Here is a 57,671-nt window from a genome sequence, read left to right on the forward strand (position 1 = left end):
ATTACAAACCAATAACACGGCTATGCCACTGGTGTAAGCGTTTTCTGTGCAGGATCAGGACTAGTTGTCAATAATGTGTTAGTATTGATGTAAAATTATTGTGAAGTATTTTGCTTCCGGGGTAAACACGTGAATACACTGCAACTCTCTATCGTACACCGTCTGCCGCAGAGCTATCGCTGGCTGGCCGGTTTTGCAGGTTCAAGAGTTGAACCGATTCCGCAAAACGGCTCGCAGAGTGAAAACAGCCTCGTGGCGTTGAAACTACTCAGCCCCGATGGCGAAAGCGCGTGGCCGGTCATGCATAAACTCAGCCAGGCCCTTAGCGACATCGAGGTCGACAGTTCTGTCGTGGAATGCGAAGGGGAACCGTGCCTGTTTGTTAACCGTCAGGACGAATTTGCCGCGACCTGTCGCCTGAAAAATTTCGGCGTGGCGATTGCTGAACCCTTCTCCGGCAACAACCCCTTCTGACCGTCAGCTCAACGCCAGCAGCTGACGGGTATACTCCTGCTGCGGAGCGGTAAATACGCGCTCGCACTCACCCTGCTCGACGACTTCTCCCTGCCGCAGCACCATCACCTGATGACACAGCGCCCGCACGACGCGTAAATCATGGCTGATAAAAATATAGGCCAGCTGATGCTTTTGCTGTAACGCCTTCAGCAGCGCGAGGATTTGCGCCTGCACGGTTTTATCCAGCGATGAGGTGGGCTCATCCAGCACAATAAGCTGCGGTTTGACGACCAGCGCCCTGGCGATAGCGATGCGCTGACGCTGGCCGCCGGAGAAGGCGGCAGGGTAGCGATGCCGTGATTGCGGATCGAGACCTACCTCCTGCATCGCCTGAATCACCGCCTGTTCCCGTTCGGCGGGCGTGAGCGTTGGCTGATGAACGCGCAGTCCCTCTTCAATAATTTGCAGCACGTTGAGCCGCGGGTTTAACGATGAGTTAGGGTCCTGAAACACCACCTGCATGCGGCGACGCAGCGGCAGCATTTGCTGACGGTTACGTCCCTGAAGCGCCTCACCGTCAAAGGCGATCGCGCCAGCGGAATGAATCAGACGCAGAAGCGCCAGCCCGGTGGTGCTTTTGCCCGATCCTGACTCGCCGACCAGCCCCAGCGTTTCTCCCGCGCGCAAATGAAAGCTGACGGCATTAACGACGCGGTTATGATCGACAACCCGTCGCAGCAGACCTTTACGTATCGGAAAGGCGATACTCAGGTTTTCCGCCCGCAGTAATACCGGGGCATCGGGCGCGAGCGGGACGGGATCGCCCGACGGCTCGCTGTCCAGCAGGCGGCGGGTATAAGGGTGTTCGGGGGCGAAAAACAGCGCCTGGCAGCCGTTTTGTTCGACGCAGCGGCCGTTCTGCATCACCGCGACGCGATCGGCGAGCTGACGAACGATGCTCAGGTTATGGGTGATAAACAGCAGCCCCATATTTAACTCTTGCTTCAGCTCGCGCAGTAGCGTGAGGATTTGCGCCTGCACCGAGACGTCCAGCGCGGTAGTGGGTTCGTCGGCGATAAGCAGCTCCGGGCGGGTCAATAGCGCCATGGCGATCATCACCCGCTGGCGCTCGCCGCCGGACAGCTGATGCGGATAGTCAGCCAGCCGCCGGGGCGCATTGCGGATCCCGACGCGCTCCAGGCAGTCGAGGATTTCTCCGCGCGCCGCTTCTTTACGCATCCCGCGATGCAAGGAGAGCACTTCGTACAGCTGTTTTTCCAGGGTATGCAGCGGATTAAGCGAAACCATCGGTTCCTGGAAGATCATCGCGATGCGGTTACCGCGCACGCCGCGCAGGGTGCGCTCATCCGCGTGCAGCAGCGACTGACCGTGAAAGCGGATATCGCCGGTGGGATAGCTGACCGGCGGCGACGGGAGCAGCCGCAGCACCGATAGCGCGGTTACGCTCTTACCGGAGCCGGACTCGCCGACCAGCGCCAGGGTCTCGCCGACGGCAATCTGCAGCGACAGTTCGCTGACGACGGAGGTGGTTTCTCCCTGCTGGCGAAAGGCGATGGAGAGGTTATCGATATCTAACAGAGGTTGCGTCATGCTACACCGCCTTGCTTGGGTCAAAGGCATCGCGAACCGCCTCACCAATAAAAATCAATAACGTCAGCAGCACCGCCACCGACAGAAAGGCGGCGATGCCCAGCCAGGGCGCCTGAAGGTTGTTTTTACCTTGCAACAGCAGTTCACCCAGCGAAGGAGAGCCCAGCGGCAGGCCAAAGCCGAGAAAATCGAGCGAGGTCAGGGTGGTTATCGAACTGCACAGAATGAACGGCAGGAAGGTCAGGGTGGCGACCATGGCGTTAGGCAGCATATGGCGCAGAATAATCGCGCGATCGCTGACGCCAAGCGCCTGCGCGGCGCGGATATAATCATAGTTACGGGTGCGCAGGAACTCGGCGCGGACGACGCCGACCAGCGTCATCCAGCCGAACAGCACGGTAATGGCCAGCAGCCACCAGAAGTTGGCCTGCACAACGCTTGAGAGCAGGATAATCAGAAACAGCGTCGGCATTCCCGACCATACCTCGATAAACCGCTGTCCCCAGAGGTCAATCTTTCCACCGTAATAGCCCTGAACGGCGCCGGCCATCACGCCCAGCACGCTGGAGAAGAAGGTCAGCAGCAGACCAAAGAGAATGGAAATGCGCGTACCGTACAGAATTCGCGCCAGCACGTCCCCGCCGTTGGCATCGGTGCCCAGCCAGTTCTGGGCTGACGGCGGCGAAGGGAAGGGCGCATCGGTGGCGAAATTTATGGTCGTCGCGCCGAACCGAACCGGCGCCCACAGGGCCCAGCCGTTATCGTCCAGCCGCTTTTGCAGCCACGGGTCCTGATAGTCGGCGGCGGTGGCAAAGCTGCCGCCGAAGGTGGTCTCGCTGTAGTTTTTCAGGAGCGGGACGTAGAGGCTGCCGCGGTACTGGACGAGTAGCGGCTTATCGTTAGCAATCAGCTCGGCGCACAGGCTACAGGCGAAAAGCGCTAAAAAGATCCATAGCGACCAGTAGCCGCGGCGGTTGTGGCGAAAACGCGCCCAGCGAGCCTGATTGACGGGACTAAAAAATGACATTAGCGGCCCTCAAAATCGATACGCGGATCGACCAGCGTATAGCTGATATCGCTGATGATATTCAGCAGCAGGCCAATCAGGGTAAAAATATACAGCGTGCCGAACATGACCGGGTAATCGCGAGATACGGTGGCTTCATAGCCCAGCAGCCCCAGTCCGTTAAGCGAGAACATCACTTCAATCAGCAGCGAGCCGGTAAAAAACATGCTGATAAAGGTAGCCGGGAAACCGGCGATCACCAGCAGCATCGCGTTGCGAAACACGTGTCCCCAGAGGATCTGCTTTTCGCTTACCCCCTTGGCGCGGGCGGTAACCACGTACTGCTTGCGGATCTCATCAAGAAAGCTGTTTTTGGTCAGCATCGTGAGGGCGGCAAAACCGCCGATCACCGTTGCCAGCACCGGTAGGGTGATATGCCAGAGATAGTCGAGGATTTTTTGGTACCACGGCAGGCTGTCGAAGTTGGCGGACACCAGCCCGCGTAGCGGAAAGAGATCGAAATAGCTGCCGCCGGCAAAGATAACGATCAGCAAAATGGCGAACAGGAACGCTGGGATCGCATAGCCGATAATAATCAGCGTACTGCTCCAGACGTCAAAATGGCTGCCGTTGCTGACCGCTTTACGGATCCCCAGCGGAATCGACACCAGATAGATAATGAGCGTACTCCATAAGCCCAGGGTGATAGAGACCGGCAGGCTGTCTTTAATCAGCTGCAGCACCGATGAGCTACGAAACAGGCTATCGCCAAAATCAAAGCGCAGGTAATCTCCGAGCATTTTAAAATAGCGCTCGTGCAGAGGCTTATCAAAGCCGTAGCGGTGGGTTATCTCGGCAATCACTTCCGGGTCCAGCCCGCGCCCGCCGCGATAGTGCCCATCGCTGATGTTGCTGACGCCGGTACGCGCATGGCTGGCGCCCATCCCGCCGTCACCGGCGCCGGGCAAGCCGCCGCGATCGCCGAACTCAATCGCCGCAATCGCCTGATCGACCGGGCCGCCGGGCGCAATCTGCACAATAAAAAAGTTAATGGTGATAATCGCCCATAGGGTGGGGATGATGAGCAGTAGTCGGCGGAGCAGATATGCACCCATCTTAATTCCTTAGCGTCTGTCCGCGGGGAGTCTGGCCGCTTTGCTTGCGTCGTACCACCCGTTTTCGAAACCGGAGGAGTAGATCGCGCGGGTCTGCGGGAAGGAGAATTTGTCCCAGTATGCGGTTCGGTCCTGGGCCATATACCACATCGGCAGCATGTAATAGTTCCACGTCAGCACGCGGTCGAGAGCCCGGCCCAGCGGCAGCAGCTTTTCTTTATTACCCTGCCAGCGAATAATCTGCGCGATGAGCTGGTCGACGGCCGGGCTTTGGACCCCAGAGGCGTTGTAGCTGGAGTTAATATATTGGGAGTCCCAGGAGACTTGCAGGCCGGTGTCGGGCCAGGGCGTGGCGCGCCAGACGTTTGGCATCATGTCGTAATCCCGACTGCGCTTGCGATTGCTGTACTGGGAGTTGTCGACCTGGCGGATATCCATAACGATGCCGAGCCGCTGAAGATTGTGCTGAAAGGGCAGGACCCAGCGATCGCTGCTGCCGGAGGGAAGCAGCAGCTCAAAGCGTAACGGTTTGCCGCTCTTCGCATTCACCCGGCGCTGGTTTTTCACTATCCACCCCGCCTGGTTAAGGATGGCATCCGCTTTCAGCAGGTTTGCGCGAGCGAAACCATCGCCGCTGGAAATTGGCGGCCGGTATATCTGCGTGAAGACTTCGGCCGGGATCTCTTTTTTCAGCGGCGTCAGCAGCGCCAGCTCGTCGGCATCCGGATAATCGCGCGCCGCGTATTCGGTATTCTGAAAGAAGCTGTTGGCGCGGCTGTAGGAGCCATAGAACAGCGCCTTATTCATCCATTCAAAATCAAAGGCGAGGGTGATGGCTTCGCGCACCCGGCGGTCGGAAAATACCGGGCGCTGAATATTAAACGCCAGCCACTGCGTGTTCTGCGCCGAAGTGTTGGTGTATTCGTCTTTGACGATATAGCCGTGGGTAAAGTTGCGTCCAACGTAGCGGGTCGCCCAGTTTTTGGCAACGTTCTCTTCGCGGCGGTCGACGGCGCCGGCCTTAAAGGCTTCGAAAGCAACGTTGTCATCCAGATAATAGTCGTAGCGCAGCGAGTCGAAATTCCAGCGCCCGCGGTTGACCGGCAAATCGGCAGCCCAGTAGTCCTTTACCCGCGAGTAGGTAATGTACTGGCCCATGCGCCAGGCGGTGATGCGATACGGGCCGCTGGCCAGCGGCGGCGCAGAGAGAGGGTCGCTGAGCTTATGATTCCTCCAGTATTTTTCCGGCATAACGGGCAGCGTCATCAGGCTAAGCATGTTCTCTTTGCCCGGGGCGGCTAAATCAATGCGCACGGTGAGCGGAGCGATGGCTTTTACGCGGGTGCCTTTATAATAGAGGCGAAACTGCGGTACCCCTTCGGTCATAAACTTCTGGAAGGTAAACGCGACATCGCTGGCGGTGATGGGGCTGCCGTCGTGGTAGCGGGCGCGCGGATTGAGCGTAATCTCCATCCACGAAAAATCATCGGCGTAGCGCGCATGCTCGGCAATCAGCGGATAGTAGCTGCCGGGCTCATCGTCAGAGGTGGTGAAGAGCGTATCGTATAAGCTTTCGGTACGAATACCCGGGTTGCCGCGCAGGGCGTAGCGGTTGAAATTATCAAAGGTACCGATGGCGGCGAGGGTAATTGCGCCGCCCTTAGGCGCGGCGGGATTGGCATAATCGTAATGGGTAAAGCCTGCGGCGTATTTCGGCTCGCCGATAATCGCGAACCTGTCGCTCTCTTTAATGGTTTGCGCCTGGCTCTGCAGGCTAAATAAGGTCAGCAGTATCAGGCTGATGCGCGCAAAAATAACCAGGATATCGTCCTCCCATGCCGGGCCTGAAACGGCCCGGCCTCTGATAGCAAATAATAAAGGACACTTAGCGGGTTGGGAAATATTTCGCCGGTTCATCATGGGCGGCGATCAGCGCTTCCAGCGTCAGCGGCCGGCTTAGCCAGTATCCCTGCAAATAATTTACCCCATGATCGCGCAGCCATTCCGCCTGCTCCTGCGTTTCCACGCCTTCGGCGACGGTGGTGAGCTTCAGCCGGCGGCTTAGGGTGATAACCGCGTCCAGCACCGGCGAGGTCACGGTCTCCGTGCCGATAGCCTGTACGAAGCCGCGGTCTATCTTCAGGTAATCAAAGTTATAGCGTTCCAGATAAATTAGCGCGCTATGGCCGGTACCGAAATCATCAATCGCAATTTCAAAACCCTGCTCGTGCAGCCAGTCGAAGTTTTCTAAGGAACGATTTTTATCGATCATCGCGCGCTCGGTGATTTCCAGCACCACGCTAAAATGGTCGGTCGGCATAGCGGCGGTAAATCGCTGCAGATCCTGCTGAAAGCTCCCGGCGTGTAGGTGAATGGGGAAATATTGATCCCCAGCTTGCTTCCGGCGGGCAGGAGCGTTTGCAGAACAGGCGCATCCTGCGCAATCAACGTTAAGAGATGGCGGGTAAGCGGAACGATGATCTGCTGGGTTTCTGCAAGGTTGATAAAGACATCGGGAGGGATCTCGCCGGCCACCGGATGCCGCCAGCGCATCAGCACCTCAACGCCGCTGATTTGTAGCGTCTCTGACCTCACCACCGGTTGATAGACCACGTAAAACTGATCGTTTTTGATGGCCAGCAGAAGCTCTTTACGCGGGTCCGACTTAATGGTGAGAACGTAGTAGCTTAAAAGTCCGGCCAGCAGTCCGCACACGACGCCCAGCAGCAGAGCGAACTGCGTATTCTCCGCCAGCCAGCTGTTGGCGTAGAGATAGACTTTCAGCGGCAGGCCGTCAATTTGCGTCTGGCGAATAGGTGGCGAGAGCAGGGTCTGCGGGTCGATGAGCTGGTTACTGAAGGTGGAAATGGCGACGTCCTTAATGGCCAGCGCCAGGCCGCTGAAATCATTCTGTCGCGCTGAATAGAGGATATAGGGCGTCAGGTTGGCATTAATCGAGACAAAAATACCGTCTTTCCCGCCGTGGGGGCTACGAACCCACAACGCCAGCGCGGCGCTTTTGGGCATCATTGGCGTCCCGGGCAGAATCGCCATATCGACCGCTTGAGTAACATCAAGCTGGGGTATGAGCTGGGTTAAGGGCGTACTCATCGCGCCTGTGGCGGAGGAACAAAACGCGAGGCCATTTTTGACCAGCAGGACGGCGCGTACGTTTGGGCTGAAGGCCGCATGGGCGGTTAAGCCTGAGGCAACGTTCTCACATGGCTCATCGACCAGCGGCTGCAGGCCGTGGATAGTCTGATTTAAATCGTGAAAATAGTCCTGCAGATAGGTATGGACGTTGTTAATAATGGCGTCGAAACGCTCCGCCCGGTTGTGATAAATCACCATAAACTGGATGCTACCGGCCAGCAGGGCGACGGCTATTCCAATACATATACTGGTCAGCCAGTTTTTTCGCCGGGGAGCGAGGTGACGGGTAGGCATAGGCTATATAGTCAGTCCGTATTGTTGATGTGCGCCAAAGGGCTGATAGAAAAACGCTTTTTCTATCCCTGCTTAAAGACATAGCTTATTTTACGAAGTTTATTGGCTGGCGAGCAAAAAAAAACACCGCCTCGGCAGTGTTTTTTTGTTTCTTCCGTTGGCCAAGGGATTAACCAACGGCAGAAGACGATTACGAACGGCTCAGAACGCGTCGCGCTTCGTTATAGCGCTTTTTCCAGTACGGCTCATCCATGCTTGAAATGGTCACACCGCTGCTGGTGGATGCATGAACAAACTGATTGTTGCCGATATAGATACCAACGTGGCGGCCCGTGGAGCCGGCGCGGAACAGGACTAAATCACCGGTACGCAGCTGGGCGCGGCTGATCGATTTTCCGGAATCCTGCTGCTCTGAAGTGGAGCGCGGCAGTTCCAGGCCAAACTGTTCACGGAAAGTCCGTTGCACAAAGGCGGAACAATCGATGCCTTTACGGGTGCTGCCGCCGAGGCGGTAACGCACGCCCTTCCAGCTGGCATACTGATCCATCAAGCGGGACTTCACGTCCAGGTTGCGGACCATCGTTTCAAATTCATCCTGAGAGGCTTGCAGTGATGATAAATCGCCACTACCCACAGCAAGCGTCTCAGAATGCATATTTCTGGCGGTACTATTTGAACTACACGCGGAAAGCAGAACCGCAACTGCAATCGCGGGGGCGACCCGCAAGATATATCTCAAAATCGGCTGAGATTTGACCATGCTGTGTGTTATCCCTTGTTGTCCTTAACGACAATGTCGTTATAAAAAATGCCAAACGTGTTAGAGCCTAATTACCTGGTCGCAATGAGACAATTCCGTAAGCATAAAACTGTGGAGTCACGCACAAATTTATTCATTCTATGAATTGATGTTGCTGACGAGGCAAAACGAGATTGAGGTTACCCGATCAACCGGGGGATGGCGAGCGGTTTTACGCATTTTCATATAAGTATTTTTGCGACAAAAAGTGAATCATCGGCAAAGGACAAAATAGCGACAGTGGTGGGTAAAAAATACGCAATTTACTCATTTTTAAGATGATTAATATGACAGGAAGATGATACGTGATGAGAAAACAGGCGCGGGCAAAAAAAGGGACCCAGAACGATCCCTTATGAATGATATTAATTAATTGTAAAGATAGATTTAATTTTTTGCTTTTCTACCCGGAAGGTGGCGCTCAAATAAGGCAATAACCTTATCGCTCAATGAGGTCATCAATACCCAGGGGGCGCCAATGAGCACCGCCGTTAATGAGCCGACTGCAATATCGGTAAACCAGTGGGCGCCAATCATCACGCGTGGGAAAGCGAACACCACGAATATCACCAGCGCGATAGCAAACGCCCGGCGACCAAAATAACGCCACATAAATGACGCAAATATCAGCAGCATCATCCCGTGATCGCCCGGGAAGCTATCTTTTGAAGCGTCTTTGGTGGGGAATGAGATCACATCGCTCACTTTGGTGATGTCGGTAAAAGAGAGCGAAGGGCTGGCGCGCTTAACCGGCATCAGGTGCTGGGCCAGCTGATTGATAATGACGGCAGCCAGCAGCATCACCAGGCCGATGATAATCACCCGGCGGCGTCCGGCGCTCTGCTCTTTGAACCAGAAGCTCAGCATCAGGCTGCCCATCGCCAGTAGCGAGCAGGCGTCAAAGGCGCGGTTATTGATAATCGCCAGCAGCCAGGTATAGGCGGTGCTCACGCCAACCAGGTGATTAAAGAAATAGAAGATCGCTGAGTCCAGCGGATTCCAGAAACCATGGTTAACGGGAAGGTACCATGAACAAAAAAGCGCTATACCCGCCGCGTTCAGCAGCAGGATAAGGGGAATTCGATTTTTAATCATAACTATCATGTATTGGGTAAACGACGGCAACCATAGCCGTCTTAACTTAAACGAATCCTCAACAAGGAGGCCTGCAGTGCGTTCCAGTCCGTCTCGGTATCGGCAATCAGCTCGATGCGGCTGTCGGGTGGGGAGACGTTCTGCGTCTCAATATGCAGATCAAGCTGTTGACGATTGATCCGTACCAGCCCCTCCGCAATGCGCATAACGCCTTTGACGCGCCCGACCGGCGCCAGGCGCGCCCATTCGAGCAGGGCAACGGTGTCGAAAACGGTTTCAGCGTCAAAAATCCAGCCGCAGGCGTGATAGCCCTGACCGCTATTGAGGCTGCGGCGCCAGCGCTGATGGGCGGGGAGGCTCAGTGCCGCAAGGCCTTGTTTCTGCTCGTGGCCGTGGGCGTGTTCGGCGCTGGCGGGGAGCGGCGCAAGGTTGCGGCGCGGTAAATCAAGCAGCGCCGGGTCGATATTACCCCGCGTGGCGCTGACGAATCGGCGATCGCCTGCGTAGGCTTGCCACCATGCGGCAAAGGCGCGTTGACTCTCCTCCGTCGAGCGGTCGGCTTTATTGCTGATAATAACGTCAGCGGCCGCCAGCTGGTCGCGAAAGTTGTCGTTGGTCACCGCTTTTTCGTCCAGCAGCTGGCGCGGGTCCAGCACGCACAGGGTGGCGCGCAGGTCGATCCACGGCTCGTATACCGCGGCGGTCAGCATATCGAGGATCTGTTTAGGATGGCCCAGCCCGGTGGGTTCTATCAGCAGGCGATCGGGTTTGCCCTGGCGTAGCAGGGTATTGAGCCCGACCTGCATCGGCAGGCCGTTTACGCAGCACATGCAGCCGCCGGGGATCTCTTTGAGCAGCGCGCCGCTTTCCGCCAGCAGCGCGCCGTCAATACCCACTTCACCAAACTCGTTGACCAGCACGGCCCATTTTTCATCCGCGGGCTTATTGGCCAGCAGATGCAGAATCGTCGTGGTTTTGCCGCTGCCGAGAAACCCCGTGATCAAGTTGGTTTTGGTCACTTTTTCTCCAGGATAAATGTAATGTTGTAACAGTTACGCCTATCCTGACGAAAAAAAGGGAGAAAGAGAAGACTTAGCGCGGACAGAAGGGGATTCTGTCCGCTAAAAGGCAGTTATTGTTAAGCGTTCAGCGTGCCGGCAATCGCCTGACGCGCGCCAAAGGCGGCAAGCTGATGCCATGCGGCGGTGATGTGAGCGACAAACTGCGGATCCTGCGGCAGGTCGCGGCCGAAGATCTCCTCAAGCGAGAGCAGGGCCGCCACGCGCTGGTGTTCATCGCTGGCGGAGACCAGTTTCTGTATCTTATCGGCCAGCGGATCGCGAATATCAATGGCATTTCCGCCATCGTCAATCCCGCTGACGTAGCGCATCCAGCCCGCGACGCCGAGCGCCAGCAGCGGCCAGCGGCTGCCTTGCGCAAGGTGGACGCGAATACCGTCAAGCATACGTTGCGGCAGCTTCTGGCTGCCGTCCATGGCGATTTGCCAGGTGCGATGCTTCAGCGCCGGATTGCTGAAGCGTTCGATCAGGCTGTCAGCATACGCCGTCAGATCCACGCCCTGGATAGATAAGGTCGGCGCCTGTTCGTCAAGCATCAGTCGGTAGGCGGCGCTGCGGAAAATCGGATCCTGCATGCAGTCGCTAATATGCGCATGACCCGCCAGATAGCCAAGCCAGGCGAGGAACGAGTGGCTGCCGTTGAGCATCCGCAGCTTCATCTGTTCCCACGGCAGTACGTCATCGGTCATCTGAACGCCCGCGGTTTCCCACGCCGGGCGTCCGGCAACGAAGTTATCTTCGATAACCCACTGAATAAAGGGTTCGCAGCTGATAGCGCAGGGGTCTTCTACGCCCAACGCGGCGCTAATTTCCGCCAGCGATTCATCGGTGGCGGCTGGCACAATGCGGTCAACCATGGTGCCGGGAAAGCTGACGCGCTCGGCGATCCACTGCGCCAGCTCCGGGCTCCGTTTTTCTGCCATTCCCAACACGGCGTTTTTCACCACATGCCCGTTGTTGGGGATGTTATCGCAGGAGAGGACGGTAAACGGCGGTAGTTCACGCTGACGGCGGCGCGATAACGCTTCGACCAGAATGCCGGGAACCGATTGCGGCAGCGTCGGGTTTTGCAGATCGTGGATAATGCGCGGCTGCGTCATGTCCAGCAGGCCGCTGGCCGGATCGATGCAGTAGCCTTTTTCGGTGATGGTCAGAGAGACGATGGCGACCTGCGGTTCGCAAAATTTCTCAATAATCGCGGCCAGCGAATCCAGTTTTGCGTTCAGGCATTCATGGACGGCGCCGACCACGATTGGCTGATTGCCCTCGGCGCCTTTTTCCAGCACGGTAAACAGGTGGTCCTGCTGGCGAAGCTGGCTCATCAGCCGATCGCCGCTGAACAGGCTGATCTCACAAATCCCCCAGTCCCCGCCGCCGGCGTTAAGCACCCGATCGGTGAGGAGCGCCTGGTGCGCGCGATGAAACGCGCCGAAACCAAAATGCACAATACGCGAACGCAGCTGGCTGCGGTCATATTGAGGGAGCTGTACGCCTTCCGGCAGCGTAGCCGTAGCTATGGTAGTCATTCTTAACACACCTGATTAACGGATAATTAACATTCCCAGTGTAAAGTTATATGACAACAAATTAAATTGGTGAGCCTTGTTTATCCGCTTAATGTGAGCTCGGTCATCATTTTTTGGCTGGCTACCCGGCTGGCTTGAAAAGCGGGCGCGCTTAATGGCGGAAAGGAGCGACAGTTTAATTACTTTTGGTATAACAACTTTGCGGCGTGTGAAGGGAGAGCAACGTTGCCAGCAGAGAGAGGGCCAGGCGCTGCGGATAAGGTGCGAAAAAAAGGCAGCGCTGGCTGCCCTTTATGATGTTGCAAACGCAGAGTTTAGTCCGCGCGGCCCATGTAGCGGCTCTCTTCGATATGGATACGAATGCGCTCGCCCGCGCTCAGGTATTCAGGCACCTGAACGACCAGGCCGGTGCTCAGCGTCGCCGGTTTGTTACGGGCGCTTGCGGATGCGCCTTTGATACCCGGCGCCGTCTCTACGATTTCCAGATCCACGGTCTGCGGCAGCTCCAGCGCCAGCAGCTGGCCGTCCCAGGTCAGAACCTGCATATCCGGCATGCCGCCTTCCGGCATAAACAGCAGCTCTTCTTCGATCTGCTCTTTGGTGAAGATATACGGGGTGTAATCTTCTTTATCCATAAAGACGTATTCGTTGCCATCGATATAGGAGAAGTCAACGAAGCGGCGGGTCAGGGTGACGGTATCGACGATGTCGTCGCCTTTAAAGCGTTCTTCCACTTTCAGGCCGGTGCGCACATCGGAGAAACGCATTTTGTACAGCGTCGCTGCGCCGCGGGCGCTCGGTGACTGAATATCAATATTTTTAACAATCAGCAGTTTGCCGTTGTAATTCAGCACCATACCTTTTTTAATTTCATTCGCTCTTGGCATTGCAGTCATCCTGTCACTTAAAGGGTCGAAAATATCGCGTAAAACTACTCGCGCCGGGCCTTTCAGGCAAGTGGAATTCGCCTGTTTTGCTATCTTCAGGCAAAACGTTTAGGCTGGGCTGCTAAACGCGTTATCGGAAGAGTCGATTATGGAATGCCGCCCTGAATGCGGAGCTTGCTGTATCGCTCCTTCTATCTCCAGCCCTATCCCGGGCATGCCGCAGGGCAAGCCGGCAAACACCCGCTGCGTACAGCTATCGGAAAATAACCTGTGTCATATTTTTGGCTCGCCGTTAAGGCCGAAAGTATGCGCCAGCCTGAAGCCGGAAGCGGAAATGTGCGCCACCAATCGCGATGACGCCATGATCTGGCTGCTTCATCTTGAACTGAGCACTTCATCGTGACGACGCAAGCCGGCGCGAACATCCTTTAAACGTCTTTAATACGCCACAGGCAGGCCTGAGTGGCGATGCCCATCACCAGCGCAATCCAGAAGACGGCGTGATAGCTCCAGATTTCCGCGACGACGCCCGCCAGCGAACCGGCGATAATCCAGCCAACGCGCGTGGTATTGGTATAAAGCGTAGTGGCCGCACCCGCCTGCCCGGGCATCAGATCCTGAAAATAGAGCATGCCGATACCGGCGAGAATGCCGATGAAAATGGCGTTCAGCGCCTGCAGGGCCAGCAGCAGTCCGGTGGTATGCACGGTTAGCATGCCAACGTAAAACAGCACGCCGGCCACCGCCGAAATGCGCATCAGGAAGCGTTTGCCGAAGCGTTTGGCATAGTAGCCCGCAATCAGCATGGTCGGGATTTCCAGTCCGGCGGCGGTGCCCATCATGACTCCCGCCAGCTTTTCCGATAAATGCAGCTCATTGATGATAAACAGCGGCATATTAATGATGTACAGGCTGTTGATTCCCCACATCAGCGTACAGATGATAAACAGCAGCAGCGCGTCGCGGCGGTTGGTGCGCGGCGCTTCGAGATGGCCCGTAGCGATCTTCGGCTCTTTACGCATGCTGGGAAGAAAAAACCAGACCATCGCGCCGCAGACCACAAAGGCGACCGCCGCGCTGAGATACATCACGGTAAAGCCGAAACCCATCGCCAGCGCGTAGGCCAGCGGCGGCCCAATAACCCATGCCAGCGACACCTGAGCGCGCAGAATCGAGCTAAACATGACCGCCTCGCGGCCCGTTTTGTCCGCATGCTCGCGGGCGAGGGCAAACATCTGTGGGTTCGCGGTGGAGCCGAAGCTGCTGAGGAATACGCCGACGAACAGCAAAATAAAATAGTTACGGTTCCAGGCGAAGAGCACGCAGGCCAGCACGCCCATCAGGCAGCAGAAGACGATCAGCCGCTTGCGGTCGCCTTTGCGATCCGAACGCCCGGCGAGGAACTGGCTTACCAGAATGCCGATCACCGCGCTGCCGGTAAAAAAGAAGCCGACCATCGCCGGTCGGACGTGAACCTCGTTAGTCAGAAACAGGCTCAACGTCGGCGTCTGGAGTGCCCCGGCGATACCCGTCAGGAAGGCGACGATCAGAAAGGCGGAAGAGGTGAGATCAAACCCGCGTCGTGGCAGGGCGGCGCTACTGTTTTGCATGTCGGCGTTCATCGGTTTTCAGGAGTCGCGGAGTTTACGCCGTCACTCAGAAAATGAACAGTACCAGGGCACGAATAAATCAAAAAGACGTTTCAAAATCAAACTTCAGCAGAAAGCTGAAGTTTTGCCGGTCTCGGCGCTCCCGCTTCAGCAAAAGTGTGCTGTATCTCTAACTTCTGTTATCAGGATTCCAACTTTCCTTGCCTGATGGCTAATAAAGGTACAGACTTCTTGAAACGTTTCAGCGTCATCGGGAGATTCTCCGGCAGGTAGATGACGCATTTTTTCTCAAAGTAGCTGAAACGATTCAATTCAGCAGGAGAGGAGAACCATGTTCCAGTTATCTGTGCAGGATATTCATCCCGGTCAGCAGGCCGGTAATAAAGAAGAGGCTATTCGTCAGGTTGCCTCCGCGCTGGTCAGCGCGGGCAACGTGGCAGACGGCTACGTCAACGGGATGCTGGCTCGCGAGCAGCAAACCTCCACTTTTCTGGGGAACGGTATTGCGATTCCGCACGGTACCACCGACACCCGCGACCAGGTGCTGAAAACCGGCGTTCAGGTTTACCAGTTCCCTCAGGGCGTGACCTGGGGCGAAGGGCAAACCGCCTACGTCGCCATCGGTATCGCCGCCAGCTCGGATGAACACCTTGGGCTGCTGCGTCAGCTGACCCACGTGCTGAGCGACGACTCCGTGGCTGAACAGCTTAAGTCCGCGACGACCGCCGAAGAGCTGCGCGCCCTGCTGATGGGCGAAAAGCAGAGCGAAGCGCTGAAGCTGGATAACGAGACGCTGACCCTGGACGTTGCGGCCAGCGATTTGCTGACCCTGCAGGCGCTGAACGCCGCGCGGCTGAAAGAAGCCGGCGCCGTCGATGCTTCCTTTGTTAGCCGTACGATTAATGATAAACCGCTGAACCTTGGTCAGGGCATCTGGCTGAACGACAGCACCGAAGGTAACCTGCGCAGCGCCGTTGCCGTCAGCCGCGCGGCCAACGCCTTCACCAGCGATGAGCAGCCGGTTTCTCTGCTGATCACCGTCGCGATGGCCGATGACCAGCCGACGGCGGTGCTTAATCGCCTGAGCAATCTGCTCCTGGATAAAAAAGCTGACCGCTTGCTGAAGGCTGATGGCGCCACGCTGCTGGCTCTCCTGACCAGCGACGATGCGATTGCCGAAGATGTTCTCAGCGCGGAATACGTTATCCGCAACGAGCACGGGCTGCACGCGCGTCCCGGCACGATGCTGGTTAATACCATTAAACAATTCTCCAGCGACATTACCGTCACCAACCTTGATGGTTCGGGCAAACCGGCAAACGGCCGCAGCCTGATGAAAGTCGTGGCGCTGGGCGTGAAGAAAGGTCACCGCTTGCGCTTTACCGCGCAGGGTGAAGATGCGCAGCAGGCGCTGGATGCGATTGGCGAAGCGATCGCCGCAGGCCTTGGGGAGGGCGCATAAATGAGCAGACGTGTCGCAACGATTACTTTAAACCCGGCCTATGACCTGGTGGGTTTTACCCCGGAAATTGAACGCGGCGAGGTTAACCTCGTTCGCACCACCGGTTTGCACGCCGCAGGGAAGGGGATCAACGTTGCAAAAGTGCTGAAAGATCTCGGTATCGACGTCACCGTTGGCGGTTTCCTCGGTAAAGACAATCAGGATGGTTTTCAGCAGCTGTTCAGTGAACTGGGCATCGCAAACCGTTTTCAGGTCGTTCAGGGCCGTACCCGTATCAACGTCAAGCTGACTGAGAAAGATGGCGAAGTCACCGACTTCAACTTCTCCGGCTTTGAAGTGACGCCGGGCGACTGGGAGCGTTTTGTTAACGATTCTCTGAGCTGGCTGGGCCAGTTCGATATGGTCTGCGTAAGCGGCAGCCTGCCGTCCGGCGTGAGCCCGGAAGCGTTCACCGACTGGATGACCCGTCTGCGTAGCCAATGCCCGTGCATCATTTTTGATAGCAGCCGCGAAGCGCTGGTTGCGGGGCTGAAAGCGGCGCCGTGGCTGGTTAAACCTAACCGTCGCGAGCTGGAAATCTGGGCTGGCCGCAAGCTGCCTGAGATGAAAGATGTCATTGAAGCCGCTCATGCGCTGCGTGAGCAGGGGATCGCCCACGTGGTTATCTCTCTTGGCGAAGAAGGCGCCCTGTGGGTCAACGCATCCGGAGAATGGATTGCCAAACCGCCTTCCGTTGAAGTGGTTAGCACCGTTGGCGCCGGCGACTCTATGGTTGGCGGCCTGATTTATGGCCTGCTGATGCGTGAGTCCAGCGAGCATACGCTGCGCCTGGCAACGGCAGTCGCCGCGCTGGCGGTGAGTCAGAGCAATGTCGGTATTACCGATCGTACCCAGTTGGCCGCAATGATGGCGCGCGTCGACTTACAACCCTTTAATTAACAGCAGGAGAGGCATAATGAAAACGCTGCTGATTATTGATGCCGGGCTTGGACAGGCCCGCGCCTATATGGCGAAGACCCTGTTAAGCACCGCGGCGCAAAAAGCGCAACTCGAACTGATTGATAACCCAAACGACGCTGAGCTGGCGATTGTGCTGGGCACGGCGCTGCCGGCCGACAGCGCGCTGAACGGCAAAAAGGTGTATCTCGGCGATATCAACCGCGCCGTGGCTCACCCGGAGCTGTTCCTCGGTGAGGCCAAAAGCCACGCGACGCCTTACGCCGCTCCGGCCGCTGCTGCGTTGCCGACTGCGGCTAACGGCCCAAAACGCATTGTGGCGGTCACCGCTTGCCCGACCGGCGTCGCGCACACCTTTATGGCGGCGGAAGCGATTGAAACCGAAGCTAAAAAACGCGGCTGGTGGGTGAAGGTTGAAACGCGCGGCTCCGTAGGCGCGGGCAATGCAATCACCCCGGAAGAGGTTGAACAGGCGGATCTGGTGGTCGTCGCTGCCGATATCGAAGTGGATCTGGCGAAATTCGCCGGTAAGCCGATGTATCGCACCACCACCGGTCTGGCGCTGAAGAAAACCGCGCAGGAGCTGGATAAAGCCGTGGTTGAAGCGAAACCGTATCAGCCTGCGGGTAAATCCCAGGCCGCGGCGGAAGGCAAAAAAGAGTCTGCGGGCGCCTATCGCCACCTGCTGACCGGCGTGTCGTACATGCTGCCGATGGTGGTGGCGGGCGGTCTGTGTATCGCGCTCTCCTTCGCTTTTGGTATTAAAGCCTTTGAGGTGAAAGACACCCTGGCCGCGGCGCTGATGCAAATCGGCGGTGGCTCAGCCTTCGCGCTGATGGTACCGGTTCTGGCGGGCTTTATTGCCTTCTCTATCGCTGACCGTCCTGGCCTGACGCCGGGTCTTATCGGCGGTATGCTGGCGGTGAGCACCGGTTCTGGCTTTATCGGCGGTATTATCGCCGGTTTCCTTGCCGGTTATGTGGCGAAAGCGATCAGTACGAAGCTGAAGCTGCCGCAAAGTATGGAAGCGCTGAAACCGATCCTGATCATTCCGCTGGTTTCCAGCCTGATCGTCGGTCTGGCGATGATTTACCTGATTGGTAAACCCGTTGCCGGGATCCTCGAAGGTCTGACCCACTGGCTGCAAACCATGGGCACGGCGAACGCGGTTCTGCTCGGTGCGATCCTCGGCGGTATGATGTGTACCGATATGGGCGGTCCGGTGAACAAAGCGGCCTACGCGTTTGGTGTTGGCCTGCTGAGTACCCAGACTTATGCGCCGATGGCGGCCATCATGGCGGCGGGTATGGTTCCACCGCTGGCCCTGGGCCTGGCGACGCTGATTGCGCGTAAAAAGTTCGACAAAGCGCAGCAGGAAGGCGGAAAGGCCGCGCTGGTTCTCGGTCTGTGCTTTATCACCGAAGGGGCTATTCCATTCGCCGCCCGTGACCCGATGCGCGTCCTGCCTTGCTGTATCGTTGGCGGCGCGGTGACCGGCGCGATGTCCATGTGGGTTGGCGCGAAGCTGATGGCGCCGCACGGCGGTCTGTTCGTCCTGCTGATCCCTGGTGCGATTACGCCGGTGCTTGGCTACCTGATGGCGATTGTGGTCGGTACGCTGGTCGCAGGTCTCTCCTACGCGGTGCTGAAACGTCCTGAAGTTCAAGCCGCCTGATCGACGTAGCAAACGCTTCTCAAGGGCAGAGTCTTCTCTGCCCTTTTTTTTATGCCGCATTCTTCCTCCTCCCATCCCACCGTATGTGCTCTCCTTCGCATTTTTAAACTGTTTAAAAACCATACTGGCCAAATTTTGTGATTGTGTTCATGTTCATATGAAAATCCTATTTTGCTTCTCTTTACTTTAAAATTATTCCGCTTACCATAAACACATGTTCACATTCAAACATGTGTTTAAATGAAGGGCTGTGAATCGTGAGGTGTTTATTTCCTGATATTAAATAATTCTACTGCCATAGCGTTTTTTATGCTGGAGGGTATTTTTATGCCTGAAAATGATTACGTTGTGATTATTGGATCGGCAAACATGGATGTGGCTGGCTATTCCAATGTGTCGCTAAACTACGCTGATTCTAATCCTGGGAAAATAAAATATACTCCCGGCGGCGTGGGGCGCAACATTGCGCAAAATATTGCCTTGTTGAATAAAACGGCGTGGCTATTATCCGTTGTTGGTGACGATTTTTATGGTCATTCATTATTAAAACAAACGGCCCAGTCCGGGGTTCACGTCGATAAATGTCAGATAATCCCGGGTGAAGGCACATCAAGCTATTTGTCGCTGCTTGATAATACCGGTGAAATGCTGGTGGCGATTAATGATATGAGCATCACTGAGCATATTACGCCGGCCTTTTTAAGGCAGCATCAAGATTTTATCTGCGGTGCCGCGGTGATTGTCGTTGACTGTAATATTAGCGAGTCGGCGCTGGCCTGGTTGATGGAAAATAGCGGCTCAACGCCCATTTTTGTTGACCCGGTTTCAGCCTGGAAATGCGTGAAAATCAGCCAGCACCTGGGGCGTATTCACACCCTGAAACCGAACCGGATTGAGGCAGAAACGCTGAGCGGCATCGCGCTGTCCGGCACTGACGATGTGGCTCGCGTAGCCGACTGGTTTCACCATCATGGCCTGAAACGCCTGGTGCTGAGCATGGGCGGCGATGGCGTTTACTACAGCGAGAGAGATGGGGAACGCGGCTGGTCCGCGCCGCTGAAAACCCAGGTTGTCAATGTCACCGGCGCCGGTGACGCGATGATGGCCGGTCTTGCCTGCTGCTGGCTCGACGGCTGCTCATTTTCGCAAGCGGTGAAGTTTGCTCAGGGATGCTCTTCTTTGGCGCTTTCATCGGAATTCACCAATAACCCTGAATTATCTTACGCCAACGTAAAAAAGGTAGTGGAGAAAGAATATGTCTGAATTAAATATTTCCTCTGAATTATTACAGGTCTCTGCGGAAGTTCAGCAGGCATTAAAAAACAATCAGCCGATAGTGGCGTTGGAATCGACCATTATTTCTCACGGCATGCCGTTTCCGGAAAATGCGCAAACGGCGCTGGAAGTAGAAGAAACTATTCGTCGCCAGGGAGCGGTGCCGGCAACCATTGCGATTATTCATGGCGTAATGAAAGTGGGCTTAAGCCGTGAAGAAATTGAACTTTTGGGCCGCGAAGGACATAACGTCGCCAAAGTCAGTCGTCGTGATTTACCCTTTGTTGTCGCCGCAGGATTAAATGGCGCGACTACCGTGGCGTCTACCATGATTATTGCGGCGATGGCCGGAATTAAAGTCTTTGCGACCGGCGGTATCGGCGGCGTACATCGTGGCGCCGAGTACACGTTTGATATTTCCGCCGATTTACAGGAGCTCGCTAATACCAACGTTACCGTGGTCTGTGCCGGTGCGAAATCTATTCTCGATCTCGGTTTAACCACCGAGTATTTAGAAACGTTTGGCGTTCCGCTTATTGGTTATCAAACTTCGGCGCTGCCGGCATTCTTCTGCCGAACCAGCCCGTTTGACGTCAGCATTCGCCTCAATAGCGCCAAAGACATCGCCAAAGCGATGGCGGTGAAATGGCAATCGGGTCTGAATGGCGGCATGGTGGTAGCAAATCCTATTCCTGAAGCGTTCGCGATGCCGGAAGAGAAAATCAATGCCGCCATCAATCAGGCGGTGAAGGAGGCGGAAGAGCAGGGTGTAGTGGGTAAAGCGAGCACGCCGTTCCTGCTGGCGCGCGTTGCGGAGCTGACCGGCGGCGATAGCCTGAAATCCAACATTCAGCTGGTCTTCAACAACGCCATTCTGGCCTGCGAGATTGCCAAAGAGTATCAGCAGATCGCCTGACGACAGTCGCGGGCCGTTTGCGGTTGCCCGCCCCGATATCAACGATACCGAAAGCCTGGCCTGCGCCGGGTTTTCCACCAGGTAAGGATATCATTATGGACATCATGAGAAGTCTTCTGGGGATGGTGGTGTTGCTGGCCATTGCCTTTGCGCTGTCAGTTAATAAAAAACGCATCAGCATCAGAACGGTAGGGGCAGCGCTGCTGCTGCAAATCGTGATTGGCGGGGTGATGCTCTATTTTCCGCCGGGCAAGTGGCTGGTCGAGCAGGCCGCGCTTGGGGTACACAAAGTCATGTCCTATAGCGACGCCGGAAGCGCGTTTATTTTTGGTTCACTGGTCGGTCCGAAGATGGATGTGCTGTTTGACGGCGCCGGCTTTATCTTCGCCTTCCGCGTTTTGCCCGCCATCATTTTTGTTACCGCGTTGATCAGTCTGCTTTACTACCTCGGCGTGATGGGGCTGCTGATCCGTATCCTCGGCGGGATCTTCCAGAAAGCGCTGAATATCAGCAAGATTGAGTCTTTCGTCGCCGTGACCACCATTTTCCTTGGGCAAAACGAGATCCCGGCGATCGTCAAACCGTTTATCAACAAGCTCAACCGCAATGAGCTGTTTACCGCGATTTGCAGCGGGATGGCGTCGATCGCCGGGTCGATGATGATCGGCTATGCCGGTATGGGCGTGCCGATTGATTATCTGCTGGCCGCTTCGCTTATGGCTATTCCCGGCGGGATTCTGTTTGCCCGTATGCTAAGCCCGGCAACTGAAGCATCCCAGGTCACTTTCGACAATCTCTCTTTCAGCGAGACGCCGCCGAAAAGCGTGATCGAGGCGGCGGCGTCAGGGGCGATGACCGGCCTGAAAATTGCCGCCGGGGTGGCAACCGTGGTGATGGCGTTTGTGGCGATTATCGCGCTGCTGAACGGTATTATCGGCGGCATTGGCGGCTGGTTTGGCTTCGGTCACGCCACGCTGGAGGGGATTTTCGGCTTTCTGCTCGCGCCGCTGGCGTGGATCATGGGCGTTGACTGGAACGATGCGACGCTGGCGGGCAGCCTGATTGGACAAAAGCTGGCGATCAACGAATTCGTTGCCTATCTCAACTTCTCGCCCTACCTGCAAAGTGGCGGGAACCTGGACGTGAAAACCGTTGCGATTATCTCGTTTGCGCTGTGCGGTTTCGCCAACTTTGGCTCGATCGGCGTGGTTGTCGGGGCGTTTTCGGCTATTTCACCGCAGCGCGCGCCGGAAATTGCCCAGCTTGGGCTGCGCGCCCTGGCGGCGGCCACGCTCTCTAACTTGATGAGCGCCACCATCGCCGGGTTCTTTATTGGGCTGGCATAACGTGATGCGCGCGCCGCGTCAGCGGTGCGCTGCTATCCGTTGGCAAGTAAATTGAGCGCGTTATCAACGGACAACGAGGGGTTGTTGATGCTGTGGCTGGCGCGGGTGATGGCGGTGCAGGCCATGGCGAAAGCGGCGCTCTCTTTAAAGTCGCTGCCGTCGAGATAGCTATAAAGCAGCCCGGCCATCAGCGCATCGTCGGCGCCAAAGCTGTCTATCGTCGTATGGCCCGGCAGGCTCATCCGGAAGCGTTCACCACCGGCTTCGCTACAGAAAATCGTGTCATCTTCCAGGTAAATCACCACCCGCTGGGTGCCTCTTTCGTGCAGCCATGCTAACGCCCGATCGCGATCGGCCTCGTTTTCAATGGGCTCGCCCCAGAGGATCTGCAGTTCGCGCAGCGTGGGTTTCAGCGTGTGGATCTTTCCTAGCCACGGGCGAATGCGGTGCGCTTTAAACTCGGACACGGTATCAACAAACACCGGAATGGCGTTGGTCAGAGTAAACACCCACTCCAGCGACTGTTCCGTTAAATTACAATCGACCAGAACGACGCCTGCATGCGTCAGCAGATCCCGATACTGATTCAGCAGCTGCGGCGTGAGCGACTGTAAAATATGCGTATCGTTAATCGCCAGTACCGTCTCTTCCTGCGGATTGGCGATGGAGAGATAGGTGGCGGTATTATGGCCGTGCAGGCGGATACAGCTCTGTACGTTTACGCCGGCCTGGCGGGTTTGCTCCAGCAGCGTTTCGCCGTAAAAATCACTGCCGACGGCGGAAATCAAATGCACATCGCGGCCCAGCAGCGCCAGGTTATGCGCGATATTTCGCGCCACGCCGCCCGCGGAGCACTGGATATTACCCGGGTTTGACACCGGTTGAGGATAATGGATATCGGCAATTCCGCGGATATCCATATTCACCGCGCCCAGCGAGACGCAATACTCCTGCTCGGTAAGGATGTAGCCTTTGCCCTTGATGGCCCCCTTACGCGTGAGGTCCATAATATGCGCGGCTACGCGGGAGCGGCTAATCTGCAGAATATCGGCAATCTCATGCTGCTGAATCAGCGGGTTGCGCCGCAAAATTTTGAGGATCTGCTTTTCCCTGTCGTTCATATCAGACCCTAGCCTCTTCCGTTTGCTGAGCCCGCAGCCAGGCGATCTCTTCCGCCCAGATATCAGGATTGATCGTTTCCAAAATCAGCGGGATACCGTCAAAGCGGCTGTCCTGCATAATCCAGCGGAAAGCGTCATGGCCGATATTGCCTTCACCCAGGCTGTGGTGACGGTCAACGCGGCTGGCGAACGCGCTTTTCGCATCGTTCAGGTGCATACCGCGCAGATACTGAAAACCGACAATCCGTTCGAAATCAGCGAAGGTTTTTTCACACTCTTCGGCGCTGCGCAGATCATAGCCTGCGGCGAAGGCATGGCAGGTATCAATGCATACGCCGACGCGTGATTTATCTTCTACGCCGTCGATGATGGCCGCCAGATGCTCAAACTTAAAGCCCAGGTTACTGCCCTGGCCGGCAGTGTTTTCAATCACCGCCGTAACGCCTTCGGTTTTTGCCAGCGCGATATTGATCGATTCGGCGATACGCGCCAGACATTCGTCTTCCGGGATTTGCTGCAGATGGCTACCCGGATGGAAATTCAGCAGCGTCAGGCCGAGCTGCTGGCAGCGGGAAAGTTCATCAATAAACGCATCGCGGGATTTTTCCAGCGCGTCCTCAACCGGATGGCCGAGGTTTATCAGATAGCTGTCGTGCGGCAGAATTTGCCCCGGACCGAAATGGTGCTTTTCGCAGGCGGCTTTAAATTCAGCAATGGTTTCGTCGCTCAGAGGCGCGGCGCGCCACTGGCGCTGGTTTTTGGTAAAGAGGGCAAATGCGGTCGCGCCGATTTCGGCTGCGCGAATGGCGGCATTGGCTACACCGCCGGAGGCGCTGACGTGCGCTCCAATATATTTCATAAAAAAACTCCAGATAAGCCGCTGGGGGAGGGTAATGATAGCGGCTTAGCCGGAGAGTTACATCATCCTTAATACAACCTGAGTCGCGAGGGGCTTCAGGCCATCAGGCTATGAATGGCCAGGTTAATCGCGCCGCCGCCGACAATCAGCCAGACGAAGAGCATCAGCGCCATCAGCAGCGGTTTGGCGCCAGCTTTTTTCAGCGCGCTGACGTGGGTGGTCAGGCCGAGGGCGGCCATCGCCATCGCCAGCAGTACGGTATCCAGCGTGACCAGCATTTCGACAACCGCTTTCGGCAGCAGGTGGAAGGAGTTAAACACCGCCACCAGAATAAACAGGACCGCAAACCATGGAATGGTGATTTTACTTTTTTCCCCGCCGTTGGCCGGGGATAATTGCTTCACGCGCGCGGCGAGGAACAGCAGGAACGGCGCCAGCATCATCACGCGCAGCATTTTTGCAATCACCGCCGCGTTTTCCGCGTCCGGACCCACCGCGTGGCCTGCCGCGACAACCTGAGCAACCTCATGCATCGTCGACCCCATATAAATGCCGTAGGCTTCCGGCGTAAACCAGTGCGCCAGGAAGGGGTAAATCGCCGGGTACAGGAAGATGGCAATGGTGCCGAAAATGACCACCGTGGCGACGGCGACCGTCACTTTGCTGGCTTCCGCTTTGACGACCGGTTCGGTCGCCAGTACCGCTGCCGCGCCGCAGATGCTGCTGCCGGCGCCAATCAGCCAACTGGTATGTTTATCCAGGCCGAAAACCTTTTGCCCAAGAAAGCAGGCGATAAAAAAGGTGCTGGAAAGCGTCAGCACGTCAATGACGATACCGCCTACGCCGACGTCGGCAATCTGGGCGAACGTCAGGCGAAAGCCGTATAAAATGATGCCGAGACGCAGCAGGTGCTGCTTGGCAAAAATCACGCCGCCGTCGCAGGGCTGCCAGATTTTCGGGTAAACCGTGTTCCCGATAACCATGCCGAATAAAATGGCCAGCGTGAGGGCGCTGAAGCCCGCGCCGGCGATAGCCGGAAAACTACCGGCCCACAGCGCTGCGCCGGTGAGCACGGCGGTCAGCGCCAGTCCAGGTGCAAAGTGCCGCAATGGGCGATGTTTAGTCGGTAAAGTGAGTGCTGTCATAACCTTCTCCTTTGTCTGGGAAAAGCATACGACCCGCTGGCTTAAATATAAAATTGATTATATATTTATAATTAATCGAAATAAGTGGTAAATACGCGGTTTCGCGGTTTGACAACGACGGGCATCAGTCTTACGCCGCGGATCGCGAGTCGTCTATAAAGGCAGGAAAAATCATGCATATCACGCTACGGCAGCTGGAAGTGTTTGCTGAAGTATTAAAAAGCGGTTCGACGACGCAGGCATCGCAAATGCTGGCGCTTTCCCAATCGGCGGTCAGCGCGGCGCTGACCGATCTCGAAGGGCAGCTGGGCGTGCAGCTATTTGACCGCGTAGGGAAAAGGCTGGTGGTCAACGAGCACGGCAGACTGCTTTATCCGCGGGCGCTGGCGCTGCTGGAGCGGGCGCTGGAGATAGAACAGCTGTTTCGCGGCGACAACGGCGCGATCCGCGTCTACGCCAGCAGCACCATCGGCAACTATATTCTGCCGGAAATTATTGCGCGCTATCGACGCGATCTGCCGGATTTACCGCTGGAGCTGAGCGTAGGCAATAGCCAGGACGTGATCAATGCGGTGGCCGATCTGCGCGTGGATATCGGGCTGATTGAAGGCCCCTGTCACGCCGCGGATATTATCGCCGAACCCTGGCTGGAAGATGAACTGGTTGTCTTTGCCGCGCCGGATTCGCCACTCCTCGAAGGGGAGGTAACGCTGCAACGGCTGGCGGAAGCGCCGTGGATTTTACGCGAGCACGGCTCCGGGACCCGGGAAATCGTCGACTATTTATTACTCTCGCATTTACCGGCGTTTCATCTGGGGATGGAGCTGGGCAACTCGGAAGCCATCAAGCACGCGGTGCGCCATGGTTTAGGCATTAGCTGCCTGTCGCGACGCGTGGTGGCGGAGCAGCTTGAAGTGGGGTCGCTGGTAGAGCTGACGATTCCGCTGCCGCGTTTAACCCGCACCTTGTGGCGCATTCATCACCGGCAGAAGCATATTTCCAAGGCATTACAGCGATTTCTGCATTATTGCGACGTGTAAAAGCGACGCAATGCGCGCTGGCGTTTCCGGGATTTCATGCTTTACTAATAATCCATGCTCGATCATGAAGCTCTCTTATAACTTTGCAATTGTATCGGATGGATCACAGACACTCTGGTACAATCTCGCCTCGTTTTTTGGATGGATAGCATTTTCACATGGTTTCGGATACTAAAACCACACAAGCGCCCGGTTTACGTCGTGAACTGAAGGCGCGCCACTTGACCATGATCGCGATTGGCGGTTCCATAGGTACAGGTCTTTTTGTTGCCTCTGGCGCAACAATTTCTCAGGCGGGCCCTGGCGGGGCGCTGCTCTCTTATATTCTCATCGGCCTGATGGTTTATTTCCTGATGACCAGCCTCGGCGAGCTGGCGGCGTTTATGCCGGTATCCGGCTCTTTTGCAACCTATGGGCAAAATTACGTTGAGGAAGGCTTTGGCTTCGCGCTGGGCTGGAACTACTGGTACAACTGGGCGGTAACCATCGCCGTTGACCTCGTTGCCGCTCAGCTGGTGATGACCTACTGGTTCCCCGATGCGCCCGGTTGGGTCTGGAGCGCGCTGTTCCTCGGCATCATGTTCCTGCTGAACTGGATCTCGGTAAAAGGCTTTGGCGAAGCGGAGTACTGGTTCTCGCTGATCAAAGTTGCCACCGTCATCATCTTTATTATTGTCGGCGTGATGATGATCTTCGGTATCTTTAAAGGCGCGCAGCCTGCGGGCTGGAGCAACTGGGTTATCGACGATGCGCCGTTTGCCGGCGGTTTTGCGGCAATGATTGGCGTAGCGATGATTGTCGGCTTCTCGTTCCAGGGAACCGAGCTTATCGGCATCGCGGCCGGCGAGTCGGAAAACCCGGAAAAGAATATTCCGCGCGCCGTACGGCAGGTGTTCTGGCGTATCCTGCTGTTCTATGTGTTCGCGATTCTGATTATCAGCCTGATCATTCCGTATACCGATCCGAGCCTGCTGCGTAACGACGTAAAAGATATTTCCGTTAGCCCGTTCACGCTGGTCTTCCAGCACGCGGGGCTGCTGTCGGCGGCGGCGATTATGAACGCGGTTATCCTGACCGCGGTGCTGTCGGCGGGTAACTCCGGGATGTACGCGTCCACCCGCATGCTCTACACCCTGGCCTGCGATGGCAAAGCGCCGCGTATTTTCTCTAAGCTGTCCAAAGGCGGCGTGCCGCGGAATGCGCTGTATGCCACCACGGTGATTGCAGGGCTGTGCTTCCTGAGCTCGATGTTCGGTAATCAGACCGTTTACCTGTGGCTGCTGAACACCTCCGGCATGACCGGCTTTATCGCCTGGCTGGGGATTGCCATCAGCCACTATCGCTTCCGTCGCGGCTACGTGCTGCAAGGGAACGATCTCAACGACCTGCCGTATCGTTCAGGCTTCTTCCCGCTGGGGCCGATCTTCGCTTTCGTGCTGTGCCTGATCATTACCCTGGGCCAGAACTACGAAGCGTTCCTCAAAGATACCATCGACTGGGGCGGCGTGGCGGCAACCTATATCGGTATTCCGCTATTCCTGGTTATCTGGTTTGGTTACAAGCTGGCGAAAGGGACGCGTTTTGTACGCTACAGCGAAATGAAGTTCCCGGAGCGCTTTAAAGGCTAAACCGCGCTGGCGCAGTCAGATAAAACCCTCTCACGCAGAGGGTTTTTTTATGCCCCCAGCCCTTACAAATTGACACATTTCTCCACAATTTTATTGATAATTGTAATCATTATCTTTATCATTTCCATCAAATTCAGGATGAAGCCAATCCCCATATCTTGCAGAGGGTCAGACTGACAAGGGGTGACCAGCCACATCTACTGTAAAAAATTGCGTGCATACGCCGTTAGAGCGCTATGCCGACAGTACCTGTGAGCAGGACCTTTTTTGTTTGTTTTGTTGTACACCTCATGGAGATATGGAATGTTCAGGCTAAACCCTTTTGTCCGGGCCGGATTATGCGCGTCCGTCGTATCCCTGGCGTTTCCGGCGCTCGCCGACGTTAACGAAGAAACGCTGGTCGTCACCGCGGCGGCAACTGAACAGAGCGTCAAAGATGCGCCCGCCAGTATTAGCGTTATCACCCAGCAGGATCTGCAGCGTAGACCGGTACAAAACCTGAAGGATGTCCTGCGGGAAGTGCCGGGCGTGCAGCTCACCAACGAAGGGGATAACCGCAAAGGGGTGAGCATTCGCGGCCTCAGCAGCGGCTATACGCTGATCCTCGTTGACGGTAAACGCGTTAACTCGCGCAACGCCGTTTTTCGCCACAACGATTTTGACCTTAACTGGATCCCGGTTGATGCCATTGAGCGTATCGAAGTCGTGCGCGGGCCGATGTCCTCACTCTATGGTTCCGACGCCCTCGGCGGCGTGGTGAATATCATCACCAAAAAAGTCGGCCAGCAGTGGACCGGCACCCTCAGCGCGGACACCACCATTCAGGAACATCGCGATCGCGGCGATACGTACAACGGTCAGTTCTTTACCAGCGGCCCGCTGATTGACGGCGTGCTGGGGATGAAGGCCTACGGTAGCCTGGCAAAGCGCGCCAAGGACGATCAGCAGGCTTCCAGCAACGCAGCGGGCGAAACGCCGCGTATTGAAGGTTTCACCAGCCGCGACGGCAACGTCGAATTCGCCTGGACGCCAACTGATAATCAGGACATGACCGCAGGCTACGGGTTTGATCGCCAGGATCGGGATTCCGACTCGCTTGATCGCAACCGCCTCGAGCGCCAGAACTACTCCCTGAGCCACAACGGCCGCTGGGATGTCGGCAATAGCGAGCTGAAATTCTACGGCGAGAAAGTGGATAATAAAAATCCGGGTCAGGCCGGGACCATCACTTCTGAGAGTAACTCGGTGGACGGCAAATACGTTCTGCCGTTGGGAATGATTAACCAGCTGCTGACCTTCGGCGGCGAATGGCGTCACGATAAGCTGAAAGACCCGGTCAATCTGAGCAGCGGCAGTCAATCCACCTCCGCCAGCCAGTACGCGCTGTTCCTTGAAGATGAATGGCGGATCATCGAACCTCTGGCCTTGACCACCGGCATTCGCATGGACGATCACCAGACCTATGGCGATCACTGGAGCCCGCGCGCTTATCTGGTGTATAACGCCACCGATACCGTGACCGTGAAGGGCGGCTGGGCGACGGCATTTAAAGCGCCATCCCTGCTGCAGCTGAACCCGGACTGGACCACCAACTCCTGCCGCGGCTCGTGCAGCATTATCGGTAACCCGGATCTGAAACCGGAAACCAGCGAAAGCTTCGAGCTGGGCCTTTACTACCGCGGCGAAGAAGGCTGGCTTGAAGGCGTGGAAGGAAGCGTCACCACCTTCCAGAACAACGTTGACGATATGATTGATATCCTGCGTACCTCCAGCGCCAGCGAAGCGCCGGGCTACCCGAACTTTGTCGGCTGGAAAACGGTGAACGGGAAACGCGTGCCGATCTTCCGCTACTTCAACGTCAATAAAGCGCGTATCAAAGGGGTAGAAACGGAATTGAAGGTGCCGTTCGGCGACGAATGGAAGCTGACGGTTAATTACACCTATAACGATGGCCGTGACCTGAGCAACGGCGGCGATAAACCGCTGCAAACGCTGCCGTTCCATACCGCTAACGGTACCCTCGACTGGAAACCGCTGGACGACTGGTCCTTCTACGTCACCGCCAACTATACCGGCGAACAGCGATCGGTCAGCGCGACGGGCAAAACGCCCGGCGGCTACACCATGTTTGATATCGGCGCGGCCTGGAACGTCACCAAAAATGTCAAGCTGCGCTCCGGAGTGCTTAACGTCGGCGATAAGGATCTAAGCCGCGACGACTATAGCTATACAGAAGAAGGTCGCCGCTACTTTATGGCCGTCGATTACCGCTTCTAACCGGGCAATAAAAGAGGGCTGGCGGGGAAACCTGCCAGCCCTCTTCTTTCTGCCTCAGCACAACGGTAAAACTCAATCCTGCCCTGAGACGAAAGCCTCAAGCGCCGCCAAAATCATACCCCCCGATGACGGAAATACACTATCTCGCTGTATGTATTAGTTTTTATGACGATTTGTTGGTGAGGTGTTTTGCGTATCAATGCGCCGGGAAGGGGCTTCACGACGCATTGAGATGATCAGGCGAAGAGGTACCGGGCGTGGAAGCGCAGGTGGTCCTCAATAAATGAGGCGATAAAGTAGTAGCTGTGATCGTAACCGGGCTGAATGCGCAGGGTTAACGGCCAGCTTTTCTGACGCGCGGTTTCCGCCAGTACCGCCGGCTGCAGCTGCTCGGCAAGAAATGCATCGCTGTCACCCTGATCAATCAGGGTTGGAATCGCGTCAGATTCGCTGCTGGCCTGCATTAACGCGCAGCTGTCCCAGGCCTGCCAGGCCGCTTCATCCGCTCCCAGATAGGCGGTAAACGCTTTTTGACCCCAGGGAACCTGGGTCGGGTTAACGATAGGCGCGAACGCGGAAACGCTGACGAAGCGGCCCGGATTCTTCAGCGCCATCACCAGCGCGCCGTGGCCGCCCATGGAGTGTCCGCTGATGGCGCAGCGACTGCTGAGAGTAAACTCGCGGGCAATCAGCTGCGGCAGCTCGTCGCGAAGGTAATCGTACATGCGGAAATGCGCGGACCACGGCGCCTGGGTGGCATTGAGGTAAAAGCCCGCGCCTTTACCCAGATCGTAAGCGCTATCGTCGGCAACATTATCACCGCGCGGGCTGGTGTCCGGCATCACCAGCGCAATGCCCAGTTCGGCGGCGACGCGCTGAGCGCCCGCTTTGGTAGTGAAGTTTTCATCATTGCAGGTCAGGCCGGAGAGCCAGTAGAGAACCGGCGGCGGCGCGTCCGCGTTGGCGGGCGGTAAAAAGATGCTGAAGGTCATTGCGCAGTTCAGCGTTGCGGAGTCGTGCCGCCAGCGTTGCTGCCGACCTTCAAAACAGCGGTGCTCTTCGAGCAGTTCCATGCAGGGCTCCTTAAGTGTCTCAGACGTAATTTTCCATAATACAGATATTTCATGGCCTCGTGAGTAACTTTCACTTCCTCCTTTTCGGAACGTATTGCATCATTAATGCAACTTTTAACTAACATGCTGACGTTGTCGTAGCGCTGGAATCGCGCTATCGGCCGGCGATTGGGTTGGTTGCGGCAAGGTGAGCAGGGCGTTGCGTGACGCATCGTAGTGCGCTGGTCTGGCGGCGTGGAACGAGAGGTGACGCCAATTTCAACAATTATCGATGCGGCTACTGGATTCTGTGCGTCACCTCACGCACAATGAATACAAACTTTGCCCTCAGAAGAGCAAAGAGCGCCACACCTGCAGGAGAACAAAAATGTCATCACTGAGTAAAGAAGCCATACTCGTTCATGAAGCGCTGGTCGCTCGTGGGCTGGAGACGCCGCTGCGTCCGCCAGTACAAGAAATTGATAATGAAACTCGCAAGCGTCTGATCGCCGGACACATGACCGAGATTATGCAGCTGTTAAACCTTGATCTAAGTGATGACAGCCTGATGGAGACTCCGCATCGCATCGCCAAAATGTACGTCGATGAGATTTTCTCCGGCCTGGACTACGCCCGGTTCCCTAAAATCACCGTCATCGAAAATAAGATGCAGGTTGATGAAATGGTGACCGTGCGCGATATCACCCTGACCAGCACCTGCGAACACCATTTCGTCACGATCGACGGCAAAGCGACGGTGGCCTATATCCCGAAAGATTCGGTGATTGGCCTGTCGAAAATTAACCGCATCGTGCAGTTCTTCTCCCAGCGCCCTCAGGTGCAGGAGCGACTGACGCAGCAGATCCTCACCGCGCTGCAAACGCTGCTGGGAACCAGCAACGTCGCGGTTTCCATCGATGCGGTACACTACTGCGTGAAAGCGCGCGGCATTCGCGATGCGACCAGCGCCACCACCACCACGTCGTTGGGCGGCCTGTTTAAATCCAGCCAGAATACCCGCCAGGAGTTCCTGCGCGCCGTACGTCACCACAACTAAAACGGAGCAGGGTACATGGAGAGAAATGTCACGCTGGACTTTGTCCGCGGCGTCGCCATCCTCGGTATCCTGCTACTGAATATCAGCGCCTTCGGTTTACCGAAGGCCGCTTACCTCAACCCCGCGTGGTCCGGGAACATTTCCGCCAGCGACGCCTGGACCTGGGCGATTCTCGATCTGCTGGCGCAGGTCAAATTCCTGACCCTCTTCGCCCTGCTGTTTGGCGCCGGACTTCAGCTGCTGCTGCCGCGCGGCAAGCGCTGGATCCAGTCGCGCCTGACGCTGCTGGCGCTGCTTGGCTTTATTCACGGTCTGTTTTTCTGGGACGGCGATATTCTGCTGGCCTATGCGCTGGTAGGGCTGGTGGGCTGGCGAATGGTGCGCGACGCCCACGATGTCAAATCGCTGTTTAATACCGGCGTGGTGCTATACATCATCGGCGTGGCGGTCCTGCTATTGCTGGGATTGATTTCCGGCAATGCGCCCAATCGTTCGTGGTTGCCGGACGCGGCAAATTTGCAGTACGAGCAGTACTGGAAGCTAAAAGGCGGCTTTGAGGCGGTAAGCAATCGCGCAGATATGTTGTCGGATAATCTGCTGGCGCTGGGCGCGCAGTACGGCTGGCAGTTGGCCGGTATGATGCTGATGGGCGCCGCGCTGATGCGCAGCGGCTGGCTCAAAGGGCAGTTCAGCCTTCGCCACTACCGGCGTACCGGCGGGCTGCTGATTGCCGCCGGAATGGCGGTCAATTTGCCCTCTATCGTCGCCCAGTGGCATCTCGGCTGGGACTATCGCTGGTGCGCATTTTTGCTACAGGCGCCGCGCGAGCTGAGCGCGCCGCTGCAAACCATCGGCTACGCGGCGCTGGCCTGGGGCTTCTGGCCGCAGCTGTGTAAGTTTCGTCTGCTAGGGGCGATTGCCTGCGTCGGGCGCATGGCGCTGACCAACTATCTGCTGCAGACCCTGATTTGCACCACCCTGTTTTACCGCTTCGGCCTGTTTATGAAATATGACCGCTTACAGCTGTTAGCCTTCGTGCCGCCCGTATGGGCGGTCAATCTCCTCTTCTCGTGGTTTTGGCTACGTCATTTCCGTCAAGGCCCCGTTGAGTGGCTATGGCGTCAATTAACCCTGCGTGCATCGGGGACATCATTAAAAGATACATCCAGATAACGATCTGGATCACAATCATTAACAAAATGGATGTAACCGTTTCCATCCCTGTGACCTCACTCACGTAGCGTGCGGCACGTCGCTGCCAGAATAGCCTCCTTGCTGAACACAGGAGGTGAGTGTGACGTACTGCAATGCTCTACAGGTCGGTGAGTATGATCACCATTCGTGATGTCGCCCGCCAGGCGGGTGTTTCCGTCGCGACGGTTTCGCGCGTGCTGAATAACAGCGCGCTGGTGAGCCCGGATACGCGAGAAGCGGTAATGAAGGCGGTGTCGCTGCTGGGCTATCGGCCGAACGCCAACGCGCAGGCGCTGGCGACGCAGGTCAGCGATACCATCGGCGTGGTGGTGATGGACGTGTCGGACGCCTTTTTTGGCGCGCTGGTGAAAGCGGTTGATACCGTCGCCCAGCAGCATCATAAATATGTGCTTATCGGCAATAGCTATCATGAAGCGGAAAAAGAGCGCAACGCCATCGAGGTGCTGATTCGCCAGCGCTGTTCGGCGCTGATCGTCCACTCTAAAGCGCTGAGCGACGCGGAGCTGGGGGATTTTATGGAGCATATGCCGGGAATGGTGCTGATTAACCGCATCGTGCCGGGGTACGCCCACCGCTGCGTTGGGCTGGATAACGTCAGCGGCGCGCTGATGGCGACCCGCATGCTGCTCAATCATGGCCACCAGCGCATCGGCTATCTCTCTTCCAATCACGGTATCGAAGATGATGATTTACGGCGGGAAGGGTGGTTCAGAGCGTTACATGAGCACGGCATTGTCGCTCCCGAAAGCTGGGTGGGTTCCGGGTCGCCTGATATGCAGGGCGGTGAGGCGGCGATGGTCGAGCTGCTGGGGCGCAACCTCGGTCTGACCGCGGTCTTCGCCTATAACGACAGCATGGCGGCCGGCGCGCTCACGACGCTTAAAGATAACGGCATTGCCGTACCGCAGCATCTTTCGCTGATCGGTTTTGATGATATCCCCATTTCCCGTTACACCGATCCGCAGCTGACGACGGTGCGCTACCCGATTATGTCGATGGCGAAACTGGCGACCGAGCTGGCGCTACAGGGGGCGGCGGGGAAGCTGGATCGTGAGGCCAGCCACTGTTTTATGCCGACGCTGGTGCGCCGACATTCGGTGGCGCAGAGGCAAATTGTGGGGCCGATCACTAACTAATTATCTGCCTGATGTAACCGCTTTCAATATGTGAGTGATTTCACAGTTTGTTAACATTAAGCTGACTATGATTGCTGCGTTTACAAGTCTGAACATACTATGTCACGGTGATTAATCACTTTTACAGCAGTAATCGGCGTTAAACGATGAATAAAGCCGTTTTTCAGGAGCGTTCCCTACACGGAAGACAGAATTACAGTCGTGAATGTCGCTGTGCAGTAACATTAATGTAACGCTCGCCAGCCATTTTCACACCAAAGACCCTGCATAATAAAACCGGAGATTCCATGAATAAGAAGGTGTTAACCCTGTCTGCTGTAATGGCCAGCATGTTATTCGGCGCCGCGGCGCACGCAGCAGATACGCGTATCGGCGTGACGATTTATAAATACGACGACAACTTTATGTCGGTGGTGCGCAAGGCAATTGAGAAAGACGGCAAATCGGCGCCGGATGTTCAGCTGCTCATGAATGACTCGCAAAACGACCAGTCCAAGCAGAACGATCAGATTGACGTCCTGTTGGCAAAAGGCGTGAAGGCGCTGGCGATTAACCTGGTTGACCCGGCGGCGGCGGGGACGGTCATCGATAAAGCCCGTGGCCAGAACGTACCGGTGGTGTTCTTTAACAAAGAGCCATCCCGTAAGGCGCTGGATAGCTACGATAAAGCGTACTATGTCGGTACCGATTCAAAAGAGTCCGGCGTGATTCAGGGTGACCTGATTGCCAAACACTGGAAAGCGAACCCGAACTGGGATCTGAATAAAGACGGCCAGATTCAGTTTGTCCTGCTGAAAGGCGAACCGGGTCATCCGGATGCGGAAGCGCGTACCACCTACGTGATTAAAGAGCTGAACGACAAGGGCTTCAAAACCCAGCAGCTGGCCTTAGACACCGCCATGTGGGACACCGCACAGGCGAAAGATAAGATGGATGCCTGGCTGTCTGGCCCGAACGCCAACAAAATTGAAGTCGTTATCGCCAACAACGATGCGATGGCCATGGGCGCGGTAGAAGCGCTGAAGGCTCACAATAAGAGCAGCATCCCGGTGTTCGGCGTCGATGCGTTGCCGGAAGCGTTAGCGTTGGTTAAATCCGGCGCTATGGCGGGTACCGTGCTGAACGATGCCAACAACCAGGCGAAAGCCACCTTCGATCTGGCGAAAAATCTCGCCGATGGGAAAGAACCGGCTGCCGGCACTAACTGGAAAATTGAAAATAAGATTGTCCGCGTACCGTACGTGGGCGTTGATAAAGACAATCTGAGCGAATTTATCGGTAAGTAATAGCTTAATAAGCTGCGGGCGTGCGCGCTGTACGCCCGATTATTCCTGATACAGAACCCGTCCCTGTTCGTCGTTAATTCGTCGGCAGGGGTATGCACGCACGCAGCCAGGTATAACTATGGTCAGCAATAATAGCGAACGGTCAGGCGAATATTTGTTGGAAATGACCAACATCAACAAATCGTTTCCTGGCGTCAAGGCTCTCGATAATGTGAACCTCAAGGTTCGTCCCCACTCTATTCATGCCTTAATGGGGGAGAACGGCGCGGGCAAATCAACATTATTAAAATGCCTATTTGGGATCTATCAAAAAGATTCCGGCAGTATTCTTTTTCAGGGACAAGAGATCGATTTCCATTCGGCTAAAGAAGCCCTGGAAAACGGTATTTCAATGGTTCATCAGGAATTAAACCTGGTCTTACAGCGTTCGGTGATGGACAACATGTGGCTGGGACGTTATCCCACCAAAGGCGTGTTTGTCGATCAGGACAAAATGTATCGTGATACCAAAGCGATTTTCGATGAGCTGGATATTGATATCGACCCGCGCGCTCGCGTCGGTACGCTATCGGTATCGCAAATGCAGATGATTGAAATTGCGAAGGCATTTTCCTATAACGCCAAAATTGTCATTATGGATGAGCCGACCTCTTCGTTAACTGAAAAAGAGGTCAATCATCTGTTTAAAATTATCCGCAAGCTGAAAGAGCGCGGCTGCGGCATTGTCTATATTTCCCACAAAATGGAAGAGATCTTCCAGCTGTGCGATGAAATTACTATCCTGCGCGACGGCCAGTGGATCGCCACCCAGCCGCTGGAAGGGCTGGATATGGATAAGATCATCGCGATGATGGTAGGCCGCTCCCTCAATCAGCGCTTCCCGAACAAGGAAAATAAGCCGGGCGAGGTGATTCTTGAGGTGCGCAATTTAACCTCGCTGCGCCAGCCGTCGATTCGCGATATCTCTTTCGATCTGCACAAAGGCGAAATTCTGGGGATTGCCGGGCTGGTCGGAGCGAAACGTACCGATATCGTCGAGACGTTATTCGGCATTCGCGAGAAGGCCGGCGGGACGATCAGGCTGCACGGTAAGAAGATTAACAACCATAGCGCCAATGAAGCCATCAACCACGGCTTTGCGCTGGTGACCGAAGAGCGCCGCTCGACGGGAATTTATGCCTACCTGGATATCGGTTTTAACTCGCTGATCTCCAATATTAAAAAATACAAGAATAAGGTCGGATTGCTGGATAATTCACGCATGAAAAGCGATACCCAATGGGTGATTGATTCGATGCGCGTGAAAACCCCGGGGCAGCACACGCAAATTGGTTCGTTGTCCGGTGGCAACCAGCAGAAAGTTATTATCGGTCGCTGGCTATTAACCCAGCCGGAAATACTGATGCTCGATGAACCCACGCGTGGGATTGACGTTGGGGCGAAGTTCGAAATTTACCAGCTGATCGCCGAGCTGGCAAAAAAAGACAAAGGGATCATTATTATTTCCTCCGAGATGCCGGAGCTACTGGGTATTACTGACCGTATTCTGGTAATGAGCAATGGTCTCGTTGCCGGAATTGTTGAGACTAAAACCACCACGCAAAACGAAATTCTCCGTCTTGCGTCGTTGCACCTTTAAGATCAGGGGCTCCTCATGAGTGCGTTAAATAAAAAGAGTTTTCTCACCTATTTGAAAGAAGGTGGGATTTACGTGGTTCTTTTAGTATTACTGGCTATTATTATTTTCCAGGATCCGACTTTCTTAAGCTTGCTGAACTTAAGTAATATTCTGACCCAGTCTTCGGTGCGTATTATTATCGCGCTCGGCGTGGCCGGACTGATTGTCACTCAGGGTACCGACCTTTCAGCCGGACGTCAGGTCGGCCTCGCGGCGGTTATCGCCGCCACCATGCTGCAGGCGGTGGACAACGCCAATAAGGTCTTCCCGGAAATGGCCACGATGCCGATTCCGCTGGTTATCCTGCTGGTGTGCGCGATCGGCGCGGTGATTGGCCTTATCAACGGCATTATCATTGCTTACCTGAACGTGACGCCGTTTATCACCACCCTCGGCACGATGATCATCGTTTATGGTATCAACTCCCTGTATTACGACTTTGTGGGCGCGTCGCCGATCTCCGGCTTCGATAGCCACTTCTCGCAGTTTGCCCAGGGGTTTGTGGCGCTGGGTTCATTCCGCCTGTCGTATATCACCTTCTATGCGCTGATTGCCGTGTTCTTCGTATGGATCCTGTGGAACAAGACCCGCTTTGGCAAAAACATTTTTGCTATCGGCGGCAACCCGGAAGCGGCGAAGGTTTCCGGCGTCAACGTCGCTCTGAACCTGCTGATGATTTATGCGCTCTCCGGCGTGTTCTACGCCTTCGGCGGCCTGCTGGAAGCCGGACGCATCGGTTCGGCGACCAACAACCTTGGCTTTATGTATGAACTGGATGCGATTGCCGCCTGCGTGGTCGGCGGCGTATCGTTCAGCGGCGGGGTCGGCACCGTGTTCGGCGTGGTGACCGGGGTGATTATCTTCACCGTCATCAACTACGGTCTGACCTATATCGGCGTGAACCCGTACTGGCAGTACATTATCAAAGGGGCGATTATTATCTTCGCTGTAGCATTGGATTCGCTGAAGTACGCGCGGAAGAAGTAAGTTTCTCTCTCGGAAAAAGCTGCCTGCGGGCAGCTTTTTTTATTTGCGCGGGACGGGATCACGAAAATTAATATTGCGGTGCCAATAGCCGTTGGTTTTTTCATATCTGGAATACGTTACTATTTTTGGCAAAATGTAAACATGTGTTTATGTATTTTTCCGCAAACTAAGGATATTATGCTCATTTGCTGTTTTGATAATGGAAAGGAACCCTCGAATGTTAAAGAAAATGATAGCTGTGATAGGCTTCGGAAGCCTCGTATTATTAAGCGGTTGTGCAAAAGAATCATCCCGCTCACTCGAAGTCGCTAAGGTGACGACCTGGAATACGCCTTACCACGGCGCTCGCAGCCCAATTTCAGTGGGTAAGTTTGATAACCGCTCCAGCTATATGAATGGCGTATTCTCTGATGGCGTCGATCGTTTGGGTAATCAGTCAAAAACAATTCTCATAACACATTTGCAACAAACCGGGCGATTCAATGTTCTCGATCGGAGTAATATGGCCGAGTTGCAGAATGAAGCCAGTATAAAAGGGACCAGCCAGACGCTGAAGGGCGCTGACTACGTGGTGACGGGGGACGTGACCGAATTTGGGCGCAAGGAAGTCGGCGACCATCAATTATTTGGCATCCTGGGAAGAGGGAAGAGCCAAATTGCCTATGCCAAAGTGAATCTTAATATCGTGAATGTCCAGACATCCGAAGTCGTTTTTTCGTCGCAGGGTGCCGGGGAATTTGAGCTTTCTAACCGCGAAGTGATCGGATTCGGCGGTACCGCCAGCTATGACTCCACGCTAAACGGAAAAGTGTTGGATCTCGCTATCCGCGAAGCCGTAAATAATCTGGTTGCAGGTATCGAAAGCGGTGCGTGGACACCGGCTAAATAATCGTTCTGATTTCGACATTTCCCGTGTACGTACGGTGAAATGTCGCTTTAAATCATAATATGGATGTTAAAAATGAATATTATCCGTTCTGTTTTAATTCTGCTCGCCGTGGCGGTGATAAGCGGTTGTGCGACAAGCCCCAAACCCCTCTATAGCTGGAATGAATATCAGCCTGTGGTTTATGAGTATTACGCGCTGGATATGGGGCCACAAGAGCAAATCGAAACATTAAAAAAAGATATTGAAAAAGCGCGGGCGCAGGCGCTTCCTGTTCCTCCGGGACTGCATGCGCATCTTGGGATGTTATATATCGATACCGGTCATCCGGAGCTGGCAAAAACAGAATTTGAACAGGAGAAACGGCTGTTTCCTGAATCCAGCCAGTTTATGGATTTTCTGTTGAAGAAAATGCAGGGAGGCAAAGCATGAAAAAGTTATATGTAATATGCGCGGGTTTATTACTGATCCTGCTGTTGAGCGGTTGCGCGCCGAAAAAATCCTATGACTACACGGCATTCAGGCAGAGTAAACCGAAGAGTATTCTGGTCCTGCTGCCGAAAAACGAATCACCGGACGTTAAAGCGGGCTATGGGGTACTTTCGCAGGTCACGCTGCCGCTTGCCGAGGCGGGATATTATGTTTTCCCTGTTGCCGTCGTTGATAACACCTTTAAACAAAATGGCGTCGTGAATGGTGAAGAAATGCACGGTGTCAGCCATCAAAAGCTAAGAGAAATTTTTGGCGCTGACGCTGTGCTCTATCTTAAGGTCACGGAATATGGGACATCGTATCAGGTTATCAACAGCGATACCCGCGTCGCCGTTTCCGGTGAGCTGGTGGATATTCGTAACGGAAAACTATTATGGAAAGGCAGCGCGGTGGCTTCCAGCAGCGAAAGTGACGGTAGCGGCGGTTCGCTTTTAGGCATGCTTATCCAGGCGGCCGTTGACCAGATAGTCAACACCATGACCGACAGAAGCTATAAGGTCGCGGGTATTGCCGATGCGCGACTGCTCACGCCTGCCGCGCCAGCAGGGATGCTGTACGGCCCTCGCTCTCCTAAATACGGTAAAGATTTGCAATAGCGTCCTCAATAGATGGCCGATGCGCGCCTTTGCATCGGCCATTTATTGCTTATCATGAACCCCTCTTTGCCAGATAACGAGGCTACTTCTCTTTTTTCTGCAGCTCCAGCAGCTGCTGGGGCGTGACCGCCGGATAGGACTGCGCGCCGTCGGGAACTTCCTGCTGCGCGGGGATGGGGATCAGCGGGCCTAAAAAGCGCGGCTCGCGTTTAAAAATATAGAGATCCGCCAGCGCGCCGAAGCGGGCGCCGAACTCGCGCAGGCGAACGCTCCACATATCCTTTGGCGATGGTACCGCGTAGCACTGCGCCTGAATCCCCATATGCAGGGCAATAAACAGCGCCCGCTCGCAGTGGAAGCGTTGGGTAATGATAATAAAGTCGTTCGTATCGAAGACCTTACGGGTGCGAACAATCGAATCGAGCGTACGAAAACCCGCATAGTCCAGCACGATATCCGCCGGATCGACGCCGGCTTTAATCAAATCGCGGCGCATGGTCATCGGCTCGTTATAGCTTTGCAGCGCGTTATCGCCGCTGAGCAGCAGATAGTTCACCTTGCCGCTGTTGTAGGCGTTCAGCGCGCCCTGAATCCGGTAACGATAATATTGGTTGATAACCCCGGTACGGTAGTACTTAGCGGTACCGAGCACGACGCCGACCTGGCGATAGGGCAGGTCCTGCAGCTCGTCGTAAATATAGGGAGAGGTTTTCCAGCTCATCCAGCGGTCAAGACCCAGCACGGTTAACAGCAGCAAGCCGAACAGGACTAACAGGCTGTATAACACACGCTTTAACATGAACCTGGCTCAATAGTGGATGAGGGAAGCTTCAGGCTACTTTACCCGTCGGGCAAGCGCAAGAAACCGTCGTTTAATTGCGGGGATTTTCAACAGTGCGGGCCGTTTGGCCCGCAGAATGTGACTAACCTAACAGTACGCGATCGATATTATGGCAGCCCAGCGCCTTCAGCGTCGCCGCGGTGGCGTCCCACTGGATAAGCGCCGCATCGGCCTTTTCGGCCAGAATTGCGCGCTGGATATCCGGGTAATCGTATCCGTTGAGGCTCAGCAGATTCAGTGCGCCCTGCAGCGGAGGCAGCGTCGGGTTAAAGGCGGCGTTCTCGGCGTAGCTGCCGGTGAAAAGGGGGCCGTCTTTCAGCTCCAGCGCTACGCCGGAGGGCGAATTGCTGTAAGGCGTATGGCAACGGTTGGCCGCCTGAATCGCCGCCTGAGCCAGCGCGTCGCCGCTGAGCGGGAAGCCGTGGTCCTGCTCGTCCATCAGCAGGGTTTTAATGTCCAGATCTTTCGGGCCGAAAGCGTCCGGCAAATAGTGCTGCAGCGAATGCGCCTCGCGACCGGGGAGGTGGATGCGCAGCGCCAGGCCGCTGTTCAGCTCGTTCATAAACTGTCGGCAGTGGCCGCAGGGAGTATAGTTAACGGTAATCGCCCGCAGGGATTTTTCGCCGCGCAGCCAGGCATGGCTGATGGCGCTTTGTTCGGCGTGCACGGTTTGCTGCATAGTGGCGCCGAGAAATTCCATATTGCCGCCGAAGTACCAGGTACCGCTGATGCCGCGGGCAATCGCGCCGACGTTAAAATGGGAAAGATCGGCCCGCGCGCAGGCCGCCGCCAGCGGCAGCAAAGCAAAGGCCAGCGCGTCTTCATCCAGTCCCGTTGCGCTTTGCAGCGCCGCAACCTGGTCTGCATTCAGCAGGGCCGGGAAATGCCGATCGGTCAGCATCGGGGCGATGGCCGCTTGCAGGTCCGCCGCCAGTTGGGGAAGAACAGCTTGAAAACGTGGGTGCATGGCGTTGCCTCATAACAATGTAATGGAAATCTAGTGTACGGGGGGTGACAGCCTGTATATGTGATAAACATCTCATTGTCACTGCAACTAATTCGTGTTGCATTTAAAAATGTGATTAAAATCACATTTATCCAACCACCGCTAAAATAAGCGGAAATAAGAACGGCGCGACCAGCGAGGTAATGATCCCGCAAAGCACCAGCGCCAGCGAGCTGAACGCCCCTTCCTGATAGTCGAGCTCAGCGCAACGGGCGGTCCCCAGGGCGTGGGATGCGGTCCCCATCGACAGGCCGCGCGAGGCCTTGGTGCGGATGCGCATCACGTTCAGCAGGGTGTGACCAAAGACCGCGCCGAGAATGCCGACGAAAATCACGCACACCGCGCTGATCGCCGGAATCCCGCCAATGCTGCTGCTCACCGCCATGGCAATCGGCGTCGTCACCGATTTCGGCAAAATAGAGGCGGCAATCTGCGGGGTTGCGCCCATCAACAGGGCAACGGTGGTGCCGGTGACCATCGCCACCACGCTGCCGATAAAGCAGATGGTGATGATTGACTTCCAGCGGGCGCGGATTTGGTGCAGCTGCTCATACAAAGGAAAGGCCAACGCCACCACCGCCGGCTGCAGCAGATCGTTAAGAATTTTGCTGCCGAGGAAATAGCGCTCGTAGGAGATGCCGGTTATCAGCAGAAAAGGAATGAGCACCACCATCGCCACCAGCAGCGGGTTAAGCAGCGGAAATTTAAACCGCGCCGCCAGCCTGCGGGCAAGGAAAAAGACGACAAGGGTGAGCGGCAGCGACCACCAGATTTCATGGATCATTCTTCACTTCCTTTTTGTCCAACCACTTTGCGCTCACCGTGAACCAGGTGTGAACTCCAGCTGACCACTAAAAAGACCACCAGCGTGCTTATCGCGCAGGACACCACCACCGGGCCAAACTGCGCGCGCAGTAAATCCCAGTACTGCATGACGCCGACGCCGATAGGCACAAACAGCAGCGCCATATAGCGAATCAGGATGTTGCAGCCGGGGTTAACCCACTGTGGCGGCATGATCTGCAGCGCCAGCAGAAAAAACAGAATCAGCATGCCAATAATGCTGCCGGGAATGGCGATCGGCAGGAGCGAAGAGAGAAAAATGCCCGCATACAAGCAGGCGTAGATGAGCACGAAAGCGCGCAGATACTGCCAGACAATAATCAGTGATTTACTCATGGTAATAACCCTTGATGAACCGCATTCATCATACAATTAAAGCCAAAAATGTGCTACCGATCACATCATGAATTCTACGCATACCTGCAATAGAGAGGGGGAACAGCAAAACGGACGGCTATCAGAGCGTAGATTGCAGCGACAGGCAGTGCAGAAACCGGCTCAGCGCCAGCGAGGGCGTTTCACTTTTTCGCCAGAACACCCCAACGCTACCTTTTTGTTCAATGCGCGGCAAATTAAGAATCGCCAGCTGGTGCTGGGCGGCGTAGCGCTGCGCCAGGCGCAAGGAGAGAATTGAGACCATATCGCTGCTCTGCAGCAGGTTGCTGGTGACGTTCATCGAGGCGGACTCAATGGTGTTTTCCGGCAGCATCACGCCGTTATCCACCAGCGCGTTGTCGATGCTCAGGCGAATTGGCGTGCCGGTGGGCCAGACGATCCAGCGCCAGGGGGAGAGATCGGCCCAGCTTAACCGCGATTTTTGGGCCAGCGGGTGATCGGGACGGGCGACAAAGCAGACCGGTTCGGTGTAGAGCACCCGGTAGCTCAGCGGCAGCTCCAGCGCCCGTCCGCCGACGCGTCCGACAACCACATCCACCACGCCGGCGAGCAGATCGTTAAGCAGCGGCGTCATGACCTTCTCTTCGATATTCAGGTGCAGGGTCGGCATCTCTTTGAGCAGTTCGAGGATCGCCTGCGAGACGCAGTCGGTCGCCACCGGCGAACAGCCAATCATCAGGCTGCCCACCTGTCCGCCCTGCTTAAAACGCTCGATCTCATACTGCGAACGCGACATATCGTTAATCAGCCGCTGGGCGTGCTGAAGCAGCAGCTTCCCGCCTTCGGTCGGGCGCAGGCCTTTGCTATGGCGTTCGAACAAAACCATGCCGACTTCGTCTTCAAACTGGCTGAGCCATTTGGAGAGCGCGGGCTGAGTAATGTTCATCATTTTCGCCACCTGCGTGAGATTGCCTTGCTCCCCCAGCGCCACCAGCATCTGTAAATGGTGCAGCTTCAGTTTCTGCGTCCAGTCCGCCATTAGCGATAACCTCCAGGTTATGTCTATGCCCGAAATACCATTGTACATTTCATTGCCTGAGTTACAAACTCGCAACATAAAAGAAATAAATACAACACCTACCCCTACCTGCACTGAGGCATAACGATGACTCAACGACTTGAATTACAGAAGCTGCTCAACGCCGCGCCGGTCGGCGCCCGACAGTGGCGCGTGATTATCTGCTGTTTCCTGGTGGTGATGCTCGATGGCTTTGATACCGCCGCGATTGGTTTTATCGCGCCGGATATCCGCAGCCACTGGCAGCTCACCGCCGGCGACCTCGCGCCGTTATTTGGCGCGGGATTGCTGGGCCTGACCGCCGGGGCGCTGCTCTGCGGCCCGCTCTCCGACCGCTTTGGCCGCAAACGGGTGATTGAGTTTTGCGTCGCCCTGTTCGGCCTGTTCAGCCTGCTTTCCGCGTTTGCCCCCGATCTGCAAATGCTGGTGTTCCTGCGTTTTCTGACTGGCCTCGGCCTCGGCGGCGCAATGCCTAATACCATCACCATGACCTCGGAATATTTGCCTGCCCGGCGGCGCGGGGCGCTGGTAACCCTGATGTTTTGCGGGTTCACCCTCGGTTCCGCCTTCGGCGGCGTGGTCAGCGCACAGCTGGTGCCGCTGATCGGCTGGCACGGCATTCTGGTGCTCGGCGGCGTTTTACCGTTGATACTGGCGGTGGCGCTGGTGCCTCTGCTTCCCGAGTCTCCGCGCTGGCAGATCCGTCGCCAGCTGCCGCAGGCGACGATCGCCAGAACCGTCGGCGCCATTACCGGCGAGCGCTATAACGACACGCATTTCTGGCTTGATGAACCTGCCGCAGGGGCGAAGGGCAGTATCAGCCAGCTGTTCGCCGGGCGTCAGCTGGCCATCACCTTAATGCTATGGGTGGTGTTCTTTATGAGCCTGCTGATTATCTATCTGCTCTCCAGCTGGATGCCGACGTTGCTAAACCATCGGGGCATTGATTTACAGCACGCTTCGTGGGTCACCGCCGCCTTCCAGATTGGCGGCACCTTTGGCGCGCTGCTGCTCGGCGTGCTGATGGATCGCTTCAATCCCTATCGGGTGCTGGCGCTGAGCTACGGCCTCGGGGCGGTGTGTATCGTCATGATTGGCCTGAGCGAGAACGGCCTGTGGCTGATGGCGCTGGCGATTTTCGGCACCGGCATCGGCATCAGCGGCTCGCAGGTGGGGCTGAATGCGCTAACCGCAACGCTGTATCCCACGCAAAGCCGCGCGACTGGCGTGAGCTGGTCAAACGCGGTTGGCCGCTGCGGGGCCATCGTTGGCTCCCTTTCCGGCGGTGTGATGATGGCGATGAATTTCTCATTCGATACCCTGTTTTTTGTTATCGCCGTCCCGGCCGTTGTGAGCGCCGTGATGCTTATCCTGCTGACGCTTGCCGTCCGCAACCCGACTTCTGTACCCGCCGCGCTGCCTTCCGCAGGCATTGTGAATAAATAAGGAGAACGCTTATGTCCCAGTCCACCACGGAAGCAAATAACGGCCGTCAGCAGTTTTACCAGCATATTTCCGGGCAAAACCTGACGCCGCTTTGGGAATCGCTGCACCATCTGGTGCCGAAAACGCCGAACGCCACCTGCGCGCCGGCTTACTGGAATTATCAGGAGATTCGCCCGCTGCTGCTGGAAAGCGGCAAGCTGATTGGCGCGAAAGAGGCGATACGCCGCGTGCTGGTGCTGGAAAACCCGGCGCTGCGCGGGCAGTCGTCGATTACCTCCTCGCTGTACGCGGGTTTGCAGCTGATTATGCCCGGCGAAGTGGCGCCGAGCCATCGGCACAACCAGTCGGCGCTGCGCTTTGTCGTGGAAGGCGAAGGGGCGTTTACCGCCGTTGACGGCGAACGTACCGCCATGCGCGCCGGCGACTTTATTCTGACGCCCCAGTGGCGCTGGCACGATCACGGCAACCCCGGCAACGAACCGGTTATCTGGCTCGACGGCCTCGACCTGCCGCTGGTGAACTATCTGGGCTGCGGCTTCGCGGAGGACTATCCGCAAGATCAGCAGCCGGTGACCCGCAAAGAGGGGGATTATCTGCCGCGCTACGCCGCCAACATGCTGCCGCTGCGCCATCAGGTCGGTAACTCTTCGCCCATCTTTAACTATCGCTACGACCGCAGCCGCGAAGCGCTGCACGATCTGACGCGGATGGGCGATGCCGACGAGTGGGATGGCTATAAGATGCGCTACGTCAACCCGGTCACCGGCGGCTACCCGATGCCGTCGATGGGCGCCTTCCTGCAGCTGTTACCGAAAGGGTTTACCTCGCGAGCGGCGAAAACCACCGACAGTACCGTCTATCACGTGGTGGAAGGCAGCGGCCAGGTCACCATTGGCGAACAGACCTTCGCTTTTCAGGCAAAAGATATCTTCGTGGTGCCGACCTGGCACGCCGTCTCTTTTATCTCCGCCGAAGATAGCGTGTTATTCAGCTTTTCGGACCGTCCCGTGCAGGAAGCGCTCGGCCTGTTCCGCGAAGCGCGTTATTAAAAATTAAGAATAAGGAATCGAATCATGACTCAATACGTTTTTGCACCCCAGGCCCCGATTAGCGTTCCGGTTGTCGGCAGCGATGAGCAGTTCCCGGTGCGCCGCGTTTACTGCGTGGGCCGCAACTACGCCGCTCACGCGCGTGAAATGGGCTTTGACCCGGATCGCGAACCGCCGTTCTTCTTCTGCAAGCCTGCCGATGCGGTGGTGCCCGTCGCCGCGGGAGAAACGCTGAACCTGCCGTATCCGACGCAAACCGATAACTATCACTACGAAATTGAGCTGGTGGTGGCGATTGGCAAGCGGGGAAGCGATATCCCGCTGGAGCAGGCCCATGAGTATATCTGGGGCTATGCCACGGGGCTGGATATGACCCGCCGCGATCGCCAGATGGAGATGCGCCAGATGGGCCGTCCGTGGGAGATTGGTAAAGCTTTTGACCTTTCCGCGCCGATTGCGCCGCTGCATAAAGCGGATACGGCGGACGTGAGCCAGGCCGGAATCTGGCTGCAGGTAAACGGGGAAGATCATCAGCGCAGCGATATTCGCCACCTGATCTGGTCGGTTAACGAAACCATCAGCTATCTTTCCGGTTTCTTTGAGCTGCAGCCCGGCGATCTGATTTTCACCGGCACGCCGGAAGGCGTCGGCGCGGTGGTGAAAGGCGATGTCATCACCGGCAACGTCGATGGACTGACGCCAATCGCCGTGCGCGTGGTGTGAGGTGAATGATGAAGCTGTACAGTTTTTTTAATAGCTCAGCGTCCTACCGCGTGCGGATTGCGCTGGCGCTGAAAGGCATCGACTACCAGAGCGTCGGCGTTAACATCCGCATCGGCCAGCAGAACGCGCTGGAGTACCGGCGGCTGAACCCGGTCGGTCTGGTGCCGACGCTCATTACCGACAAAGGCGAATCTCTCGGCCAGTCGCTGGCGATTGCCGACTGGCTGGACCGGCACTATCCGCAGCCGCTGCTGCTGCCCCAGGCGGACAGCGCGCGGATGCGGGTACTGGAGATCGTTTACGCCATCGCCTGCGATATTCATCCCATTAATAACATGCGCGTTTTACGCTACCTTGGCGACGAGCTAAAGGTAAGCGAAGAGGAGAAAAAACGCTGGTATGCGCACTGGATCCAGCAGGGATTCAGCGCCGTCGAGCAGCTATTGCGCCACGCGAAATCCGGCGATTTTTGCGTGGGCGATGCGCCTACCCTGGCGGACTGCTGCCTGGTGCCGCAGTGGGCCAACGCCCTGAGGATGGGCTGCGATCTCAGCCACTATCCGCGCTGCCAGGCGGTTTATGACGCCTGTACCCGGCTGCCGGCATTTATCGCCGCCGCGCCGGAAAACCAACAAGATAAGATCCCGGCTTAGGAGGCAACATGGCAAAAGTGATGCGAGCAATTATTGTCGGCGGCGGTATTGGCGGAGCGGCCACGGCGCTCTCTCTGGCGCGCCAGGGCATCAAAGTGATGCTGCTGGAAAAGGCGCATGAAATCGGCGAAATCGGCGCCGGGATCCAGTTGGGTCCAAACGCATTCTCGGCGCTCGACAGCCTCGGCGTCGGCGAAGTCGCCCGCCAGCGCGCGGTGTTTACCGACCATATCACCATGATGGATGCGGTCAACGGCGAAGAGGTGGTGCATATTGAGACCGGACAGGCCTTCCGCGACCATTTTGGCGGACCCTATGCGGTGATCCATCGGGTGGATATCCACGCCACCGTCTGGGAGGCGGCGCTGACCCATCCGGCCGTTGAGTATCGTACATCGACGCAGGTAGTGGATATCCGCCAGACCGCCGATGACGTGACGGTGTTTGATGATAAAGGCAACAGCTGGACGGCGGATATTCTGATCGGCTGCGACGGCGGTAAGTCGGTGGTGCGCCAAAGCCTGCTGGGCGATTCGCCGCGGGTAACCGGCCATGTCGTTTATCGCGCGGTGGTTGACGCCGCCGATATGCCGGACGATTTACGCATCAACGCGCCGGTGCTGTGGGCCGGTCCGCACTGCCACCTGGTGCATTATCCGCTGCGCGGCGGCAGGCAGTACAACCTGGTGGTGACCTTCCATAGTCGGCAGCAGGAAGAGTGGGGCGTGCGCGACGGCAGTAAAGAAGAGGTGCTCTCCTACTTTAAAGGCATCCACCCGCGTCCCCGGCAGATGCTGGACAAACCGACCTCCTGGCGTCGCTGGTCCACCGCCGACCGCGAGCCGGTAGAGAAGTGGGGCAACGACCGCATCACGCTGGTTGGCGATGCCGCGCATCCGGTGGCGCAGTATATGGCCCAGGGCGCCTGTATGGCGCTGGAAGATGCGGTGACGCTGGGTAAAGCGCTGGCGCAATGCGACGGCGACGCCGCCCGCGCTTTCGCGCTGTATGAATCGGTACGTATTCCGCGTACCGCGCGCATCGTCTGGTCGACGCGGGAAATGGGGCGGGTCTATCACGCCGCCGGCGTTGAGCGTCAGGTGCGCAATCTGCTGTGGAAAGGCAAAACCCAGAGCGAGTTTTATCGCGGCATCGAGTGGCTGTACGGCTGGAAAGAGGATAACTGCCTGGAAGCGCGTTAAGCGGCTGCGCACTTCCCGGGGCGCGGCTGGCGCCTTACCCGGGCTACCGGCCCGCAGATAGCGGTGGTCGCGTAGCCTGGCTAAACGCAGCGCCGCCGCCGGGAAAACCGATATTGGCCCCTTTCAACCCGCATCCAGAGGCGCTAACATAGCGCCTCTTTTTTCCGGGCAATGATAAACAATATGCGTGTATTACTGGCGCCGATGGAAGGCGTGCTCGATTCGCTGGTGCGTGAGCTGCTGACCGAAGTGAATGATTACGATCTCTGCATCACCGAATTCTTGCGCGTGGTGGATCAGCTCCTGCCGGTAAAATCGTTCTACAGGCTGTGTCCGGAACTGCATAACAACAGCCTGACGCCGTCCGGCACCCGAGTGCGCGTGCAGCTGCTCGGGCAGTATCCGCAGTGGCTGGCGGAAAACGCCGCTCGCGCGGTCGAGCTCGGTTCCTGGGGCGTTGACCTCAACTGCGGCTGCCCGTCAAAGCTGGTGAACGGCAGCGGCGGCGGGGCGACGCTGCTGAAAGACCCTGAGCTTATCTATCGCGGCGCGAAAGCGATGCGCGAGGCGGTTCCCAGCCATCTGCCGGTCACGGTAAAAGTACGGCTTGGCTGGGACAGCGGCGAGCGGCGATTTGAAATTGCCGATGCGGTCCAGCAGGCGGGCGCCAGCGAGCTGGTGGTGCACGGCCGCACCAAAGAGGACGGCTATAAAGCGGAGCGCATCGACTGGCAGGCCATCGGCGAAATCCGTCAGCGCCTGACTATTCCGGTGGTGGCCAACGGTGAAATCTGGGACTGGCAAAGCGCCCAGGATTGCCTGGCCGCGACCGGCTGCGACTCGGTGATGATTGGCCGCGGCGCCCTGAACGTTCCAAACCTGAGCCGGGTGATAAAATATAACGAACCACGTATGCCCTGGCCGCAGGTGGTCGAACTGCTGCAAAAATATACCCGCCTGGAAAAGCAGGGCGACACCGGTCTTTATCACGTCGCGCGTATCAAACAGTGGCTGAGCTATTTGCGTAAAGAATACCTTGAGGCTGCTGAGCTGTTCAGCGCGGTGCGCACCCTACAAGATTCAACCAGCATTGCGCGCACGATTAACGACTGGCGTAGCTAAACTATCTGACCTACATCACAATTTTTGGCTTGTCCCATTGAGATTACCCGGCGGACAGTGAAATACTCACTACCGATTGTTACTGCTCCGGCAGGCAAAACCTGATTTCCTGGCATCCGTCGGGGTCAGGTTTTTTTGTTTTTGGGGTTCATATGCAAATCGCCAAAGTACTTAATAATAATGTAGTGGTGGTTGTTGATGAGCAGCAGCGTGAACAGGTAGTCATGGGCCGAGGACTTGCCTTTCAAAAACGCGTTGGTGACTCTCTTGATGAAAGTAAAATTGAAAAGGTCTTCGCGCTGCAGAGCGATGAACTGGTTGGCCGTTTAGGTGAATTACTCAGTCAGATACCGTTAGAAGTGATGACCACCTGCGATCGGATCATCGATCTGGCGCGCGGTCGTCTCGGTAAGTTACAGGATAGTTTGTACATTACCCTGACCGACCACTGCCACTTTGCGATTGAGCGGCAGAAGAAGGGCATCGCCATTCGGAATGTGCTGCTGTGGGAAATAAAGCGGCTGTATCCGAAGGAGTTTGAGTTAGGGCAGGAGGCGCGGGCGATCGTCAGCAAAAGGCTCGGGGTTGAACTGGCCGAAGATGAAGCGGGTTTTATCGCCCTGCATCTGGTCACGGCGCAGCTCAACAGCGAAATGCCGGAAGTGATGCACGTGACCCGGGTCATGCAGGAGATCCTGCAGCTGGTGAAGTATCAGCTGACGCTGAACTACGACGAAGAGTCGCTGAGCTACCAGCGCTTTGTCACCCACCTCAAGTTTTTCGCCCAGCGCATGCTGACGCGAACGGTGGTCGAAGATGATGATGTGACGCTGCACAGCGCGGTAAAGGATAACTACCCTAAAGCGTGGAAGTGTGCGGAAACCGTCGCCCGGCACCTGCAAAAGAGCTACCAGCGGCCGCTGACGACGGAAGAGATTATGTTTCTCGCCATTCATATTGAGCGGGTGAGAAAAGAGGGACGCTAAGCGCCGATCGGGCCTGGCGCATAGCTCCCGCGCTACAACTGGATTGTTACTGCATTACGCAGGCAAAACCTGAGCGCAACGCCTACACGGCGTTGTTCTCGGGTTTTTTTTATTTTTAATACTCAGTTAACGATGCCTGCGGGCAGCGGAAGTAAGGAAAAACAGCATGGAATATAAAGCACTCGCGCAGGATATTCTCACTCGGGTAGGCGGCAGAGAGAATATTGTGAGTCTGGTTCACTGCGCTACACGGCTGCGTTTTAAGCTCAAAGATAGCAAGAAGGCGGATGCCGAAGGACTGAAGGCGAACCCTGGCGTCATTATGGTCGTCGAAAGCGGCGGCCAGTTTCAGGTGGTTATCGGTAATCACGTGCACGATGTCTGGCTGGCGGTGCGCAGCGAAGCCGGCCTGACGGATGACAGTGAGCCGGTGGCGGTAAAAGGCGAAAAAGTGTCGCTTATCGGCCAGCTTATCGACATTGTTTCCGGTATTTTCACCCCGTTTATCGGCGTCCTGGCGGCCTCGGGGATCCTCAAAGGCTTGCTGGCGCTGGCGGTGGTTTGCGGCTGGTTAACGACGCAGCAGGCGACCTATAAAATCTGGTTTGCCGCCAGCGATGCGCTGTTCTTCTTTTTCCCGCTGTTTCTCGGCTATACCGCAGGCAAGAAATTTGGCGGCAACCCCTTTATTACCATGGTGATCGGCGGCGCATTAACTCATCCGCTGATGATTCAAGCGTTTGACGCCAGCATGGCTCCCGGCGCCGCGACGGAGTATTTCCTCGGTATTCCGGTGACCTTTATCAATTACAGCTCCTCGGTCATTCCGATTATCCTCGCCTCGTGGGTCAGCTGCTGGATTGAAAAACGCAGCAACGCGATACTGCCTTCCTCGATGAAGAACTTCTTCACGCCGGCGATTTGCCTGGCCGTCGTCGTACCGCTCACGTTTCTGATTATCGGCCCCGTAGCCACCTGGCTGAGCCAGCTGCTGGCCAATGGTTATCAGCTTATCTATCAGGTTGCGCCCTGGCTTGCCGGAGCGGCGATGGGAGCGCTGTGGCAGGTATGCGTTATCTTCGGGCTGCACTGGGGCCTGATACCGTTAATGATTAACAACCTCGCCGTGCTGGGCCATGATTCGATGATGCCGATGCTGCTGCCTGCGGTGATGGGCCAGGTGGGCGCCGCGCTGGGGATTTTCCTGCGCACTCGCGATGCGCGGCAAAAAGTGCTGGCGGGTTCTGCGGTTTCCGCCGGGATCTTTGGCGTGACCGAGCCGGCGATTTATGGTCTGAACCTGCCTTTACGCCGTCCCTTTATCTTCGGCTGCGTTGCTGGCGCCATCGGCGGCGCGATGGTTGGTTTTAGCGACAGCCACGTCTACTCTTTTGGTTTCGGTAACATTTTCACCCTGGCGCAAATGATCCCGCCGGAGGGCATTGACGCTACGGTGTGGGGCGGCGCGGCGGGGATGTTTGCCTCGTTAATCATCGCCTGCGTGCTTACCCTCGTCGCCGGGCTGCCGCGCAGCAGCGCTGAGCAGGCTGCGGTTGTCGTGGCGCCGGCCTCGGAAAACGACATCCTGGCGCCGATGACCGGCAGCGTGCTGGCGCTGGATCAGGTGCCTGACAGTACCTTCGCCAGCGGCCTGTTGGGCCAGGGCGTGGCGATTATTCCCTCAGTGGGCAAGGTTATCGCGCCGTTCTCGGGCGAAGTCGCCTCCATTTTTCAAACCAAACACGCCATCGGTCTGCTGAGCGACAGCGGCATTGAGCTGCTCATCCACGTTGGCATCGACACCGTTAAGCTCGATGGCGCGCCGTTCACCGCCCATGTAAAAGAGGGTGACAAAATCAAAGCGGGCGACCTGCTGCTGGAGTTTGACCGCCAGGCGATTCTGGACGCCGGCTATGATCTGGCGACGCCCATTATTATCAGCAACAGCGACGATTTTCGTACTCTCGACATGGTCTCCGCCAGCGCGGTGGATGCCGGTCAGCCGCTGTTGTCCGTAAGCCGTTAATCACAGGAGAGAGATGAATGAAGACATTCCCACAGGCGTTTTTATGGGGCGGCGCGACCGCGGCAAACCAGGTTGAAGGCGCTTATCTGGAAGACGGGAAGGGATTAACCACTTCTGACGTCCAGCCGCGCGGCGTATTTGGCGATGTGGTAGAACGCGTGCCCGGCGATAGCGGCATTAAGGATATCGCCATCGATTTTTACCACCGTTATCCGGAAGATATCAGCCTCTTTGCCGAGATGGGCTTTAACTGCCTGCGCGTATCGATTGCCTGGGCGCGTATTTTCCCCAACGGCGATGAGGCGCAGCCAAACGAAGCCGGGCTGGCCTTCTACGATAAGCTGTTTGATGAAATGGCGAAGCACAATATTACTCCGCTGGTAACCCTGTCCCACTATGAGATGCCGTGGGCGCTGGTGAAAAACTACGGCGGCTGGGGCAATCGCAAAGTGATTGGCTTCTTCGAGCGCTACGCCCGTACGGTGTTCGAGCGCTACCAGGCGAAGGTCAAACTGTGGCTGACCTTCAATGAAATCAATATGTCCCTGCACGCGCCGATGACCGGCGTCGGACTGCCGGCCGACAGCAGCAAAGCGGAAGTCTACCAGGCTATTCACCATCAGCTGGTGGCGAGCGCGCTGGCGGCTAAGGCCTGCCATGACATCGTGCCTGAGGGCAAAATCGGCAATATGCTGCTCGGCGGCCTGATGTATCCGCTCAGCTGCAAACCGGACGATATTTTTGAAACCCTGCAGCAGAACCGTAGCTGGCAGTTCTTTGGCGATGTCCAGTGCCGCGGCGCTTACCCGGGCTATATGCTGCGCTATTTCCGCGACAACGGCATTAACCTCGACATCACCGATGCCGACCGCGCCGCCCTGAAAGAGACCGTCGACTTTATCTCCTTCAGCTACTATATGACCGGCTGCGTGACCGCCGACAAAGAGCTGAACAAAAAAGCGCGCGGCAATATTCTCAGCATGGTGCCGAACCCGCACCTGGCAAGCTCGGAATGGGGCTGGCAGATTGACCCGCTCGGTCTGCGCACGCTGCTGAACGTGCTGTGGGATCGCTATCAGAAGCCGCTGTTTATCGTGGAAAACGGCCTGGGCGCCAAGGATAAGGTGGAAGCCGACGGCAGCATCAACGACGATTACCGGATCAGCTATCTTAACGACCATCTGGTGCAGGTTCGTGAGGCAATCGAGGACGGCGTTGAGCTGATGGGCTACACCAGCTGGGGGCCTATTGACCTGGTGAGCGCGTCGAAGGCGGAGATGTCCAAACGCTATGGCTTTATCTATGTCGATCGCGACGATGAAGGCAACGGCACCCTGGCGCGCAGCCGCAAGAAGAGCTTCTGGTGGTATAAAGAGGTCATTGCCACTAACGGCGGCAGCTTAAAAGAGTAATCGTCTGGAGGTTGCGTCGGCTAACCGCCACCCGGCAGAAATGCGCGACAGTAGCTAAAACCCTCGGCCCGGATAACCTCCGGGCCATTTTGCGTATTACGCCGGCTTACGCGCGCGCAGCAGAAAAATCATCGGCCGCTCTTTTTCTTCATCCAGCGCCGGCTGAGCGGCAATCTGCTCCGCCGTCGGTCCCCACTCATCCAGATGCTCAATGATAAAACCGGCGGCCACCAGCAGGTTTATCCAGCTGGACAGCTTGCGGTGCTGTTTTTTCACTCCGTCGGCAAACCAGTTGCTGATGCGCTCGCCCTCCTGCTGGTAGTGGCTCACCGGCCAACTTTTCTGCCCGTTCTCATCCACCTGCCAGCCCTGCTGAGGCGGGGCGGTGTAGATGGGATGTTCGGCGGAGAACAGCAGCGTGCCGCCAGGCGTCAGCGCCCGGTAAACGGTGGCGAACAGGGGCGCGACGTCGGGCAGATAGTGCAGCGCCAGCGAGCTATAGACCAGCTCGCAGCTATCGGCGGGCAGGGTAAGCGTCTGGAGATCTTCGCAGCGATAGCGAATACCTTCGCCCTCCGTCATTTCGCGGGCGCGCTCCAGCATTCGGCTGGAGAGATCCAGCCCGTCCACCTGCGCGGCGCCCTGATCCCGGGCCCAGCGGCAAAACCAGCCGTAGCCGCAGCCAAGATCGACGACGCGTAAACCGGATAACGGTGGAAGCATTTGCTGAAGGGTTGGCCACTCCGGCGCACCCTCCAGCCCTTTTACCGAACGATCGAGGGTGGCGTATCCGGCAAAAAAAGCGGGATCGTCATAGATGTTCTGACTCATTATCACTCCATGAGAAGTTTATTTTTAGCCTGCTAATAGTTACGGCACACGCTTTACTAAACGGCAATGATGCAAGTAGCTTAATATACCCGACCTTATTTAATCACCTGACCGATTTCATGAACCTGACTTTGAGCAAACGCGCGTTGGCTGGCCTGCCACTGGTTATCGCGCTGGCGGGCTGCGCGCCATCGCACGATACTGGCAAGCCGCTCCAGCAGCAGACCCCGGCATCCCACGTCGCAATGGAATTGCCCGCCGCCGTAAAAAACGGCTGGCCGCAAAGCAACTGGTGGCAGGATTACCATGACCCGCAGCTCAATAGCCTGATTCAGCGTGCCTTAGCCAATGCGCCGGACATGCAGATTGCCGAACAACGCATCAGGCTGGCGGAAGCGCAGGCGCGGATGTCGCAATCCAGCCTGGGGCCGAACCTGGATTTTTCCGCCGATATCGAACGACAGAAAATGTCCTCCGAGGGGCTGATGGGGCCGTTTGCCACCGATACCGACGGCAACACCGGGCCGTGGTACACCAACGGCACCTTCGGACTGACCGCCGGATGGGATCTGGACCTGTGGGGTAAAAACCGCGCGCTGCTGAAAGCGCGCATCGGTGAAGTCAAAGCCCAGGTCGCCGAAGAAGCCCAGACCCGCGAACTGCTGGCCGGCAGCGTCGCTCGCCTTTACTGGCAGTGGCAGACCGAAGCGGCCATTAAAAACGTGCTGACGCAGGTGAAGCGCGAACAGAATAATGTCGTTACCGTGGATACTGCGCTGTACCAGCGCGGGATCACCAACTCGGCCGAAGGGGCAGAGAACGATATTAACGTCAGTAAAACCGATCAGCAGCTCGCCGACGTAGCGGGCAATATGAAAGAGATCGAAGCGCGGCTGATGGCGCTGACCAACAGCCAGAGCCAGGCGCTGAATCTTCATCCGGCGGATTTACCCGCCGTCAGCGCGCAAATGCCCAACCAACTGGGCTATGAGCTGCTGGCGCGACGCCCGGACCTGCAGGTCGCGCACTGGTATATCGAAGCTTCATTAAGCGAAGTGGATGCCGCGAAAGCCGCGTTTTATCCGGATATCAACTTGATGGCCTTCTTGCAGCAGGATGCTCTGCATCTCAGCGATCTGTTCCGCCACTCTGCCCAGCAGATGGGCGTCACCGCCGGGCTGACCCTGCCGATCTTTGATAGCGGCCGCCTGAACGCGAACCTGGATATCGCCAGCGCGCAAAACGCCCTGTCGATAGCGAAGTACAATAAAGCGGTGGTCGATGCGGTGAACCAGGTGGCGAAAACCGCCAGCCAGATGGAAACGCTGATGGCGAAAAATCAGCAGCAGCAGCAGGTTGAAAAAGATGCTCAGCGGATGGTCGCTCTGGCCCAGGCGCGG

The 57,671-nt window shown here is 56.5% G+C and carries 49 protein-coding genes and 2 pseudogenes (1 of these 51 cut by a window edge); 30 read left to right on the top strand and 21 right to left on the bottom strand.

All coding sequences use genetic code 11. The features are described from left to right. Nucleotides 1-129 precede the first annotated feature (129 nt). The gene (locus tag CMQ96_RS09175; protein ID WP_004133916.1) at nucleotides 130-474 is read left to right on the top strand and encodes a YejG family protein; all 345 of its coding nucleotides are present in this window, start codon (nucleotides 130-132) and stop codon (nucleotides 472-474) included. A gap of 3 nt (nucleotides 475-477) precedes the next feature. Here CMQ96_RS09175 and yejF read toward each other — a convergent pair whose 3' ends face one another. The 10 genes and pseudogenes from yejF to yeiP all read right to left on the bottom strand — a co-directional run bounded on the left by yejF (nucleotide 478) and on the right by yeiP (nucleotide 13,021). Next, nucleotides 478-2,067 (bottom strand): microcin C ABC transporter ATP-binding protein YejF, encoded by a 1,590-nt coding sequence (gene yejF / locus CMQ96_RS09180; RefSeq protein ID WP_024359221.1) that lies wholly within the window; start codon nucleotides 2,065-2,067, stop codon nucleotides 478-480. Between the two features lies 1 nt (nucleotide 2,068). Continuing rightward, nucleotides 2,069-3,094 carry an ABC transporter permease gene (locus CMQ96_RS09185; RefSeq protein ID WP_004132447.1) on the bottom strand — a complete coding sequence of 342 codons (1,026 nt, stop codon included), beginning with the start codon at nucleotides 3,092-3,094 and terminating at the stop codon, nucleotides 2,069-2,071. Further along, a complete protein-coding gene (locus CMQ96_RS09190) occupies nucleotides 3,094-4,188 on the bottom strand; it encodes a microcin C ABC transporter permease YejB (protein ID WP_064343003.1) in 1,095 nt (364 codons plus the stop codon). Before CMQ96_RS09190 ends, CMQ96_RS09185 begins: the two co-directional genes overlap by 1 nt. 9 nt (nucleotides 4,189-4,197) lie before the next feature. After that, complete coding sequence (locus CMQ96_RS09195; RefSeq protein ID WP_098066693.1) at nucleotides 4,198-6,003, bottom strand: extracellular solute-binding protein; 1,806 nt, start codon at nucleotides 6,001-6,003, stop codon at nucleotides 4,198-4,200. 70 nt (nucleotides 6,004-6,073) lie between these two features. Further along, nucleotides 6,074-7,635 (bottom strand): annotated as a pseudogene (locus CMQ96_RS09200) (cyclic di-GMP phosphodiesterase). A gap of 190 nt (nucleotides 7,636-7,825) precedes the next feature. Continuing rightward, nucleotides 7,826-8,395 carry a bifunctional murein DD-endopeptidase/murein LD-carboxypeptidase gene (mepS, locus tag CMQ96_RS09205; protein WP_004122922.1) on the bottom strand — a complete coding sequence of 190 codons (570 nt, stop codon included), beginning with the start codon at nucleotides 8,393-8,395 and terminating at the stop codon, nucleotides 7,826-7,828. Between the two features lie 426 nt (nucleotides 8,396-8,821). Beyond that, nucleotides 8,822-9,535 (bottom strand): phosphatase PAP2 family protein, encoded by a 714-nt coding sequence (locus CMQ96_RS09210; RefSeq protein WP_024359217.1) that lies wholly within the window; start codon nucleotides 9,533-9,535, stop codon nucleotides 8,822-8,824. A 35-nt stretch (nucleotides 9,536-9,570) separates the two neighbouring features. Beyond that, on the bottom strand, nucleotides 9,571-10,548 hold the full coding sequence (locus CMQ96_RS09215; protein WP_024359216.1) for a GTP-binding protein: 978 nt from the start codon (nucleotides 10,546-10,548) through the stop codon (nucleotides 9,571-9,573). Between the two features lie 119 nt (nucleotides 10,549-10,667). After that, on the bottom strand, nucleotides 10,668-12,134 hold the full coding sequence (locus tag CMQ96_RS09220) for a mannitol dehydrogenase family protein (protein WP_098066639.1): 1,467 nt from the start codon (nucleotides 12,132-12,134) through the stop codon (nucleotides 10,668-10,670). A gap of 314 nt (nucleotides 12,135-12,448) precedes the next feature. Then, complete coding sequence (yeiP, locus tag CMQ96_RS09225; protein ID WP_004122911.1) at nucleotides 12,449-13,021, bottom strand: elongation factor P-like protein YeiP; 573 nt, start codon at nucleotides 13,019-13,021, stop codon at nucleotides 12,449-12,451. A gap of 148 nt (nucleotides 13,022-13,169) precedes the next feature. Here yeiP and CMQ96_RS09230 point away from each other — a divergent pair, with 148 nt between their 5' ends. Then, nucleotides 13,170-13,424: a YkgJ family cysteine cluster protein gene (locus CMQ96_RS09230; protein WP_004870363.1), complete on the top strand. Its 255-nt coding sequence runs from the start codon at nucleotides 13,170-13,172 to the stop codon at nucleotides 13,422-13,424. A gap of 25 nt (nucleotides 13,425-13,449) precedes the next feature. Here the strand turns inward: CMQ96_RS09230 and setB are convergent, their stop codons facing one another. Further along, nucleotides 13,450-14,631 carry a sugar efflux transporter SetB gene (gene setB, locus CMQ96_RS09235; protein WP_098066695.1) on the bottom strand — a complete coding sequence of 394 codons (1,182 nt, stop codon included), beginning with the start codon at nucleotides 14,629-14,631 and terminating at the stop codon, nucleotides 13,450-13,452. A 331-nt stretch (nucleotides 14,632-14,962) separates the two neighbouring features. Between setB and fruB the strand changes: the two genes are divergently transcribed. From fruB to CMQ96_RS09265, 6 genes are all read left to right on the top strand, one after another. Then, nucleotides 14,963-16,093, top strand: coding sequence for a fused PTS fructose transporter subunit IIA/HPr protein (fruB, locus tag CMQ96_RS09240; protein WP_004870368.1), 1,131 nt, complete (start codon nucleotides 14,963-14,965; stop codon nucleotides 16,091-16,093). Continuing rightward, entirely contained in the window at nucleotides 16,094-17,032 is a 939-nt protein-coding gene (gene fruK, locus CMQ96_RS09245) for a 1-phosphofructokinase (protein ID WP_004103928.1), read from the top strand. It begins immediately after the preceding gene. A gap of 16 nt (nucleotides 17,033-17,048) precedes the next feature. After that, nucleotides 17,049-18,725, top strand: coding sequence for a PTS fructose transporter subunit IIBC (gene fruA, locus CMQ96_RS09250; RefSeq protein ID WP_024359214.1), 1,677 nt, complete (start codon nucleotides 17,049-17,051; stop codon nucleotides 18,723-18,725). A gap of 327 nt (nucleotides 18,726-19,052) precedes the next feature. Further along, complete coding sequence (locus tag CMQ96_RS09255; protein WP_024359213.1) at nucleotides 19,053-19,988, top strand: pseudouridine kinase; 936 nt, start codon at nucleotides 19,053-19,055, stop codon at nucleotides 19,986-19,988. Next, nucleotides 19,981-20,916 (top strand): pseudouridine-5'-phosphate glycosidase, encoded by a 936-nt coding sequence (locus CMQ96_RS09260; protein ID WP_098066641.1) that lies wholly within the window; start codon nucleotides 19,981-19,983, stop codon nucleotides 20,914-20,916. The genes CMQ96_RS09255 and CMQ96_RS09260 overlap by 8 nt, the downstream gene beginning before the upstream one ends. 95 nt (nucleotides 20,917-21,011) lie before the next feature. After that, nucleotides 21,012-22,262 carry a NupC/NupG family nucleoside CNT transporter gene (locus CMQ96_RS09265; protein WP_024359212.1) on the top strand — a complete coding sequence of 417 codons (1,251 nt, stop codon included), beginning with the start codon at nucleotides 21,012-21,014 and terminating at the stop codon, nucleotides 22,260-22,262. Between the two features lie 32 nt (nucleotides 22,263-22,294). Here the strand turns inward: CMQ96_RS09265 and CMQ96_RS09270 are convergent, their stop codons facing one another. From CMQ96_RS09270 to CMQ96_RS09280, 3 genes are all read right to left on the bottom strand, one after another. Next, nucleotides 22,295-23,383 carry a sugar kinase gene (locus CMQ96_RS09270; RefSeq protein WP_004870378.1) on the bottom strand — a complete coding sequence of 363 codons (1,089 nt, stop codon included), beginning with the start codon at nucleotides 23,381-23,383 and terminating at the stop codon, nucleotides 22,295-22,297. A gap of 1 nt (nucleotide 23,384) precedes the next feature. Beyond that, nucleotides 23,385-24,242: a deoxyribonuclease IV gene (nfo, locus tag CMQ96_RS09275; RefSeq protein ID WP_004870380.1), complete on the bottom strand. Its 858-nt coding sequence runs from the start codon at nucleotides 24,240-24,242 to the stop codon at nucleotides 23,385-23,387. A gap of 95 nt (nucleotides 24,243-24,337) precedes the next feature. Further along, on the bottom strand, nucleotides 24,338-25,387 hold the full coding sequence (locus tag CMQ96_RS09280) for a YeiH family protein (RefSeq protein WP_024359211.1): 1,050 nt from the start codon (nucleotides 25,385-25,387) through the stop codon (nucleotides 24,338-24,340). A 173-nt stretch (nucleotides 25,388-25,560) separates the two neighbouring features. Here CMQ96_RS09280 and yieE point away from each other — a divergent pair, with 173 nt between their 5' ends. From yieE to cirA, 3 genes are all read left to right on the top strand, one after another. Further along, the gene (gene yieE / locus CMQ96_RS09285) at nucleotides 25,561-26,427 is read left to right on the top strand and encodes a DNA-binding transcriptional regulator YeiE (RefSeq protein WP_004122885.1); all 867 of its coding nucleotides are present in this window, start codon (nucleotides 25,561-25,563) and stop codon (nucleotides 26,425-26,427) included. Between the two features lie 158 nt (nucleotides 26,428-26,585). Beyond that, a complete protein-coding gene (locus tag CMQ96_RS09290) occupies nucleotides 26,586-28,055 on the top strand; it encodes an amino acid permease (RefSeq protein ID WP_098066643.1) in 1,470 nt (489 codons plus the stop codon). Between the two features lie 303 nt (nucleotides 28,056-28,358). Continuing rightward, entirely contained in the window at nucleotides 28,359-30,332 is a 1,974-nt protein-coding gene (gene cirA, locus CMQ96_RS09295; protein WP_004870389.1) for a catecholate siderophore receptor CirA, read from the top strand. Between the two features lie 236 nt (nucleotides 30,333-30,568). On the opposite strand, the gene fghA is transcribed toward cirA, so the two are convergent. After that, on the bottom strand, nucleotides 30,569-31,405 hold the full coding sequence (gene fghA, locus CMQ96_RS09300; RefSeq protein WP_098066645.1) for an S-formylglutathione hydrolase: 837 nt from the start codon (nucleotides 31,403-31,405) through the stop codon (nucleotides 30,569-30,571). 367 nt (nucleotides 31,406-31,772) lie between these two features. Between fghA and folE the strand changes: the two genes are divergently transcribed. The 9 genes from folE (at nucleotide 31,773) to CMQ96_RS09350 (ending at nucleotide 40,717) form a co-directional block, all read left to right on the top strand. Beyond that, a complete protein-coding gene (gene folE, locus CMQ96_RS09305; protein WP_004103895.1) occupies nucleotides 31,773-32,441 on the top strand; it encodes a GTP cyclohydrolase I FolE in 669 nt (222 codons plus the stop codon). A 15-nt stretch (nucleotides 32,442-32,456) separates the two neighbouring features. After that, nucleotides 32,457-33,614, top strand: coding sequence for a DUF418 domain-containing protein YeiB (yeiB, locus tag CMQ96_RS09310; protein WP_049088495.1), 1,158 nt, complete (start codon nucleotides 32,457-32,459; stop codon nucleotides 33,612-33,614). A 155-nt stretch (nucleotides 33,615-33,769) separates the two neighbouring features. After that, the gene (galS, locus tag CMQ96_RS09320; protein WP_004870397.1) at nucleotides 33,770-34,792 is read left to right on the top strand and encodes an HTH-type transcriptional regulator GalS; all 1,023 of its coding nucleotides are present in this window, start codon (nucleotides 33,770-33,772) and stop codon (nucleotides 34,790-34,792) included. 287 nt (nucleotides 34,793-35,079) lie between these two features. Further along, nucleotides 35,080-36,078, top strand: a complete 999-nt coding sequence (mglB, locus tag CMQ96_RS09325; RefSeq protein WP_004852665.1) for a galactose/glucose ABC transporter substrate-binding protein MglB — start codon at nucleotides 35,080-35,082, stop codon at nucleotides 36,076-36,078. 118 nt (nucleotides 36,079-36,196) lie between these two features. Continuing rightward, entirely contained in the window at nucleotides 36,197-37,717 is a 1,521-nt protein-coding gene (gene mglA / locus CMQ96_RS09330) for a galactose/methyl galactoside ABC transporter ATP-binding protein MglA (protein ID WP_004870402.1), read from the top strand. Between the two features lie 15 nt (nucleotides 37,718-37,732). After that, entirely contained in the window at nucleotides 37,733-38,743 is a 1,011-nt protein-coding gene (mglC, locus tag CMQ96_RS09335; RefSeq protein WP_004122861.1) for a galactose/methyl galactoside ABC transporter permease MglC, read from the top strand. Nucleotides 38,744-38,960: 217 nt separating this feature from the next. Further along, nucleotides 38,961-39,632: a CsgG/HfaB family protein gene (locus CMQ96_RS09340; RefSeq protein WP_024359208.1), complete on the top strand. Its 672-nt coding sequence runs from the start codon at nucleotides 38,961-38,963 to the stop codon at nucleotides 39,630-39,632. Nucleotides 39,633-39,704: 72 nt separating this feature from the next. After that, entirely contained in the window at nucleotides 39,705-40,061 is a 357-nt protein-coding gene (locus CMQ96_RS09345) for a DUF4810 domain-containing protein (RefSeq protein WP_004870406.1), read from the top strand. After that, nucleotides 40,058-40,717 carry a DUF799 domain-containing protein gene (locus CMQ96_RS09350; RefSeq protein WP_098066647.1) on the top strand — a complete coding sequence of 220 codons (660 nt, stop codon included), beginning with the start codon at nucleotides 40,058-40,060 and terminating at the stop codon, nucleotides 40,715-40,717. Before CMQ96_RS09345 ends, CMQ96_RS09350 begins: the two co-directional genes overlap by 4 nt. 82 nt (nucleotides 40,718-40,799) lie before the next feature. Here CMQ96_RS09350 and sanA read toward each other — a convergent pair whose 3' ends face one another. The 5 genes from sanA to CMQ96_RS09375 form a co-directional block, all read right to left on the bottom strand. After that, a complete protein-coding gene (sanA, locus tag CMQ96_RS09355) occupies nucleotides 40,800-41,516 on the bottom strand; it encodes an outer membrane permeability protein SanA (protein ID WP_004122854.1) in 717 nt (238 codons plus the stop codon). A 124-nt stretch (nucleotides 41,517-41,640) separates the two neighbouring features. Then, a complete protein-coding gene (gene cdd / locus CMQ96_RS09360) occupies nucleotides 41,641-42,525 on the bottom strand; it encodes a cytidine deaminase (RefSeq protein WP_098066649.1) in 885 nt (294 codons plus the stop codon). A gap of 127 nt (nucleotides 42,526-42,652) precedes the next feature. Then, nucleotides 42,653-43,348, bottom strand: a complete 696-nt coding sequence (locus CMQ96_RS09365; protein WP_024359205.1) for a CidB/LrgB family autolysis modulator — start codon at nucleotides 43,346-43,348, stop codon at nucleotides 42,653-42,655. Further along, on the bottom strand, nucleotides 43,345-43,743 hold the full coding sequence (locus CMQ96_RS09370; RefSeq protein WP_004122849.1) for a CidA/LrgA family protein: 399 nt from the start codon (nucleotides 43,741-43,743) through the stop codon (nucleotides 43,345-43,347). Before CMQ96_RS09370 ends, CMQ96_RS09365 begins: the two co-directional genes overlap by 4 nt. 121 nt (nucleotides 43,744-43,864) lie before the next feature. Continuing rightward, the gene (locus CMQ96_RS09375; protein ID WP_049085467.1) at nucleotides 43,865-44,782 is read right to left on the bottom strand and encodes a LysR family transcriptional regulator; all 918 of its coding nucleotides are present in this window, start codon (nucleotides 44,780-44,782) and stop codon (nucleotides 43,865-43,867) included. A gap of 126 nt (nucleotides 44,783-44,908) precedes the next feature. Here CMQ96_RS09375 and CMQ96_RS09380 point away from each other — a divergent pair, with 126 nt between their 5' ends. The 9 genes and pseudogenes from CMQ96_RS09380 (at nucleotide 44,909) to CMQ96_RS09420 (ending at nucleotide 55,440) form a co-directional block, all read left to right on the top strand. Next, nucleotides 44,909-46,267, top strand: coding sequence for an aromatic acid/H+ symport family MFS transporter (locus tag CMQ96_RS09380; RefSeq protein ID WP_004870412.1), 1,359 nt, complete (start codon nucleotides 44,909-44,911; stop codon nucleotides 46,265-46,267). 11 nt (nucleotides 46,268-46,278) lie between these two features. Then, nucleotides 46,279-47,316 carry a gentisate 1,2-dioxygenase gene (gtdA, locus tag CMQ96_RS09385; RefSeq protein WP_049085469.1) on the top strand — a complete coding sequence of 346 codons (1,038 nt, stop codon included), beginning with the start codon at nucleotides 46,279-46,281 and terminating at the stop codon, nucleotides 47,314-47,316. 24 nt (nucleotides 47,317-47,340) lie between these two features. Continuing rightward, entirely contained in the window at nucleotides 47,341-48,039 is a 699-nt protein-coding gene (locus CMQ96_RS09390) for a fumarylacetoacetate hydrolase family protein (protein WP_004870417.1), read from the top strand. An 8-nt stretch (nucleotides 48,040-48,047) separates the two neighbouring features. After that, nucleotides 48,048-48,692, top strand: coding sequence for a maleylacetoacetate isomerase (gene maiA / locus CMQ96_RS09395; protein ID WP_004870419.1), 645 nt, complete (start codon nucleotides 48,048-48,050; stop codon nucleotides 48,690-48,692). Nucleotides 48,693-48,700: 8 nt separating this feature from the next. Next, on the top strand, nucleotides 48,701-49,894 hold the full coding sequence (locus tag CMQ96_RS09400) for a 3-hydroxybenzoate 6-monooxygenase (RefSeq protein WP_098066651.1): 1,194 nt from the start codon (nucleotides 48,701-48,703) through the stop codon (nucleotides 49,892-49,894). Nucleotides 49,895-50,077: 183 nt separating this feature from the next. Continuing rightward, nucleotides 50,078-51,016, top strand: a complete 939-nt coding sequence (gene dusC, locus CMQ96_RS09405) for a tRNA dihydrouridine(16) synthase DusC (RefSeq protein ID WP_049088515.1) — start codon at nucleotides 50,078-50,080, stop codon at nucleotides 51,014-51,016. A 152-nt stretch (nucleotides 51,017-51,168) separates the two neighbouring features. Next, nucleotides 51,169-52,002 carry a transcriptional antiterminator BglG gene (bglG, locus tag CMQ96_RS09410; RefSeq protein ID WP_004122830.1) on the top strand — a complete coding sequence of 278 codons (834 nt, stop codon included), beginning with the start codon at nucleotides 51,169-51,171 and terminating at the stop codon, nucleotides 52,000-52,002. A gap of 53 nt (nucleotides 52,003-52,055) precedes the next feature. Then, nucleotides 52,056-54,028, top strand: a pseudogene (gene bglF, locus CMQ96_RS09415) (PTS beta-glucoside transporter subunit IIABC). 17 nt (nucleotides 54,029-54,045) lie between these two features. Next, complete coding sequence (locus CMQ96_RS09420; RefSeq protein ID WP_098066653.1) at nucleotides 54,046-55,440, top strand: glycoside hydrolase family 1 protein; 1,395 nt, start codon at nucleotides 54,046-54,048, stop codon at nucleotides 55,438-55,440. 96 nt (nucleotides 55,441-55,536) lie between these two features. On the opposite strand, the gene CMQ96_RS09425 is transcribed toward CMQ96_RS09420, so the two are convergent. Then, on the bottom strand, nucleotides 55,537-56,271 hold the full coding sequence (locus tag CMQ96_RS09425) for a bifunctional 2-polyprenyl-6-hydroxyphenol methylase/3-demethylubiquinol 3-O-methyltransferase UbiG (protein ID WP_004138568.1): 735 nt from the start codon (nucleotides 56,269-56,271) through the stop codon (nucleotides 55,537-55,539). Nucleotides 56,272-56,390: 119 nt separating this feature from the next. Between CMQ96_RS09425 and mdtQ the strand changes: the two genes are divergently transcribed. Next, nucleotides 56,391-57,671, top strand: partial view of a multidrug resistance outer membrane protein MdtQ gene (mdtQ, locus tag CMQ96_RS09430; protein WP_064371598.1) — the 5' portion only. The gene runs 159 nt beyond the window's last position; 1,281 of the gene's 1,440 nt are visible here — the first part of the coding sequence; its start codon is at nucleotides 56,391-56,393; the stop codon falls past the right edge of the window.

The organism is Klebsiella sp. MBT K-1, assembly GCF_002556465.1.
Lineage (GTDB): Bacteria > Pseudomonadota > Gammaproteobacteria > Enterobacterales > Enterobacteriaceae > Klebsiella > Klebsiella grimontii.

What these genes read in the sequence shown, in the direction of transcription:
- yejF (WP_024359221.1), bottom strand. Translation starts at nt 2,067, where the DNA reads ATGACGCAACCTCTGTTAGATATCGATAACCTCTCCATCGCCTTTCGC.
- CMQ96_RS09185 (WP_004132447.1), bottom strand. Translation starts at nt 3,094, where the DNA reads ATGTCATTTTTTAGTCCCGTCAATCAGGCTCGCTGGGCGCGTTTTCGC.
- CMQ96_RS09190 (WP_064343003.1), bottom strand. Translation starts at nt 4,188, where the DNA reads ATGGGTGCATATCTGCTCCGCCGACTACTGCTCATCATCCCCACCCTA.
- mepS (WP_004122922.1), bottom strand. Translation starts at nt 8,395, where the DNA reads ATGGTCAAATCTCAGCCGATTTTGAGATATATCTTGCGGGTCGCCCCC.
- CMQ96_RS09220 (WP_098066639.1), bottom strand. Translation starts at nt 12,134, where the DNA reads ATGACTACCATAGCTACGGCTACGCTGCCGGAAGGCGTACAGCTCCCT.
- yeiP (WP_004122911.1), bottom strand. Translation starts at nt 13,021, where the DNA reads ATGCCAAGAGCGAATGAAATTAAAAAAGGTATGGTGCTGAATTACAAC.
- CMQ96_RS09230 (WP_004870363.1), top strand. Translation starts at nt 13,170, where the DNA reads ATGGAATGCCGCCCTGAATGCGGAGCTTGCTGTATCGCTCCTTCTATC.
- setB (WP_098066695.1), bottom strand. Translation starts at nt 14,631, where the DNA reads ATGCAAAACAGTAGCGCCGCCCTGCCACGACGCGGGTTTGATCTCACC.
- fruB (WP_004870368.1), top strand. Translation starts at nt 14,963, where the DNA reads ATGTTCCAGTTATCTGTGCAGGATATTCATCCCGGTCAGCAGGCCGGT.
- fruK (WP_004103928.1), top strand. Translation starts at nt 16,094, where the DNA reads ATGAGCAGACGTGTCGCAACGATTACTTTAAACCCGGCCTATGACCTG.
- fruA (WP_024359214.1), top strand. Translation starts at nt 17,049, where the DNA reads ATGAAAACGCTGCTGATTATTGATGCCGGGCTTGGACAGGCCCGCGCC.
- CMQ96_RS09255 (WP_024359213.1), top strand. Translation starts at nt 19,053, where the DNA reads ATGCCTGAAAATGATTACGTTGTGATTATTGGATCGGCAAACATGGAT.
- CMQ96_RS09260 (WP_098066641.1), top strand. Translation starts at nt 19,981, where the DNA reads ATGTCTGAATTAAATATTTCCTCTGAATTATTACAGGTCTCTGCGGAA.
- CMQ96_RS09265 (WP_024359212.1), top strand. Translation starts at nt 21,012, where the DNA reads ATGGACATCATGAGAAGTCTTCTGGGGATGGTGGTGTTGCTGGCCATT.
- CMQ96_RS09270 (WP_004870378.1), bottom strand. Translation starts at nt 23,383, where the DNA reads ATGAACGACAGGGAAAAGCAGATCCTCAAAATTTTGCGGCGCAACCCG.
- nfo (WP_004870380.1), bottom strand. Translation starts at nt 24,242, where the DNA reads ATGAAATATATTGGAGCGCACGTCAGCGCCTCCGGCGGTGTAGCCAAT.
- CMQ96_RS09280 (WP_024359211.1), bottom strand. Translation starts at nt 25,387, where the DNA reads ATGACAGCACTCACTTTACCGACTAAACATCGCCCATTGCGGCACTTT.
- yieE (WP_004122885.1), top strand. Translation starts at nt 25,561, where the DNA reads ATGCATATCACGCTACGGCAGCTGGAAGTGTTTGCTGAAGTATTAAAA.
- CMQ96_RS09290 (WP_098066643.1), top strand. Translation starts at nt 26,586, where the DNA reads ATGGTTTCGGATACTAAAACCACACAAGCGCCCGGTTTACGTCGTGAA.
- cirA (WP_004870389.1), top strand. Translation starts at nt 28,359, where the DNA reads ATGTTCAGGCTAAACCCTTTTGTCCGGGCCGGATTATGCGCGTCCGTC.
- fghA (WP_098066645.1), bottom strand. Translation starts at nt 31,405, where the DNA reads ATGGAACTGCTCGAAGAGCACCGCTGTTTTGAAGGTCGGCAGCAACGC.
- folE (WP_004103895.1), top strand. Translation starts at nt 31,773, where the DNA reads ATGTCATCACTGAGTAAAGAAGCCATACTCGTTCATGAAGCGCTGGTC.
- yeiB (WP_049088495.1), top strand. Translation starts at nt 32,457, where the DNA reads ATGGAGAGAAATGTCACGCTGGACTTTGTCCGCGGCGTCGCCATCCTC.
- galS (WP_004870397.1), top strand. Translation starts at nt 33,770, where the DNA reads ATGATCACCATTCGTGATGTCGCCCGCCAGGCGGGTGTTTCCGTCGCG.
- mglB (WP_004852665.1), top strand. Translation starts at nt 35,080, where the DNA reads ATGAATAAGAAGGTGTTAACCCTGTCTGCTGTAATGGCCAGCATGTTA.
- mglA (WP_004870402.1), top strand. Translation starts at nt 36,197, where the DNA reads ATGGTCAGCAATAATAGCGAACGGTCAGGCGAATATTTGTTGGAAATG.
- mglC (WP_004122861.1), top strand. Translation starts at nt 37,733, where the DNA reads ATGAGTGCGTTAAATAAAAAGAGTTTTCTCACCTATTTGAAAGAAGGT.
- CMQ96_RS09340 (WP_024359208.1), top strand. Translation starts at nt 38,961, where the DNA reads ATGTTAAAGAAAATGATAGCTGTGATAGGCTTCGGAAGCCTCGTATTA.
- CMQ96_RS09345 (WP_004870406.1), top strand. Translation starts at nt 39,705, where the DNA reads ATGAATATTATCCGTTCTGTTTTAATTCTGCTCGCCGTGGCGGTGATA.
- CMQ96_RS09350 (WP_098066647.1), top strand. Translation starts at nt 40,058, where the DNA reads ATGAAAAAGTTATATGTAATATGCGCGGGTTTATTACTGATCCTGCTG.
- sanA (WP_004122854.1), bottom strand. Translation starts at nt 41,516, where the DNA reads ATGTTAAAGCGTGTGTTATACAGCCTGTTAGTCCTGTTCGGCTTGCTG.
- cdd (WP_098066649.1), bottom strand. Translation starts at nt 42,525, where the DNA reads ATGCACCCACGTTTTCAAGCTGTTCTTCCCCAACTGGCGGCGGACCTG.
- CMQ96_RS09365 (WP_024359205.1), bottom strand. Translation starts at nt 43,348, where the DNA reads ATGATCCATGAAATCTGGTGGTCGCTGCCGCTCACCCTTGTCGTCTTT.
- CMQ96_RS09370 (WP_004122849.1), bottom strand. Translation starts at nt 43,743, where the DNA reads ATGAGTAAATCACTGATTATTGTCTGGCAGTATCTGCGCGCTTTCGTG.
- CMQ96_RS09375 (WP_049085467.1), bottom strand. Translation starts at nt 44,782, where the DNA reads ATGGCGGACTGGACGCAGAAACTGAAGCTGCACCATTTACAGATGCTG.
- CMQ96_RS09380 (WP_004870412.1), top strand. Translation starts at nt 44,909, where the DNA reads ATGACTCAACGACTTGAATTACAGAAGCTGCTCAACGCCGCGCCGGTC.
- gtdA (WP_049085469.1), top strand. Translation starts at nt 46,279, where the DNA reads ATGTCCCAGTCCACCACGGAAGCAAATAACGGCCGTCAGCAGTTTTAC.
- CMQ96_RS09390 (WP_004870417.1), top strand. Translation starts at nt 47,341, where the DNA reads ATGACTCAATACGTTTTTGCACCCCAGGCCCCGATTAGCGTTCCGGTT.
- maiA (WP_004870419.1), top strand. Translation starts at nt 48,048, where the DNA reads ATGAAGCTGTACAGTTTTTTTAATAGCTCAGCGTCCTACCGCGTGCGG.
- CMQ96_RS09400 (WP_098066651.1), top strand. Translation starts at nt 48,701, where the DNA reads ATGGCAAAAGTGATGCGAGCAATTATTGTCGGCGGCGGTATTGGCGGA.
- dusC (WP_049088515.1), top strand. Translation starts at nt 50,078, where the DNA reads ATGCGTGTATTACTGGCGCCGATGGAAGGCGTGCTCGATTCGCTGGTG.
- bglG (WP_004122830.1), top strand. Translation starts at nt 51,169, where the DNA reads ATGCAAATCGCCAAAGTACTTAATAATAATGTAGTGGTGGTTGTTGAT.
- CMQ96_RS09420 (WP_098066653.1), top strand. Translation starts at nt 54,046, where the DNA reads ATGAAGACATTCCCACAGGCGTTTTTATGGGGCGGCGCGACCGCGGCA.
- CMQ96_RS09425 (WP_004138568.1), bottom strand. Translation starts at nt 56,271, where the DNA reads ATGAGTCAGAACATCTATGACGATCCCGCTTTTTTTGCCGGATACGCC.